Source organism: Pseudoalteromonas sp. MelDa3, assembly GCF_002863625.1.
In the GTDB taxonomy this organism is placed as follows: domain Bacteria; phylum Pseudomonadota; class Gammaproteobacteria; order Enterobacterales; family Alteromonadaceae; genus Pseudoalteromonas; species Pseudoalteromonas arctica.
In genome coordinates this window covers 57,672-114,653 of sequence record NZ_PJBR01000009.1, presented here as the reverse complement: position 1 = coordinate 114,653, position 56,982 = coordinate 57,672, and the positions used below count along the sequence as shown (strand labels likewise).

Sequence of the window (56,982 nt, the reverse complement as noted above, 5' to 3'; positions counted from 1 at the left end):
GCTTCACAAAGTACCGAGCTAAGTATGCCAAGTATTATGCTTACAACGGGCTGCTTAAACGATAAATATAATAATATGCGCGTTTCATTTGACGAAAAAAAGACGCAATTTACATTACCAACGGGTGTTAAAGTGATGTTGGATTGGGAGCTTTTTGAACCCTACTTGGTTATTCATTATCAAAACACATCGCAATCGTACACGCATACTACGCCTAAAATAAGCACACCCTTTGGTCAAAAGCCGTCAGATACTTTTATTTACAATGCATATTTAAACAAACCAGATTGGCTTAACTGTTCACTACAAATTGTTTATATGGACTGAGTGATAGAGTTAACCGTGAGTTTCTATATGCTCGCTTAGTTTGGCAATGCGCAGACTCATACCTTCTATAATTCGGTCTTTAATTTTTTCGCGGATAACATTAGGTAAGCGGGTGAGTGCTTCAGGGGTAATAGCGAGGACTATACTGTCGGTTTTAGCGCGAGCACTGGTACTACGCTCTCGGTTATTTATGAAGGCACCTTCACCTATAAATTCACCGGGCTCAATAGTGCCAAGTTCTAGCAAATGGTTATGCTTAAATACTAATAACGCGCCGCTAAGTACAATGTACAAACGTTTGTCGTTATCGTATTGCTTAAATAAAAATTGATGCTGGCTTACTAAATATAACAGGCCGAACGACTCTAATAAGACTTGGCGCTCGCTGAGCGTGAATTCTTTAAAAAAGTGCAGCCTGTTTATAATTTCCATTTGTTTGAATAATGGAATATGTTCGATTAGCTTCATCAATAACCAAATGTGTTAAAAGCGTTTAATCAGCTAATATTGCGCTCTTTTAATTTTCGGGTCAACGTGTTGCGTCCCCAACCAATTTTTATAGCAGCATCTTGCTTATGACCAGAACAATTAGCCAGTGCGGTTTTAATTAAGCGAGTTTCTAGCTGGGCTTGAATGTCAGGCCAAATATTTTCTTTGCCTTGTTTAAGCTCTTGATTAAGCCATTGCTGAAACGCATCTAGCCAATCACCTTCTTCCTGGGTTGGCGAAGCATCCAGAATCTCCGGCGGTAAGTCTTGCTCGCTTACAAGCTCACCCGGTGCCATTACAGTAAGCCAGCGACAGGTGTTTTCTAATTGGCGTACATTGCCTGGCCAATTAAATAAGCGTAATTGCTCAGTTGCCTTAGGGCTCAGCACTTTGCTTTCTACTTGTAGCTCTTTAGCGCTTTTATGTAAAAAGTGTTGCGATAAGCTTTCTATATCTTCAGTACGCTCTCGAAGAGCAGGTAAACGTAGGCGCACAACATTAAGACGATGAAATAAATCATCCCTAAACTTGCCCTGTTTAACTAAATCTTCAAGGTTTTGGTGCGTAGCCGCAATAATACGCACATCTACTTTTATACTTTGATGGCCACCAACGCGATAAAACTCACCATCGGCAAGAACGCGTAATAAACGTGTTTGTACATCAAGTGGCATATCACCAATTTCATCTAAAAATAGTGTGCCGCCATTGGCTTGCTCAAAGCGGCCTTTACGCACGCTGTCGGCGCCCGTAAATGCGCCTTTTTCGTGGCCAAATAACTCTGACTCAACAAGCTCTTTTGGAATGGCTGCCATGTTAAGTGCAATAAATTGATTTTCTTTACGTGGGCTATGATTGTGCAGCGCACTGGCGACAAGTTCTTTACCTGTTCCAGATTCGCCATTTATTAATACGCTCATGCTAGAGGCCGATAGTTTACCTATCGCTCTAAACACTTCTTGCATTGCGGGCGCTTCACCAATTATGTGGGCACTTTTTGGTGGAGCTTGCTTTCGCTTAGTTTTTTTAGTGGAGTTTGCTCTGCATGCGCTTTCGACTAGCGCCACTGCTTCGTTTAAATCAAACGGCTTAGCAAGGTATTCAAAAGCACCTTTTTGGAATGCATTTACAGCTGAGTCTAAATCTGAGTGCGCAGTCATTATAATAACCGGCAGCCCAGGGTTTTGCTCTGCAATAAGTTCAAGCAACGCCATACCATCCATACCAGGCATTCGTACGTCAGAAACTAAAACAGTAGGTTGGCTAAACTTTAGTGCGCTTAGTACATCTTGCGCATTAGCAAAGCTCTCTGTGTTAAACCCTGCACGGGTTAGTGCTTTTTCAAGTACAAATCGAATAGAAGCATCATCATCTACAAGCCAAACTGTTTTCATGCAAACTCCAAACATTAATCTGCAAAGGGCAGATAGATATTAAATTCAGTATGTCCAGGCCAGCTATCACATTCTATATAGCCATCATGTTGATCTATCAGTGTTTGCGCTATTGAGAGTCCTAACCCAGAGCCACCTTCTTTATTGGTGATCATAGGGTAGAACAGTGTTTCGCGTACACTGGGATCAATACCTGGTCCGTTATCAGATATTTGGATCAACAAGGCTTTTTTAGGTGCTTTACCTGGGCGACGATGCTGATGATTAATGCGGGTTTTTATTGTTATTTCACCGCCATCTACAAGCGCCTGTTGGGCATTTCGAACAATGTTTAATACCACTTGCTGAATTTTGCCTTGATCAATGTATACATCAGGAATACTTGGGTCGTAATCTTTAACTAAGCTAATGTTAGAACAATTATCTAACGTACTTAGCCTTGCAACTGATTCAAGTGATTGATGTATATTGCCATACGATTTTTGCGGAAGTTGATTGGGCCCCAAAAGCCTATCTACTAGTTCGCGTAATCGGTCGGCTTGCTCAATGATGAGCTCAGCACATTGATCTCTTTCTTGTTGATCAACCTCATACTGCAATAACTGCGCCGCTCCGCGAATTCCACCTAAAGGATTTTTAATTTCGTGAGCTAAGCCTCTAATTAGGTTTCGGGCAGCTTGATATTGATGCATTTGATTAGACGCTTGGTCGTGCTTAATTTCGTCATCGGTTTGGCGCCACTCAAATAAAATATAAAGCGAGCCATTAAACTTAATTTGTCGTGTACTTACGGCTACTTTTGCATGGCGAGAATCGCTAAAAACCACGTCAGCTCTATGCTGCTGGCAATCTACGCCTTCAACTAATGAGTATTGTTCTATACGCTGTAAATCGATTGAATGGTAGTTAAAAAGGCTATCAAACGGTTGTTCTAACAAGCGCTTATTACCAAGGCCAAGCAGCTCGCTGGTACTGGTGTTGGCATATACAACGGTGAAGTTTTTATCAAGTAGCATGATAGCGGTTGTTTGATTTTGCCAAATGGCATCGAGTAGCTCAGGGCTAAAGTTTTTATTATTAATCATAGCTGCACCATTTTAGTGCGTGGATGTTTGCAAGCAAGTTATATGGTTAAATACACTGCTGCACGTTTAGTAATGCCCCAATTTAGTTACCTAGGTTTAGCCCTTTTCGGTGCATAAAAAATATGCAGGGTTCGCTTGTAGCAATAACTTGGTTTTTACTATTAAAAAGCTTTAATTGTAGTGTGTGCTGACCACGTTCTACATCTCTAATTGCAAAGGTTGAGCTGTCACTGGCTGGGCCGTGTGCTTTACCATCAATAAAAAGTTGTATAGTAAAACCAGTTTCAAAGCGTGGTTTTATTCGGCTAGTTACATACACAGTGCCGGTATTTTCACGAATAGTCTGGTTATGATCAGGTGAGGAAATAGCAATACTAAAGGCCGCTTGTTGAGGCTGAGGTTGCTCGTCAAAAATGTCAGTATTTGTGGCAGGCATATTAAGATCTTGGCTGGTGAGCTTTACCTCTTGGGCCCCTTTATGAGGGGTGTCTGAGAACACTAATACGCCATTTTTATCTTTCCAAGCGTATATTTTTGTTTCACCGGCATAACCATAATTACTTAATCCTAAAGTAATTAATAGTAATAAAATCTTGTTATTCACTCTGCAGCCCTGCATTTTTATCGGTAACTTAACTTTAGTGGAGATTGACTAATTTTACCATTAAAAAAGCCCGCAAAGCGGGCTTGAGAACACACATATTTTTTACAGCTTAATTAACAGCTGTAGTACATTTCAAACTCAACTGGGTGAGTTGTCATGTTAAGCTTTTCAACTTCTTTAGACTTAAGTTCGATGTAAGCATCGATTAAGTCATCAGTGAATACGCCACCTTGAGTTAAGAATTCACGGTCTGCGCTAAGTGCAGATAGTGCTTCGTCAAGTGATGCTGCAACAGTTGGAATTTCTGCTGCTTCTTCAGCTGGTAAGTCGTATAAATCTTTATCCATAGCATCGCCAGGATGGATCTTGTTTTTGATACCATCAAGGCCAGCCATAAGCATTGCTGAGAAAGCAAGGTATGGGTTAGCAGTTGGATCCGGGAAGCGTACTTCAATACGACGACCTTTTTCAGATGGAACCACTGGGATACGGATTGATGCAGAACGGTTACGTGCAGAGTATGCAAGCATAACGGGTGCTTCAAAACCTGGTACTAAACGTTTGTACGAGTTAGTAGACGCATTTGCGAAAGCGTTAATTGCTTTAGCATGCTTAATGATACCGCCAATGTAGTAAAGTGCATCTTCAGAAAGACCGCCGTACTTATCGCCAGCAAAAAGGTTAACACCGTCTTTAGCTAAAGACTGGTGACAATGCATACCAGAACCGTTATCACCAACAACTGGCTTAGGCATAAACGTTGCTGTTTTACCGTATAAGTGAGCCATGTTATGGATAACATATTTCATTTCTTGAATTTCATCCGCTTTTAATACCATTGTATTAAAGCGAGTAGCGATTTCGTTTTGACCTGCTGTTGCTACTTCGTGGTGATGTGCTTCTACTACTTGCCCCATTTCTTCTAGAACTAGACACGTAGCTGAACGCCAATCTTGGAAGTCATCAACTGGAGCAACTGGGAAGTAACCGCCTTTAACACCTGGACGGTGACCAGTGTTGCCATCTGCATATTCTTTATCTGAGTTCCAAGCAGCTTGCTTAGAATCAATTTTGTACATAGAACCAGACATATCTGATTTGTATTTAACATCGTCAAATACGAAAAACTCTGGCTCAGGGCCAAATAAAACAGTGTCTGCAATGCCTGTAGAACGCATGTAATCTTCAGCACGCTTAGCAACAGAACGCGGGTCGCGCTCATAGCCTTGTAGTGTAGAAGGCTCTACTACGTCACAACGTAAAATTAATGTCGCTTCTTCAGTGAAAGGGTCTAGTTTGATTGACTCAGGAACTGGCATTAATACCATGTCTGATTCGTTTATGCCTTTCCAGCCTGCAATTGAAGAACCGTCGAACATTTTACCGTCTTCGAAAAAATCTTCATCAACTTGGTGATGAGGAATCGATACATGTTGTTCTTTACCCTTAGTGTCAGTAAAGCGTAAATCAATGAACTTGACGTCATTTTCTTTAATAAAATCTAAAACCGATTGTGACATGTGTCCTCCAACTATTGGGTTTTGTTATTGCTGCATAATTGCTTTGATATTTACTAAGCTGATTTTGTGCCATTATTGTAACTGGCTGTTTATAAATTAAAAAAATATCATTGCATCAAAATGGAATATACAAACGCACCATGTTGGTGCGTAAATGTTCCATTTCGGTGCAAAATTTACAGAGCGTAATTTGTTGTTAATTTAATCAGCTGAAATTAGCATAACCTAAATGCAAAAGAGTAACAAAAAGATCGGAAAAATAGTCAAAAAGGCTGTTTTTCAAAAAAATATTGAAATTTAATTCATATAATTGTCATATATAAAACAGATACTTAGTAAAAGTATTGAGAAAGTTTTAAAATATGTATTGGATAAACTTTCATCCATGTCATTAATGAGGGATAATATGCGCCCTTTTAAATCCTATGCTGGGACATCTCGCGAAAGCGTGGATGAGTGCGTAGATCTTGCAGGATCATTGAGAATTTAATTTCTCTGAGTAAATATATGAGCATCGAAAAGTTAAGAAATATAGCGATTATCGCGCACGTTGACCACGGTAAAACAACTCTGGTTGACAAACTACTTGAGCAATCAGGTACATTAGAAACACGCGGCGGTAACGAAGAGCGCGTGATGGACTCAAACGACATTGAGAAAGAACGTGGTATTACCATTTTGGCTAAAAACACAGCCATCTCTTGGAACGACTACCATATCAATATCGTAGATACTCCGGGACACGCCGATTTCGGTGGTGAAGTTGAACGCGTACTTTCGATGGCTGACTCAGTATTATTACTTGTTGATGCTCAAGAAGGTCCAATGCCACAAACGCGTTTCGTTACGCAAAAGGCATTCGCGCAAGGCTTAAAGCCAATCGTAGTTATCAATAAAATTGATAAGCCAGGTTCACGTCCTGATTGGGTTATGGATCAAATCTTTGATTTATTCGACAACCTTGGCGCAACTGACGAACAGTTAGATTTTAAAGTAATCTACGCTTCAGCTATCAACGGCTGGGCAACACTAGATTTAGACGAGCCATCAGACAACATGGAACCTATGTTCAAGATGATCGTTGACGAAGTATCACCACCGGATGCAGATCCTGAAGGTGACTTCCAAATGCAAATTTCTCAACTAGATTACAACTCTTATGTTGGTGTAGTTGGTATTGGTCGTATTAAACGTGGTTCTGTTGCTCCTAACCAACAAGTTACTATTATCAGTGCTGATGGCACTACACGTAATGGTAAAATTGGCGCAGTACAAAGCTACCTAGGTCTTGAACGTATCGAAACTGATAGAGCTTACGCTGGTAACATCGTAACTGTAACAGGTATTGGTGAGCTTAAGATTTCTGATACAGTTTGTTTCCCAGGAAACGTTGAAGCATTACCACCACTAAGTGTTGATGAGCCAACTGTAACAATGACATTCTCTGTAAATAACTCACCTTTCTGTGGTAAAGAAGGTAAGTTTGTAACGTCACGTAATATCCGTGAACGTTTAGACAAAGAATTAGTACACAACGTAGCACTTCGCGTTGAAGATACTGGTAGCCCAGATAGCTTCCGTGTTTCTGGTCGTGGTGAATTACACCTAGGTATCTTAATCGAGAACATGCGTCGTGAAGGTTACGAGCTTTCAGTTTCTCGTCCGGAAGTTATCTTACGTACTGTAGATGGCGTTCTAGAAGAACCGTTTGAAACAGTTACTATTGACTGTCAAGACGAGCATCAGGGTTCTGTTATGGAACAAGTTGGCCTACGTAAAGGTGAGCTTACTAACATGACTCCAGATGGCAAAGGCCGTATGCGTTTAGATTTCATGATCCCTAGCCGTGGTTTAATTGGTTTCCAAACTGATTTCATGACGCTTACTTCGGGTTCTGGTCTTATGTACCATACGTTCGATCATTACGGTCCTCACAAAGGTGGCGACATCGGTGTTCGTAAGAACGGCGTAATGATTGCAAATGCAACTGGTAAAGCACTTACTAACGCATTATTCAACTTACAAGAACGCGGCCGTTTATTCATCGGTCACGGTGTTGAAGTATACGAAGGTATGGTTATCGGTATTCATAACCGTGATAACGACCTTACAGTTAACGCCCTTAAAGGCAAGCAGTTAACTAACGTACGTGCATCTGGTACTGATGAAGCGCAAACGCTTTCTCCACACCTTAACTACTCACTTGAGCAAGCGCTTGAGTTCATCGATGATGACGAGCTAGTTGAAGTAACTCCACTAAACATTCGTATTCGTAAGCGTTACCTTACAGAAAACGAACGTAAACGTGCAGGTCGTGGACCTAAAGCATAATCTATTAATTTAGAATTATGATTTTAAAAGCCGCTGTATTGAAAAATACAGCGGCTTTTTTGTGGGTGAGATTCATTTATTTAAATTTAAATGAGTGCTATTTTGAATATTAAATAAATTGGAAAATGTAAAAAGGAATTAACTATGCATACTGGAATATTACTTAAAAACGATGATGGTGAAAAATATATTTTAGAGAAGCAATATGAACTGTATTACAATTTCACGGTAGACTGTTTTTTTTCAATACAAGCAGCGTATCCTAAATATAAAGAAGCTAGGGAGAGGTCAGGTCAGTTAAGTAAAGAAGATAGATTGCATATTCACTCTTTCATATTTTATTCAAATTCTTTCGTTTTATATGCTGCGCTCACATTAGAAGCATATATTAATTATTATGGCGCAAGGTATTTGAAGTTAAGCAATCGACTTAAAAATTTGAGGGTTAGAGATAAATGGAGAGATTATATAAAGTTAAAATTGGATATAGATCTTGATAAAGAGACTAATGAAAAAATAAGTAAAATAATTAACTTGAGGAATACTCTTGCTCACTCTAATGCTGAGAAAGTGCTTCTAAATACAAACGACAACGGCTGGGAAAAAAATATTCAAGCAAGGTTAGAAGTTTTAGATAAAGGACAATTCCTATTTGACTTGAACAGTATTTTTAAAAGAGTATTTGAGTTTGATGAGTCGGAAAAAAAAGACTTTGAAAATAATCATTGGATAGTGGATCTAGAAAAAACTCAAAATTAATATTGTTACAGGTCAAGTAGGTAATATTTTTACTTTGATCTTTATTTAAGCAATCGATAATGCAAAACCCCCATGTTTGTTGGTAGGGGATTTTTTTCGTTGGGTTTCGCTGCGCTCAACCCAACCTACTTAATTATTTTATTGGTGGGAGTAACTTACTTTTTAGGGAGTAGGGTGATTTTGCCAAATACATCTGCATCTATAAAGCCACGGTTTCTGTCGCCATTTACTGGTTGTACTTCGTGTGAGCCCATAAAGTGCTCGCGCACGTCACTGCCATCGTTATCGCAATACGCTAGCATAAATCCGATTACCTGCTTTTCGCTAAGTGTAATTGGGGTATTTTTAGCACCTTCTTTATAATCATTCGGGTAGAGTTTTATCGCTACTTCCCAGGTAATGTTAAAAGGCGTGGTGGTATTGCGCTTCCAATTACTAACTAGGTGGTCGGTATACAAATGGGCTTTTTTATCAGGTCCGTAATCGGCGGCTTGGTTATCAAGGCCAATATGGTATGCCAAAGCGGTGTGATTAAATTGATGATTACCACCTGATGCATCGCTATCAATAAATACTTCAAGCGCATCGTCATCCCAATATTTATACGTTGGATCGGCGTGTGTATCTATTAAAACGTCATCCACAATATCGGCTTGTAGGTATAAATAGTTTTGATCCCACAGTAAGCGATAACGCCCTTTAAAGTCGGCATCGTTTGATGGCAGTGTGCCATCCATTAAATAAGGCATATCGTGCCAAGCGGCTTTATCCCACGCACTTTCTGATACGCCATCAATAGTAATTGGAGTTGATGTATGTTCAACATCAATAGCCATTGCTGGCGTGCTTAATAAAAAGCTTAAGGCGAGTGCTAATTTTTTCATTAATTTCTCAATTTTATTGTGGATTTGTCTTAATGTAATAACAATCTTAAAACAGCTAAGTAAATAGTTATAGTGAAATACTTTCGCCTTCGTTTAAAATATACAGCGGTACTTTTGAATCCATTTTAGTGTACATATGCAATAAGCGCAGTAAGGCTGAATGACTGCTGTGGTCACCCATTTTCCAACTTGAGTTACCGTATCCCCACGGTATCATTACTTTGCAGTTAAGCTCTTGTGCTGCGTTGAGCGCATCCTCTGGTGTGGTGTGAACGTAACGATAAAATTTACCACTTTCTTTACTGTAGTAAGATGCGATTGGTATTAAGCACACATCTATATCGCCATATTTTTGCTGTATGTCTTTAAAGTGTTTTGAGTAGCCCGTATCGCCTGCAAAAAATAAGGTACTGCCGTTTTGTTCAAGCAGCCAGCCATTCCATAAGTCTTTATTGTTATCTTCGTAAATAAAGGGCACCAATACACGAGCGCTAAAATGATGAGCTGGCACGGCATTAATAACTAAGTCGTCAATGTTGGTTGTTGAATACCACGGCATTTCGCTAATATTAAAACCACCGGTAGGAAAGTTGTCGGCCATACCGAGTGGTGTTAAATAGCGAGGTTTATTGCCAATGCTTTGTATGTCGGCCTTATTAAAGTGATCGTAATGAATATGCGAATACATTACAGCATCAATATTTTCCAGTTCTTGCTCACTAGGCCAAGCGCCTGCTTTACGATAAATACCACCGCCGAGTTTAAAGCCAAGTGCGACTGGAGAATCAAACTGATTTTTTACCGGATCAAACAGCACACTTTGACCATTTGGGGTGTTAATTACAAAACTAGCGTGACCAAGCCAGCGTACGGTATAGCCAGTGCTAAGCTGTGGTTTAGTTTGCTGGCCTTGGTACTGGCAGTTTTCGCTGCCGGTTTTGCATAGTAAGTCTGGGTGGGCTGGGTAGCAGTTTTCAGTACAGGTAGTGGGATATGTTTTTTCACCTGTGTATAAATTTTTATAACGACCATTCTTATCATTAATAACAACAACTGAGTCGGGGCTGGATATATGATTAATATTATTAGGTGCACCGCAGGCCGTTAATATACATAAGAGCGTTGTTGCGATTAAAAAGCGTTTCATTGTAAATCCCTTTTAGCATTCCCTTTAACATAAAAAAGCCTGCAATTGAGCAGGCTTGTTTAAGTAACAAATAATTAGCCAGCGCTGTTCATTTGTTCAATAAATTTGTTTGAATCAGCAATCGATTTGTTCATGTCGTTCATCAACAATTGAATATCGCGCTTAAGGTTAGTGAATTCATCTTTAATAGCCGATACCGCTTGTGCATTTAAGTTATGCTTTAAGTATAAAACGTTATCATGAAGCGAAGTTAATACTGGCTCCATTTTACTCTCTGCGCTGCGCATTGAGCGTAATAGCTGATCAAATTGACGCTTAGTCGCGGCTAGCTTTTTGCTGCTTTCACGCTTAAGTGATGCGCTTTTGTATTGCTCCAACTCATCGCCCCATTCATCAAATAGCGCTTCTGCCACGTCTTCTACCTTATTGATGTTAGTTGAGACTTCGTTAGCGGCATTTAAGCTCGACTCGTAATCGTCGTTTAACTGATTATAAGTGTCTTGTAATTCGCCACCATTAAAATCGATTAGAGTCGTTAAGCGCTCTAGTGCCGATTTAAATTCTTCTTGTGACTCTTCTTGAGAGTCTTTGGTTTCTTCTACGCGGTCAATAAGAATATCGCGTTTATGAACACCCACTTTTTCCATTGCAGAGTAATAAGCTGATTGGCAGCCAGTTAAAGTAAGTGTTACTACAAGCATTGAAACACTGAGTAATGTTTGTTTTTTCATTTGAATTCCTGTTTACGTGCGTTAGTGCTGTAAATTATGGCGCTGATTGTTATTATAATCAAAACTATATAAGCACAAGTCAATTGTATGAATGATAAGCTCTCACATTACAAACAGCAAGTTAAGTCCTTTATACGCCAGCAACCTGGTTGGTGGATGCAGTATTTCAATCGTTGTATAGACGATCAAATAACGGTTAATGCAGGTTACCTTGCTTACGTGACACTTCTGTCGTTAGTGCCATTAATTGCGGTGGGTGTTGCTATATTTTCGGCTTTTCCGGGCTTTGAATCTACTCGCATGGAAATTGAGAGCTTTTTGTTTACCAACTTTGTCCCTACTTCTACCGATGTTATTAGAGAGCACATTAGCTCCTTTGCGGGCAATGCCAACCAAATGACGGCAGTAGGTATTGGTTTTTTAGCTGCAATAGCCTTACTGTTAATACGCAATGTAGACGCCACATTAAACCGAATTTGGCGAATTAAGAAAAAACGCCCAATGATGATCTCATTTGCTGTGTACTGGATGGTTTTGAGCTTAGGGCCTATGCTGCTCGGTGCCAGTATTGGTGTTACCTCTTACATTGTATCGTTGGTATCGTTTGCTGATCAGGGTATTCCTGGGTTTAGCGGATTTTTGTTAAAGTTATTGCCGTACGGGATTTCGATGGTGGGCTTTATTATGCTCTACACCTTAGTGCCTAATACGCGCGTGTCGTTTAGAGCGGCAATACCTGGCGCTTTTTTTGCGGCACTTTTATTTGAGCTGACTAAAAAAGGATTTGCACTTTATATTAGCCATTTTCCGTCGTACGAAGTTATTTACGGCGCAGTAGCTACCATTCCTATTTTGTTTGTATGGGTGTATTTGTCGTGGGTAGTTGTTTTGCTTGGCGCTGAATTTACAGCGTGCATTAGCCCAAATGATATTCCAGAAACACCTGAGCTTGAACTAGAAGATGATGAACCAGCACTAAAGGATACAGTTTAAATGCAAGGTTTAATACAGCGTGTAAAGTATGCCAAAGTAGAAATTAATAACCAAGTAGTAGGCGAGATTGGCAATGGTATATTGTTGCTATTAGGTGTCGAAAAACACGACGACAAGCAAACATCTGACAAACTTTTACACAAAGTAAGTAATTATCGTATTTTTACTGACGAAAACGACAAAATGAACTTAAGCCTTAAAGATATTAAAGGTGAGTTACTTGTGGTTTCGCAATTTACGCTAGCGGCTGACACTAAAAAGGGTATGCGCCCTAGTTTTTCATCTGCGGCAACGCCAAGCCAAGCTAACGAGCTTTACGAATACTTTGTAGCTCAAGCTAAAGAGTTGGGGCTTACAATAGCCACAGGTGAGTTTGGTGCCGATATGCAAGTAAGCTTGTGTAACGATGGGCCCGTTACGTTTAACTTATCTGTTTAAGTTTTTGGTTACCACGACAATATGATTTACATAGCCCGTAATTTTTTGCGGGCTAACATTACAACCAAATACATCGAGTAATAGCTGCTGAAGTTGCTTTAATTGCGACTCATGCTGCGATAAAAAGTTAATAAATAGCACGCCGTTGTTATTTAAAGCCGAGTAGATTTTTTTATAAAATGCCTCTTCAAATAAAAATCGAGGTGCATCTATTTGGCTAAATAAATCTAGAATAACCCAATCAACATTTAGCGCACTTTTTAAAACCTGTTGCGCATCGGCGCAAAGCAGTTGCTCATTTTTATTTGACGAAAAAAACTGGGTATAGCAATCAATAATATCGGCGTTTTTTTCAACCGATGTTATTTGTGCTTTAGGGTATTTATACTGTAAATAATTACGAATTGCTCCACCGCCAAGGCCAAGTTCTAACACATTTTGTGGCGGCTTAAGAGTTTGCCAATGCTTATCTAAGTACAATAAATGCGGAAAAAGTAATAAGCTCGGATTATTTAAATCAATAACAGATTGAAGGGTGTCGTTAATAAGTAACCAGCGTAACTGCTCGTGCTCACGTACTTGAATGTGATCACCACTGCATTTATGCCAATATATTAACTGACCAATGCTGTGGCTATTTTCAATAAATTGATCGCTTAGCAAACCCGTCAGTGAATTTATATAATTGATTTTTTCAGTCATATTCTCAGCATAAACTAGCAACGTTAAAGCGCAATGCCCTTTGCTATTATTTTTTACGTTATTTTGCAGGCATCACCAAAGTCGTATTTGCAGTTTTTTTAGGATGGAGTATGGTATTTGCCATAATAATACCAATCAATTTAATTATTTTATTTTTTTAGCTTGGTAGATAACCAATACGATTAGTATAACGCCGTAGCCTTTTTTGACTTTTATTTGCGGCTTATATAACAACAGGAGTATGTATGTTTCAGGTAAGCACCCCACAAAGTAGCGAAGATTGGCAAGCGTATTATCAATTGCGTTGGCAGGTATTACGCGCGCCTTGGGGCGAGCCTCGTGGCTCTGAACAAGACGATATGGAACAAGATTCTGAGCATCGCTTTATAAAAAATAAAGAAGGTGAAGTGCTAGGCGTAGCACGTTTGCACTTTAACAATCATGAGCAAGCACAAGTGCGTTATATGGCAGTTGCTGAGGGTAATCGTAACCAGCATATTGGTAGTCGCTTACTGCACGAGCTTGAAAAAATTGCATGGGTTCAAAATGCCGGTGAACTTGTATTGTTTGCACGCGAACGAGCACTTGAGTTTTATAAGCGCCACGGTTATGAATTAAAAGAAAAAGCGCATTTAGCGTATGGTGATGTTCAACACTTTAAAATGGTAAAGCAAAAGCCATGTGAACCAGGTTGGTTCCGCCACCCTAATTGGACGCAAGTACTACAAAATATATGGCGTGAGTCTATTCCAATTAGTGACGCGATGGGCATTAAGGTAGAAAGCTATACCGATTGGCAATTTACAACCAGTGCCGACCTTGACGCTAACTTAAACCTACATAACACGATGTTTGCAGGGTCTATTTATAGCTTGGCCACGCTAACAGGTTGGGGCGCTACGTACTTAGCACTTAAAGAAGCTGGGCTTGAAGGTAATATTGTATTGGCCGATGCTAACATTAAGTACTTAAAACCGCTTACTACAGACCCACGTGGTTGTGTTGATATACAAACATGTAAGGGCAAGTTAAGCGATTTAGAAACCGACGGTAAAGCAACCTATATTGTGCCTGTTACTATTTATGATGGTGACAATGTAGTTGCAGAGTTTGAAGGTGTGTTTGCGGTTAAAAAATAATTGTTTAATGTCGAAAAACAAAAAGCCAAGCAATGCTTGGCTTTTTTGTGAGCTCGTTTTATAACAAGTCAGTTAATAATATACCTACACCAATACGTTCTACATCCGCGTTGTAATCAATTAAGCTTTCGCCATAACCGTTAAAATATTGTGCATAACCACGAACGCGACCCCATAACGGAAATGACCAGTCGAGTTGAATTGCACCACGGTTTTCTGAATTTAAGTTGTTACGCGTCATGAAGCTAAATTCATGATCGTTAAGACGGTATGCACCACTAAATTCAAAATAGCCCATGTATTTGTATATGTCTGGGTTGTCGTCGCCTTTAGCTTCTAAAACGTTGTCTTTTTCGTCCTCAGCTATGCGGTACCAAGGTTTAAAACTAAAAACAAAGCCTCTGTTTTCCCAAATAAAGTCTGCATAAATACGGTTCCACGAACGCGAGTTTGGCTGGCTGCGACCATTTGATTGATGCGAAATACCTAGTGAAATTGCCATTTCGTCGCCCCATAATACGTTTTCTGGGTCGAGGTAGTTTATCCAAAATATTTCTGGTTCGTAGTTGGTTTCACGAAATGGAGAAGAGATTTCTGAGTTATAAAGCTGCCAGTAAGATTGCAGAGTAAAGCCAAAAAATATGGCTTGGTCTTCATCAGAAAAATCATCATATAGAGGCACTTTGATTGAAAGCTGGTATTTTGCTTCTAGGTTGTCTAGTGGCTCACCATCGTTATCATCTGTTAATTCGTCAAAACCATCAAAAGGGCGATCGTTTGGGTGTGATACGTACGAAAGCGGTAAAATATAGTTACGCTTATGTGGCGTAATTACGTTTCTATTTTTTTTACCGACTTCTTCTCGAGCTTGGCGTTTATCAAGCGCGGTAAGTTGTTTGTTTTCTTCAAGAGCTGAACACTTTTTACGAAGATCGTCTAATGTCTGTTTACCGTCTCCGCCAATTACTTCATTTAAAATACACTGCTTTACAAGTTCGATGTCGTTATCTTGCTCGTTTGTAGAAACTTCTTCTTGTGCGAAGGTCGCTGTACTTATTAAGGCAGAAAGTGTGATCCAGTGGCGCCAGCTCATTGTAATTCCTTGTGAGTTCGGGTTGTTGTATGCGTTAATTTAATTATAACGTCTTTTTACATATGTAACGGTGAACTTTTACTGAATTTGTATTCACAGCAATCATTATACGTATATAAAGTAAATATAGATCAGAAAAAAAGCGACCTAGGCCGCTTTTTTAATGCAGATTAGTTATTTTAGCTAATCTGCTCTCACGCAATGAGAAGGGTGAGCTAAAGCTCAAATATGTTAGTAAAAAACTTATAAAGCTCGGTGCCTTGGTTAACACTCGCTGAGGCAAAGTGCAAAATGGCAATTGCATCGCAATCTAGAGTAAGTGTCTGCAGTGGTTGCTCGCTTAAGTAGCGTTCCATCCGTAAAATATTAGCAATAGGCTCACCAGCTTTAATGTGCCCGCCAAGTGGTGCTATGTATTCAACCATACCGCCAATGGGGGCGTAGTAAGCAAAATAGTCATCTAAATTACACGCATAACGAGTAATATCAGCAGGGGTATTCGTTGCGTTTTGCAGTACGCCTTTGTGATTTAAGTAACTTAAAATGCTGTTAGCATCGTTTAGTGCTTCTTTTAAGTCTATTTTTTCTTGGCTGCCTAGCTCTACAGTAAATGCTTCTACAGGTATTGATAATTCGCGACCTTGCCCGCTAAGTGCATCACTTAAATGCCACCATGGGCAAAAGTTAGCTTCGTCCATAGCGCCGTCAAAATCACTAGGAATAAGCAGTACATGTTCAATATTAAAATAGCGCGCGCTGTCGGTTGCATAAGTTGGGCAGTACAAGTGTTTGCTTGAAATAGGGCCTGTGTGTAAATCGAGTACTATATCAGCCTGATGAGCGAGCTTTTGTAAGTTAAGCGCAATGCGTTTACCCGTATTAAGTAAATAAGCAGGGCCGTTGAGTTTGCTGTCTACTTCGTCAATAAGCGCCTGTTTAAAGTTACTTTTTAATGTAGCGTCATCATACTGAGTATGATTTTTTGCAAACTGCGTCACTAAATTTTTATTGTAGTGGTACATGCGATTCCAATTAGTACCCGTAATCGGGTCGAACCTACCAAGGGTAAACTCGCCAGATTTTTGATTGCAACCAATTGGGTTGGCATAGGGTACTAATGTAATATCGCCATTAAGATTAAGGTGTTTTAATTGCTCAAGTAGCTGAAAAATAACCGCGTTACCTTGCACTTCAGCGCCATGCATATTGGCCTGAATATAAACACTAGGTCCTGTGCCATCGCCTTTTAAGCGATAAACAGGAATTGTAAGTGGTAAGCCGTTTGCAACTTCCCCTACTACAATGTTCTCTTGGCTGATGTGGGTTGTATTACTCATAGTTATTACCTTAAATAATGACTGGCATTTTCAGCTTGGCGAACACAGGTAAGCTCACCGTTTTGCAGGGTATACTCGGCAGCTAGCTCGTGGCATAAAAAATACGGCATACTTTCGGTAAAGCCGTAAGCACCGCATTGGCTAAACACTAGCCAGTCGTGCTCATTTAAATCGCTTGGTAGGTTATGCTCACCCAAGCAATCAAGCGCGGTACAAAGCGGCCCGTATAAAGTGACCGCTTGAGTTTTTGCATTGGACTCGCGCAGTAACGCAGCAGGGAAATCTTGACTGGTAACAGCGGGGCGCAATAGGTGATTTATACCGCCGGTTAAAATGACTTGTTCTTGATTGTAGTTTTGTTTGCGTTCGACTACTGGGTTGGCGTAATGACCGTATTCGCCAACGGCATAGCGACCAAGCTCCATCCACAACTCTTCTACACCCGCATCACTTTTAATTTTAGCGAGCGCAGCTATTAAATCATCCCAATCAAGCGTTGCTTCATTTTGTGTATAAGGAATACCTAAACCGCCACCTAAATCTAAAACTTTAAGATTGATGTTTAAATCGCTGGCAAGTTGGCTAAGTGGTGCAATCATTTGTGACCACAATTCGCTTAGCTTTTGCGTGCTAAGCATGTTGCCCCACTGAAAAATATGTAAGCCGTCAAACTTAAGTGTAGGGTAGTCGGTTACATTGAGTGCTTGCCACTCATCACAACCCAAACCAAACGGCGTAAGGCTGTCGCCGCCCAGTGGGTTTTTTTCATCTTCAGGCCAGCGTAATTGCACTCGCAGTAATACTTGTAACTGCGTATTTTGTAGTTGCGCTTGTTGGTTTAACCAACGTACTTGATTGAGGCTTTCGGCTACGAATATACGTACTCCGCGCTCAATAAAGTGTTTAATTTGTTTAGGGCTTTTTGCAGGCCCTGTGTTGAGCACGCGCTGTGAGCTAATACCTTGTGCTAGCACTTGCTCAAGCTCACCTTTACTTGCTACGTCAAAATTAAAGCCAGCGCTGTCTAAGCTTTGAATAATTTTAGACAGTGGATTTGCTTTTACCGCGTACCACAGTTTTACATCGGTTTGCGCAACTAAACGTGCAAGATGCGCGTTTAGTTGATCTAGGTCGTAAACAAAAAAAGGTGTATCAAGTTGTTGTGTAATTGTATTTACAGCGGTTTTGATAGGCGTGCTCAAAAAGCTCATTATCGTAAAACCTCTTCAAGCAATAATGATGCATCGCTTTTTTCGTCGCGGTATTTAACTATTAACGCACACGACATGCTTAGGCCTTGCTCGCGCGCCCACTCGTTTGAAGCAGGGCGAGAGCCCGGTATTACAATGGCATATTCTGGGATTGGCTCGCCTTTATCAAGTTGGCGCTCGTTTACGCAGTCGTATACCGGAATAGTTGCTGATAAACGCACGCCTGGGGCAAGTACTGCGCCTTTTTTAATAACTACACCTTCAACAATAATACAGCCAGCGCCAATAAAGGCGTCGTCTTCTACAACTACTGGGCTTGCACCAATTGGCTCAAGTACACCACCAAGCTGCACTGCAGCACTTAAATGTACGTTTTTACCTACTTGTGCACACGAGCCAACTAATGCGTGGCTATCTACCATTGTGCCTTCGTCGATATATGCACCAATGTTTACATACGCTGGTGGCATAATAATCGTGCCTTTAGCAACATAAGCACCACGGCGAACACTAGAGCCACCCGGCACCATACGTACGCCATCGTCAGTACTAAATTCTTGCGGAGCTAAGTTATGCTTATCAACAAAACCACCGGCAAACTCAGTATTAGTGCCATTTTTAAAGGCATCCAAAATGCCTTGTTTTACTTCTACGTTAGCTTGCCATTGGCCGCTTTCGTTTTGTGATGCTGCGCGTACTGCGCCCGATTCTAAATTATTTAATAGTTCTAACCAGCTCATTATAAAAACCTGTATTTAATGCCAAGATAAAATGGTGTTGTTTGCAGTTGTGATGCAATCGGTTTGAGTTAACTCAAGGTGTGTTAAAGGTGGACGAAGTTGCGGGCTGCTTAAGCGACCTTGCAAATGCATCAATACCTTTACGGGAATAGGGTTTGCAACAGCAAATAGGCTATTAATAGCGCTTGACCACTGGGCAAATAAATTAGGGTGTTGACCACTTAAGCTGCGTTTAACAAACTCGTGAGTTTGTGCGGGCCATGCATTTGCAGCTACCGACACTAACCCTTTTGCGCCAGCTTGAGCAAAATAAGGCATTAGCGCATCGTCGCCACTAAAAATAGCTAAATTAGGTGCAGCTTGGCGATAAGCTTCAAACTGAGCAATGCTGCCGCTCGCTTCTTTTAACGCCCATAAATTTTTATTATTTTGTAAGTTTTGAATTGTTGCCGTTGGAATGCTAACAGCACTTCGACCCGGTACGTTATAAAGCATACACGGGTGAACACTTGCATTAAGTAGGCTTTCAAACCAATGAGTTTGACCTATAGCGCCAGGCTTTGCATAAAGCGGTGAGCCAAGTAAAAAGCTATGAATTGGGAGTGTATTACAGTAGTTAACCCACTCAATTTGTTGCTTTAAGTTACTACCGCCCACAGCAACCATGAGTGGTACTGCTGGTTTTAGCTGGCATACGTGTTCAACAATGGCTTGTTGCTCTTTTAGTGTTAGTGCTAAACCTTCGCCCGTGCTGCCAAGTAGTAAAATACCGTTATGCGCTGCTTCTTGATTGCTAACCAGTTTAGTTAACGTGTTGTAGTCAACATCGCCGTGTTGATCAAATGGCGTTACGAGCGCGGTCCACAATGAGTAGTCGTTTAAATTGAAGTTGTTGATCATCTCTCACGAACTTATAATTTGTACCAACTTTATTAAAAGCGTGATCATTTTAGCGATAACTAATTTAATGCAATTGGTATTATTCGAAGAGTTAAAAAGCTTTATGGAAGGAGCCGCATTAACGTCGTTCGAACTAATAATTCGAAGAGCGAATGGGCTTAAAATAATAGGGCGCACGGCCTTAATATTTAAGACCAGAAGCTCTCCACCAAACTAATAAGCTGCTTTTATAAGCAGCTATTGGTGACAGTCGCTAGGGTTCAACCTAGTCGCCCGAAATAAACACCTCGCAAAAGTGGTTACTTCTCGGCGTTAATTCCCCTCACGTATGCTCACTGGAGTTTGCGCTCCTAACATACGCTACCTGAATAACGCACCTCTTCTAGCCCTTTACACCTGTTTGTAGAGTAAAAACTTACAAACCTGTGCAATTTAAATAGGGTAATTACGGCGATTAAAGCATTTTAGCCGTCTAGGTGTCAAGCGACTAAATGCATATTCATTCATCCATAATGGGAGTGGTTACGTATTGGGTGCTTTTCTCGTACACTAGCAATATAAGTAGTGAGGTATTTAATTAGTATGGAAAAATTTAGCGATATTTATAAGCGAGCGGTAGAGCGAAAAGGCTCCGAAAAAATGCTTAAGTTATTACTTGCAAAACCGCTATCTAAAAAACAACTAAGCACGTTAAGTGACGACGATTGGCTTGAGGAATTTACTCGAAAAGTATTTCAAAGCGGCTTTTATTGGTCAGTCATTAATAATAAGTGGCCAGGCTTTAGAGAGGTTTTTTGGGATTTTAGCGTTGATAAGTTATTAATGATGCCACCTGATATGCTGGAACAAAAAGCAACGGATGAGCGAATCGTTCGTAACTATAAAAAAGTAAAAACAATTACCGAAAATGCTTACATGATCCACGAAATAGCAGGGGAACATGGCAGTTTTAGCCAGTTTGTCGCTAATTGGCCAGCAGACGATATTATTGGTTTATGGGCGTATTTAAAAAAACATGGTTCGCGTTTAGGCGGAAATACAGGACCTTATGCGCTACGAGCACTTGGTAAAGATACTTTTTTACTATCACGCGATGTAGAGAATTACTTACGTGCTCGTAAAATTATAGACGGCGGCTTACAAACTAAAAAATCACTGAGTGCTGCCCAAGCTTTTTTTAATGAAATGCAAAAGCAAAGCGGCTTAAGTATGCAAGAGTTAAGTTTAATTGTTGCTTATGGCGTTGGTGACAACCGTGTTGGTATAAGTCAGCAATAATAGGAATTACCATGAAATTAGTGCCAAGATACACAGACATTACGGAAAACTTTGCGATAGAAGATTTCCCTGCAAGTGTTGCCTTTCCTCAGTTATTACTGTGGAACGAGAGCTTAGCAAAAGAGTTTAATATTAACGTTGCAGCTGATTTGCGTGCTAGCACTTTTAGCGGTAACGAAAAACAGGCGATTCTTGCAGTAGCACTTGGTTACTCTGGGCACCAATTTGGACATTTTTCACCACGTTTAGGCGATGGGCGAGCGCATTTACTGGGCGCTATTAATGATGATAAAAACCAGTTGTGGGATATTCAATTAAAAGGCTCTGGTGCTACTCCTTACTCAAGAGGGGGAGATGGGCGTTGTGCACTTGGTCCTGCTATTCGTGAATACGTAATGAGCGAGGCAATGCATGCACTAGGCATTAAAACCACACGCTGCTTAGCGGTTGTTGGTAGTGGTGAAACGGTTTATCGTAATCCGCCACAAGCGGGCGCCATAGTGACTCGTTTAGCAACGAGCCATATTCGTGTTGGCTCGTTTCAATATTTAGCGACGCAAGGCGATGTTGAAGGACTTAAAAATTTAGCCGATTTAGCTATAGAGCGACACTACCCAGAAATAACAGATACAGGATCGCAGCGCTATTTAGCATTTTTAGGCGCTGTGATTAAAAACCAAGTTAAGCTAGTTGTGAGCTGGATGCGTGTTGGCTTTATTCACGGAGTAATGAATACCGATAATACGCTAGTAAGCGGAGAAACCATTGATTACGGCCCGTGTGCCATGATGAATAGCTTTGACTTTGATACTGTATTTAGCTCTATCGACAAACAAGGTCGGTATGCATTTGGTAATCAACCTAATATAGCTAACTGGAACTGTGCTCGTTTAGCTGAGAGTTTAATACTGCTTATCAGCGATGATGACGAACAAGCTGTTTCGTTAATGACGCCATACATTAATAGCTTTGCTGAGCAATTTAATACTGAGTTTACGGCTATGTGGGCACAAAAACTGGGTTTAAATGAATCTTGCAATAGTAGTGGCGAGTTAATCGCAGAGTTGTTAACACTATTAAAAGATAACCAGCTCGATTACACCAATACTTTTGATGCGCTTACTGAATCCTTAAAAGAAGAAGTAGTAATACCAGAGTCGCTAATTGAATGGAGAGCTAAGTGGGTAAGCTTAACCGACGATAATAGTTATGAAGTAATGAGAACTGCAAATCCTCGTGTAATACCGCGTAATCATGTGATCGAAGAAATAATTGCACAATATAACGCTACTGGGTCTAGTGAGTTGCTACAGCGCTTTATAAAAATAGCCAGTAACCCGTATTCTGACAGTGAAAAATTATCAGAATTTCAAGCTACGCCGATAAATGAGAATGATTACCAGACTTTTTGTGGTACTTAACTCTTAACTTTAAATATAACCACATGATTAAAAAGAGTCATTTTTTAATCAAACATGCGCATATATCTAGGGGAATGTTAATTCTGGTGGTATTATGCGCCGAATTAAAGCCAAGCAATGTTTCTTTGCATTTACATTTATAAGTGCATTTAATTTAATTGCTCTTACATTCCTTGCTAAGTACTAATTTACAAAAAACTACTATATTTATTTTTCAATAAAGTTTTAATTTCGCCTATAGTAAGTGGATGTGTGTTGTGACTGGGCATAGAAAAAAGTTATAAACTTTATTTTTCGTTAAGTATTGATTAACAAAGGCTCAGTTAGTCTATATAAAACTGATTGAGCTAGTATCGATTAGCTACAATTTAAAATTGTTCAAATGGGAAGAAAACAATGAAATTAAAATCACTTACAATTGCAATCGCGTTGGCTGCAACTAGCGCATCTACATTCGCTGCTGATAAAGAAGAAGGTTTCTACATTGGCGCATTTGGCGACTACTATGACGCATCTTGGAAAAACATGCGTGCTCAAGCTGGTCTTGACGTAAATGAATCAACTGGCTGGGGTGTTGAAGCCGGTTACCGTTTCAGTGATTACTGGAGCGCACGTCTTGAATATGCAGATATGGATTTTAATGCTTTTGATAAAGTTGCTGGCAACCGCAACAGTATTGATGGCGAGCGTTACGGTATTGATGCTCTTTACCATTTAAATGGTGGTCCTTTCTACGGTCTTTTCGGTATTAAAGAAATGGACGTAGTAGATGACAACACATTCTTAAATGCAGGTGTTGGTTACCAACATTTCATTACAGATGGCTTATTTGTAAATGCTGAAACAGCTGTATACCAAGGTCTTGACCGTGGCTACACAGATGTAGGCGCTAAAATTGGTATTAACTACTTATTCGGCCAAAATTCAGCTCCTGTAGAGCCAGTTAAACCAGCTCCAGAAATTGTTGAAGTAGCTGTAGCTCCTACAGATAGCGACAACGACAACATTGCTGATGCAGATGATAAGTGTGCTAACACACCTATGACTGATGCAGTTGATGGCACTGGTTGTACTTTATATGAAGATAAAGAAGTAACTGTAAGCTTATTAGTGACTTTCCCTAACAATGCTTCAGCAGTATCTACTCAGTACTTAAACGATATTGAAAAAGTATCTGCATTCTTAAAAGAGTACCCAGATACAACAGTACTTTTAGAAGGTCACACTTCTTCTGTAGGTAAAGCAACTTACAACAAATGGTTATCTAAAAAACGTGCTGATGCAGTAGCTAAGCAATTAGTTTCTGATGGCATTGCTAAAGACCGTATTACTACAGTTGGTTTAGGTGAAGAGCGTCTTAAAAATGATGCAAACACTAAAGCTGCAAACGCAGAAAACCGCCGTGTAGAAGCGCATATCAAAACTATCAAAAACGTTAAAGTTTTACGTTAATTAAATAGTTTGTAATAAAAACCCAGCCAAGTGCTGGGTTTTTTTATGCCTGTAATAAATTAATATTGGTTAATGGTAATGATTCTTACTTAACAAGTATTCATGAAAATAGTTTTTACTACAACCACTATTCATAGTATTTATAATCGGTATAATCAGTTGCGTAACTGGATGGATTTTCATCTATCCATAAAAGCTTTATAATTACGCGTTAGAATACTATAAGTATTGGGTAACTTATTTGCGCTTGAAGCGCTACCGGATACTTTCACGTCACCAAGAGGGCAATATTGTGCTACAAGAATATCGTAAACACGTAGAAGAACGTGCCGCGTTAGGTATCGTACCAGCGCCATTAGATGCTCAGCAAACTGCTGATCTTATTGAATTAATCAAAACTCCACCTGCAGGTGAAGAAGAATTCATTTTAGATTTGTTCATTCAGCGTATACCAGCAGGTGTTGATGATGCTGCTTATATTAAAGCGGGCTTCTTAGCAGCTGTAGCTAAAGGTGAAACTAATTCTCCACTTGTTTCTAAAGAAAAAGCGGCAGAATTATTAGGTACAATGTTGGGCGGTTACAATATCGCACCAATGATTGACCTACTTGATGACGAAACACTTGCACCAATCGTAGTTAAAGGCCTTTCAAATACATTACTTATGTTTGATGCGTTTTACGATGTAGAAGAAAAAGCAAAAGCAGGTAATACATTCGCTAAGCAAATTATTGAGTCTTGGGCAAATGCAGAATGGTTTACTAATAAACCAGCTGTTGCTGAAAAGATTTCAGTTACTGTATTTAAAGTAACTGGCGAAACAAATACTGATGACTTGTCTCCTGCACCAGATGCATGGTCTCGTCCAGATATCCCACTTCATGCTTTAGCAATGCTAAAAATTGAACGCGATGGTATTACACCTGATAAAGCGGGCGAAGTTGGTCCAATTACTCAGATTGAAGAATTAAAAACTAAAGGTTTACCACTTGCTTACGTAGGTGATGTTGTTGGTACGGGTTCTTCTCGTAAGTCTGCAACTAACTCTGTACTTTGGTTTATGGGCGATGATATCCCGTTTGTACCAAACAAGCGTGTTGGCGGTGTATGTCTAGGTAATAAAATTGCTCCAATCTTCTTCAACACAATGGAAGATTCAGGCGCATTACCAATCGAATTAAATGTTGATGAACTCAACATGGGCGAGCAAATCGATATTTATCCGTACGAAGGTGTTGTTAAGCAACATGGTACTGATAAAGTGATTTCTACTTTTGAGCTTAAATCTGATGTGATTTTAGATGAAGTTCGTGCTGGTGGTCGTATTCCACTAATCATCGGTCGTGGTTTAACTGATAAAGCGCGTACATCTCTTGGCTTAGGCGCAACTGATACATTTAAAGTACCAACAGCAACAGAAGTTTCTGATAAAGGCTTCACACTAGCGCAAAAAATGGTTGGTAAAGCATGTAACGTTGCAGGTATTCGCCCAGGTCAGTACTGTGAGCCTAAAATGACAACTGTTGGTTCGCAAGATACAACAGGTCCTATGACACGTGACGAACTTAAAGATCTAGCATGTTTAGGTTTCTCTGCAGATTTAACAATGCAGTCTTTCTGTCATACATCAGCTTATCCTAAGCCTATCGATGTAAGCACTCACCATACGCTTCCTGATTTCATCATGAACCGTGGCGGTGTTTCACTTCGTCCAGGTGATGGTATTATTCACTCGTGGTTAAACCGTATGTTATTACCAGATACCGTAGGTACTGGTGGTGATTCACATACACGTTTCCCATTAGGTATTTCATTCCCAGCCGGTTCGGGTGCAGTAGCATTCGCAGCAGCAACGGGTGTTATGCCGCTTGATATGCCTGAATCTATTTTGGTTCGTTTTAAAGGCGAAATGCAACCAGGTATCACTCTACGTGACCTTGTTCATGCAATCCCTTACTACGGTATCAAACAAGGTTTATTAACAGTTGAGAAAAAAGGTAAAATTAACGAATTCTCTGGTCGCGTACTAGAAATTGAAGGCGTTGAGCACCTAACTGTTGAGCAAGCGTTTGAATTATCAGATGCATCTGCAGAGCGTTCGGCAGCAGGTTGTACTGTTAAGTTATCTAAAGAGTCTATCTCTGAATACCTAGAATCAAACATTGTTATGCTTAAGTGGATGATTTCTGAAGGTTACGGCGATGTACGTACGATTGAACGTCGTATTACTGCAATGCAAGATTGGTTAGCTAACCCAGAACTAATGGAAGCTGACGCTGATGCAGAGTACAAGCATATCGTTGAAATTGATTTAGCTGAGATTAAAGAACCTGTTCTTTGTGCTCCAAATGACCCAGATGATGCGCGTCTTCTTTCTGATGTTGCTGGCGAGAAAATTGATGAAGTATTCATCGGTTCTTGTATGACTAACATTGGTCACTTCCGTGCTGCTGGTAAGTTGCTTGATGGCTTTAAAGGTCAACTTCCGACTCAGCTTTGGGTTGCTCCACCTACTAAGATGGACAAAGACCAACTTACAGAAGAAGGTTACTACGGTATTTTTGGTCGTGTTGGCGCACGTATCGAAACTCCAGGTTGTTCACTATGTATGGGTAACCAAGCACGTGTTGCAGATAAAGCAACGGTTGTGTCTACCTCTACACGTAACTTCCCTAACCGTTTAGGTAATGGCGCAAACGTATTCTTAGCATCATCTGAGCTTGCTGCAATTGCTGCAATCATTGGTAAATTACCAACAGTTGCTGAGTACCAAGAATATGCTGCGAAGATCAATGCAACGGCGTCAGATACATACCGTTACTTGAACTTCCACCGTATGCCTGCTTACACTAAAAAAGCAGACAACGTGATTATTCAACAAGCTGTATAATTTTTAGAGTTTGTTTAAAAACCCGCTTAGGCGGGTTTTTTATTGGCTAAAATAAATATTAGATAGTTCATGCTTCTTTTTTTATATTATTGTATTAAATCTAGTCTTAAGTTACTTTTAAAGTAATTAATCGCGCAAAAATTCCTATCAAAATGCATTAAAATCCTCATCAATATTCTCATTATTTTAGGCGAGATTTTATGACAGCATTAAACAACCAGAATTTACTGCAACTACGTTTTGTTAACCAAGCAAATATTGATTTGGTTAAGCCTTCTTTTGATAACCTGCCTGCAAATCCATATGCAGATGGTGCCTTTCGTAAACGTCGTTACTCAGTAGTTAAAATGCAAAATGGTGAAATAAAGTTACAACAAACCAAAGCATTTGTTCAAGATGATTCAATTAATACTTTTCAAGGTAATGTAGAGCGTACTTACGAAAACCTAGAGCAAAGTTTACTTGAGTCAGAAGGCATGAAAAGCATTGTAAATGAGTTTCGCCAACTTACCGGTATTGATGAGCAGCGTGATATTGAAATTCATCAGTTCCGTATGCTTGCAATTAACAGCGATACGCCGGCAGCGCCAGAAGGCGTACATCAAGATGGTTTTGATCATGTATGTATATGCGGCGTTTCTCATGAAAACTTAGAAGGCGGCGAGCTACTTGTATACGAAAACAAGCAAGCTGAGCCTTGTTTTAAAATGGAAATAAAAGACGGCATGTTTGCATTAATAAACGACCGTCAAGTGTGGCACAACGCAACACCTATGAACAAAATTGATGCTAGCAAACCAGGTTACCTGGATTGTTTTGTATTAACGTCTTAAGGAATAAGCATGAACATAACGCAATTACGTGAGCAGTTTCCTGCATTAATGCAAAACGTTGATGGTAAATCGCCAATATTTTTAGACGGACCAGGTGGCTCGCAGGTACCAACATCGGTGCTTAATGCGATGACAGCTTATTTAGGTCATTATAATTCGAATTTAGGTGGCGCGTTTTTTTCTAGTGATAAAACGGTTGAGTTGATGGCGAATGCGCGCCAAGCCGCCGCTGACTTACTTAATGCACCTAGCTCACAACAAATTGTGTTTGGTCCAAACATGACCAGCCTAACATTTAGCTTTAGTCGTGCAATTTCACGCGACTGGCAGGTTGGCGATGAAATAATTGTAACCAATGCCGATCATTTCTCAAATGTATCGTCGTGGCAACAAGCCGCAGAAGATAAAGGCGTAAAGGTAAATACAGCGCTTATTAACGAAGCAGATTGCAGCTTAGATATGGCGCAGTTTGAAAGCTTATTAAACAGCAACACTAAGCTTGTGGCGGTAACGTATGCGTCAAATACCACAGGTTCAATTAATAATATTAAACGTATTGTTGAGCTTGCTCACGCTGTAGGCGCACTTGTTTATGTTGATGCCGTACATTACGCACCGCACGAACTTGTAGACGTACAAGCACTTGATTGCGACTTTTTAGCCTGCTCTGCATATAAGTTTTTTGGCCCGCATTTAGGTATGGTTTACGGTAAAAAAGAACATTTAGACGGGTTTACGCCTTATAAAGTTGAGCCAGCTAAAGACGTAGCACCAGGTCGTTGGGAAACCGGCACACAAAGCTTTGAAGCCATGGCGGGTTTTATCGCGGCTGTTGATTACATTGCAGCAATTAGCGAACTTGACGATAGCCATTCACGCCGCGAAAAGTTAAGTGTGGCTTTTGCTAAAACTAAACAACACGAAATGGCGCTTAGTGAGCACTTTTTAACGCGCTTGGTAAACTACCCACGCATTAAGTTGTTTGGTATTGATGACTTTGATCGCTTAAATGAGCGTACACCTACTTTTGCTTTAATTTTTGAAGGGCTTGAGCCACGCGCCGTTTCAGAATTTTTAGGTAAGCAGCATATTTGTGTGTGGGATGGTAATTTTTACGCGCAAGGTTTGTGCAAGCAATTAGATGTGCTTGATAAAGGCGGTGTAGTGCGCATTGGTTGTATGCACTACAACACCATTGAAGAGCTAGATCAGTTGTTTAATTTATTTGATGAACTGCTCGGTTAAATAATACTGATTTTGGTGCGCTAACTCTTTGGCGCACCATATATTTGTTCTGCACGATTAAACAACACCCACGATGTTAAAATATACTTATCGTTTGATACTGGCTTATTGCCTCTGTGGGTATGTGTAAAGTAGCCAGGAGCTATTACCATAGTGCCTTTTTTAGGTGCTATTTTACGATTTTGATAGTAAAACTCCGTTTCACCACCTTCTTCTACATCGTTTAAGTAAAACATAAATAACAACACGCGATGCAAAGCTTCATTGTGCTGTAGCTGCGGATAAACTTCACTGTGCCAGTAAGGGTAGCCACCTTTGTTTACTTCATATTTTTGCGCTTGAATATTACCAAGTCTAAAAATTTGCTGCACTAGCAAAGGCAATTGCGGTTTACCCACTTCTTCAAAATTCTCTTGGGTTAAATCGACTACTTCACCTGTTTTTGGGTGATAGACCTTTAAGCCAAACGCCCCAATCATCATAAAAATATGCTCTTCAACATACTTAAAAACATGCTGTGCAGTCGTTTGTTGTATATGTTTTAATTGTTGTGCATATTCGGGGTGATTATTTAAGTGTAGGTCGTGGCTGTCTTTTTTCTTTAAGTCGACACCGCCCGATGTTACCCCTTGTCTTACATGCGGGCTTTGCGCGAATGTGGAAATAAATTCATCGCAAAACTCATCGCTTAATGCGTTATCAACAACGCGTATAAAGTCCGTCATGGTTTACCTTTATATAATTATTATTGGATTTTTATGTTTATTGAAAAAGTGATGCCGCGCTTTAGCGAAACAGATGCACTCGGACACATTAACAATACCGTACTACCTGTATGGTTTGAAGTCGCACGTGGACCTATTTTTAAGTTTTTTACACCGGACTTAAATCCACATGATTGGAAATTGATTATCGCCAAAGTTGAAGTGTCGTTTGTAGGCGAATTATTTTATGGCCACGAAGTGACCGTAAAAACCTCTGTAGAGCATATAGGCACTAGCTCTTTTACGCTTAGGCAAGAAGCATGGCAACACGATAAATGCTGCGCAATAGGTAAGGCCGTTATGGTGAGGTATGATTTTATTGCTAAATCAAAACAAGCGCTTAGCATTGACGAAAAAGCAGCGCTTAACGAGCATATTTACCAAAGCAGTTAACCTTACGAGGCTTATATTTTACATAAGCCCATACTGAGCTGAATTATTGTAAATATATGATGGCAGCTGTAAATATTTGTCGAGAAATTTCAACGTATTTAGATTGAGTTACAGGCTTCAATTATATACTATTTATATTATATATTGTTGCGCCGTTATAACAGGAAATGTTAATTCGGTAATTTGATTGGAGAATGCGTGTGACATCTATTGCCAATAACCAACCTTTACAAGTTATTCAGCTCAGTGATGGTCAAAATTTAACAGCTGAAATTTTGCCATTTGGCGCAATAATAAAAAGCATTAAATTTAAAAAACAAGAAATGACGCTTAGCGTCGATGATCCTCAATACTATCTTGAAAACCCATTTTATCTTGGCGCTACAGTAGGTCGATACGCTAATCGCATTGCAAAGGGGCGTTTTAACTTATCTGGTACGCAGTATCAACTAGAAGCAAATAACGGCCCTAATAGCCTGCACGGCGGCGTTAAAGGCTTTAATAAAGTACTTTGGCAAGTAACCAAACAAACTGAAAGTGAAGTTGAACTTTATTATTGCTCGCCCGACGGCGAACAAGGTTTCCCCGGTGAGTTGCAGGTTTGGCAAACGATTAGCGCTAAAAACGGCGAGCTTACTCTGCACTTTAAAGCGCTAACCAATAAAGAAACGCTCGTTAACTTTACCAACCATTGCTATTTTAATCTTGATGGCAGCGAATCAATTAATGAACACCTTGTTCAAGTTAATGCCAATTACTATCTTCCTATTGATACAACTAGTATTCCACTTAATGAATCTGCATCAGTCACCGGTACCTGCTTTGACTTTACTAAGCCAGCTCAAGTTGGTGAGGCCTTAAGCGCCGTTCATCCTCAACTAGAAGCTGGAAATGGCTTTGATCACTGCTATATTTTTAATGATGACAGCAGTTTAAAGACGATGGCTACATTAACTTCGCCACACACGAACGTTAGTTTAACCCTTAAAAGTACGCAGCCAGGCATGCAGTTATACACCGCTAACTTTGTAGGTGCGCCTTTTAAAGCACGACAAGCTTTGTGTTTTGAAGCGCAAAATTGGCCAGATGCGCCAAATCGTGAAAATTTTCCAAAAGCTAATTTATTACCGGGAGAGGATTACGAACAGGTTATTATTTACTCTTTTTCTGAGTGAATACAGCATTCTAATGTTAATTTAAAGAAAATTAAAAGCAAAAATACAGTGATTAAATGCTATCCATAATTCAGGAAAAGGTTGCACTTTTTGCTGGTTTAAAGTATTTATAATATAAATAGTATTTGAAACTATATGCACTACCACAACGACACAACGACTACACACAATCAGGAGTTTTTAAAAAATGATAATTAACAATAAGTTATCGTTCAACAAGAAAACCGCGATCAGTATTGCTATCACAGGCATATTGGCAAGCGGAAACGTTGCAGCTCAAGGCGCTGAAGGCAATACGCCTACAGTAGTAAATGAAGATGTTGAAGTTATCGCAGTAACGGGTATCCGCAGCAGCTTACGTTCATCAATGTTAGATAAAAAAGCATCTAATGTTGTTACAGACGGGATTAAAGCAGAAGATCTTGGTAAATTTCCTGATTTAAACGTAGCAGAATCTCTGCAACGTATTACAGGTGTAGCAATTGACCGTAGTGGTGGTGAAGGCCAAGCGGTAACTATTCGTGGTTTTGGTCCACAATTTAATACTGTACTTGTTAATGGTCGTCAAATTGCGACAGACAGCGCAGGTCGTGAATTTAACTTTGATGTATTGGCCGCGGATCAAATCACCGGTGCTGATATTTATAAAAGTAATACAGCAACTCTTCAAGAAGGCGGCATTGGTGGTACGGTTAACGTAACTACAGCACGTCCTTTTGATTTTGGTGGTTTACATATTTTAGGTTCAGTTAAAGGTATGTACGAAAGCCTTTCTGAAGAAGTATCTCCATCAACATCATTCTTGATAAGTAATACGTTTAACGATGACAAGCTAGGTGTGCTTTTTGCCATCACTAATCAACAACGTAAACTTCAAAATAACCAAATTTTAACGGCAGGTTGGCGCGGTGGCCAAACAATCTCTAATCCAACAGATGGTGTACTGTTTGAAAATGCTTACATTCCACGTAACTGGGACCAAGTAGTTGATGAGCAAGACCGTGAACGTACAAATGCAAGTTTAGTACTTCAATACGCACCGTCTGACGATGTTACGATTACTGTTGATGGCATGATTTCAAAATTCGAAGTTGACTCAACAGTACGCGATTTAGCATCTTGGTTTGAACCAGACCGCGTAGGCAGTGCAACGATTGATCCTGAAACAGGCACGCTTTTAACTTTCTCTCAAGAAGTTGGCTTAGGCGCGCCAAGTGGCGACCCTGCAAGCGACTTTGTATCACATACACGTAACTCACGTGATGTAACTAATAAAGCATTTGGTATTAACGTTGACTGGCAAGTAAACGAGTCATTAAAAGCTAAATTTGATGTATCTCGCTCAACAGCCGAAAACGACCGTGCGGGTAGAGATCGCTTTAACGTTGTAGGTGTTATCAATAGCTATACTTTTGACGGTACAGGCAGCATTCCTACTGTACAGCATGATGGTTTTGAAAATGGTTCGTTGCCAGATCCAAGCCTAGCGCGACTTCATTACAACGAAATTGGTAATCAATTTACAGATGAAGATGAAATTACTGAAGTAAAAGCCGATTTTGAATATGTGCCAGATAAAGGTCCAGTTGATCGCATTAACTTTGGTGCTTATCGCCAAGAACGTGAAAAATCAAGCTTTCAAATCTTTGGTAGTCAATGTCAGTTCTGTGGTTATGGTACACAAGCACCACTTGATGCAATTGATTTTGAAGCTTATACAGCGAGTAACTACTTCCCTGGTTTAATCGATACATTTTATAGCTACGATGGCGATAAAATGCTTGATTACTTAGCCGATCAAGGTTTCCCAGTAGAGCCAACACTACAAAATAACCGTTACACAATTAACGAAGACATCACTAGCTTATACATGGACTTTACGCTTGGTTTTGACCTTTCAGATATGCCCGTAACAGTTAACTTTGGCGCGCGTTACTCAGAAACTGATATTGAAGTTGCTGCAATACAAAGCTTTATTAGCGATGTAATACCAACGTCAGATGCGACATTGTTTGCTAACGTATTTGGCCCGGCTACAAGCATTGAACAAGGTACTAGCTACTCAAACTTACTCCCTTCTTTAAATGTTAAGTTAGAGCTGCAAGATAACATGATTTTACGCTTTGCAGCGTACGACAGTATCACTCGCCCAACTATGTCTCAGCTATCTCCTGCGACAAACTTTAACGAGCCACGTCGTCAAAATTTAACGGCAAGTGGTGGTAACCCAGCACTTAAACCATTCCAATCAGAAAACTGGGATATCTCTTACGAGTGGTACTACAACGATGCTAACTTATTTAGCTTTGCAGTATTTAGTAAAGAAGTTGACGACTTTATTGTTACCCTAACAGGTGCAGAAACATACGAAATGTCTGACCGTTCAGGTCCTGATTTTGCGTGTACTACATGTACAGACCAAACAGATGACGAACTTATTGGTAGTTCAGAAGTTTACACTGTAAGTCGTCCTCAAAATGGTGAGTCTGCAACTGTAACCGGTTTTGAAGTCGGTGTTACTCACATGTTTGAAAATGGCTTTGGTTTTATTGCCAATGCAACTGTTGTGAATAGCGACATTAGTGTGGGTGACGATACTACACAAACATTTGCACTAGAAGGTCTTGGGGATTCACAAAACTTAATATTTTTCTATGAGCAAGAAAACTGGCAAGCACGTGTTGCATTTAACAACCGTGAAGGCTTTTTACGCTTAGTTGATAACGGCTTTAATGGTGAACCAGTGAACGTAGAAACTTACGGCCAGTGGGATATTAGTGCAAGCTACGATATTAACGAAAACTTCACTATTTTTGCTGAAGGCATCAATATTACTGAAGAAGAGTTAGTGCAAACAGGTCGTTTTGCTAACCAAATCTATTCAGTAGAAGATAATGGCTCACGTTACGCGTTTGGTATTCGCGGATCGTTTTAATTAATGGTGGAGGCGTATTTTTAGCCTCTTAGTTTTCATTAAAGCACCAAGGTGCTAATACCAATTAGGTTAATTTAGCAGTAATGTATATTAGTTAACCTAATTGGCTAAAATGAATACACATTAAATCAAAATGCCCTAACGGGCATTTGTTGTATAAAACGTTATCAAAAATACTCAAAGAGTAGTCCATTATGAATAAAGCAATAAAAACAGTAGCGGTAGTTGGCGGTGGTACAGCAGGATGGCTGAGCGCTGCAATTATAGCTTCGTATCACCAAGGTCAAAATGGTGACGGCTTAAAAGTGATGTTGGTTGAATCGTCAGACATTCCAACTATTGGCGTAGGTGAAGGTACCTGGCCCACGATGAAAAACACACTTCAGCAAATAGGCTTGCGTGAAGTCGATGTGTTTAAAGCCTGTAATGCTACCTTCAAACAAGGCGGGAAGTTTGTAAATTGGACTCATGGCAATAATGACTTTTACTACCATCCATTTACTGTACCGCTAGGCTACGGCCGTATAGATTTAGCCCCATATTTAGATAATGTTGAAGACTTTGCACAGCAAACTAATTTTCAACATGATATTTGCGAAGCAAGCTTAGCCCCAAGAGTTATAGCGCAAGGTGAATATCAAGGTAATTGTAATTACGCTTATCACTTAGATGCCGGCGCTTTTGCAGAAATGCTTAAACAGCATTGTAAAAGTAAGCTTGGCGTAGAGCATATTATTGGTACTGTTGATCAGGTAAAGCTTGATGACGATGGTGCAATAAATGTGCTTACTCTAAAAGATCAAACCCGCACTATAAACGCCGACTTATTTATAGACTGTACTGGTTTTTCATCATTGTTATTAGGCCAAGCGCTCAACGTACCGTTTAAAAAAATGGACCACGTGCTATTTAACGACAGCGCACTGGCGATGCAAGTCCCTTACGATGAAAACGATACCTCCTTAGCCAGCCATACCATAGCAACAGCGCAAAACGCAGGATGGATTTGGGATATAGGTTTAACGCATCGCCGTGGTGTAGGGCATGTCTATTCAAGCAAATTTTTATCAGACGATGAAGCAGAGCAAAACCTAAGAGACTATTTAGGCGATGCAGCAAACGGTTTAACTGCCCGTAAAATTAGTTTTGAATCAGGATACCGTGAGAAGTTTTGGCATAAAAACTGTGTTGCTATTGGTATGTCAGCAGGGTTTGTAGAGCCGCTTGAAGCAACCGCTATTATGCTTGTTGAAATTTCAGCACGCTTTGTAGCAGAGCACATGCCAGCAGATACACAAGTAATGCCTATAGTAGCTAAACGCTTTAACGAGCAAATGGATTACCGCTGGCAGCGTATTATCGACTTTTTAAAGCTGCATTACATGCTAACCAAGCGCCCAGAACCTTACTGGCAAGCACATGTACAGCCCAATACTATTCCACAAACCCTGCAAGAAGATTTACTTCTTTGGGGAAGCCGTGGCCCGCTTATTCAAGATTTTCATGGCGCATTAGAGTTATTCCCTGCCGCCAGTTATCAGTATGTTTTGTACGGTATGGGCTTTAAGCCTGACTTTACTAAACAAGCATATTTGTATTCACAACATGTGCAAGCCAAACAAATAATTGAACGTAACAGCCAGCTTACACAGCAGATGTTGCAAACTTTGCCGCCTCACCGTGCTTTTATAGAGCAGTGGTTAGCAGCTAACCCAGTTTAAGGATGTGTAACTATGGCTATTAGTGAACTAGTAAACACCAAACACCAAACATTAAAAATTAACCCCAATGCAGCCGTTGAATACGCAAAAACGCAGCATTTAGTTAATTTAAGAGCAAATGAAATAGCAAAAGCAGCCTGCGACTTACCTATTTTCTTAGCACGTAATACACAAAATGGCAGTTATACAGTATCAGCGTTAACCAGCTTTAGTGCAGGTCAAAGTTTATTGGTTAATAACAACCAATGGCAGGCACTTTACACGCCGGTATGTATGCAAACCCAGCCTCTTTATTTAATGACCCGAGAAGCAAATAGTAGCGATTATTTTATCGCGATTGATGATCAAAGCTCAGCCGTAAACACGCAGCAAGGTGAGGCACTATTTGATGCTAAAGGTAATCCGAGTTTATTTTTAAGTGCACAGCAAAAACTGTTAGAAAGCGACTTAAAAAATGACTATCAAACGTATCAATTTACCCAAGAAGTTGCGCGGTTAGGGCTCATTAAAAACATAGATATTGTATTGCAGTTTGAACAAGGCGAAACCCAAACTATTCAAGGTTTGAGCACCGTTGATGAAGACAAACTGCAAACATTAAATAGCGATACCGTTGCAAACTTACACAAGCAAGGTTACTTGAGTGTGCTTAACAGCATGCTTATTTCACTGTTTCAGTTAAATGCATTGGTAAAGCTGCATAACCAACGTCCCGAACTTATGCCTTTAAAGCAAATTAAGTTAGAACTAAGTCGAGATGCGCACGCGCTGTAGCGTGCACTTTTTTATTACACAGACATTGCGCATAACGCGCAGGAGACACACACATGTCAGATAACATTTTACAGCTGGTGGTTTTTGTTTTTGTCACCGCTTTAATTGGTGGCCTTACTTATTGGAAATGCCGAGGCCAAAATCGCAATAACGGACAAAGCCAAACCAAAGAGTATTTTTTAGCGGGCGGTGGCCTTACTTGGATGTTTGTTGCAGGTTCAATAACACTTACTAATTTAAGTACTGATCAGCTTGTAGGTATGAATGGTAACCAAATGGCTTTACTGGTTTGGTGGGAGCTTGCAGCAATTATAGGTTTGATTATTTTAGCCAAAGTGTTCATTCCTGTTTATTACAAATACAACTGTACTACCACCACAGAGCTTTTAGAAAAGCGCTATAACAACAAACATATTCGCGCTGTTATTGGGGGATTATTCTTTTTAGGTAATGCACTTATTTATATGCCAGCGGTTATTTATTCTGGCGCGCTATTTATGCAAACCATGTTTAAGGTTGATATTCCGCTAATGTATATTGCCACCGCATTTGCCATTATTGGTGCTGTTTATGCGTTTTTTGGTGGCCTGAGAGCAGTTGCTGTATCGGATACCTACAATGGCATACTTGTACTAGGCATGGCTGTTTTAGTCGTGTTTTTAGCACTTAATGCGATTGATTATGACTTTACGGGTATTCCAGAGGAGCGCTTAACACTCATAGGCGATGCTGATTCACCTATTCCGTGGCCAACACTTTTAACCGGTATGATCTTTATTCAAATGTATTACTGGGGTACTAACCAAACAATCACACAGCGAGCAATGGCAGCACCTAATGTTAAAGAAGCGCAAAAAGGTATATTTGCAGCTGCGGGTATTCGTTTTTTAATCGTCCCTGCAATTGTGGTATTACCGGGTATTATTTCGTTTAAACTTTATGGCGATATTGGCGACGCTGCTTATGGTCGAATTGTGGGTGATGTAATGCCAGCATGGTTAACCGGTGTGTTCGCAGCGGCAATGGCAGCAGCAGTACTCTCTACTTACAACAGCTTATTAAATTCAGCTACAGCACTATATGTGTGTGACATTCACGAAGCGTACTTTAATAAAGAGCCAAGTGTTGTAAAGCTAAGTGGTTACGTAACATTGCTACTAACAAGCTTAACACTGGTACTTGTACCAATTTACCAGCAAGCAGATAGCATTATTAACTTACTACAGCAATTAAATGGCTTGTTAAGTATGCCTATATTCTCAATTTTTGTAGTGGGCTTATTATTTAAAAATGTGGATGCACGTGCAGGTATTGCAGCAGTAATTTTAGGTGTTGTAATGTACGGCATGCTTACATTTGCAAACTCACCACTACATACTGACATTCATTACATTCACTTAATGCCAATTACACTGATTGTATGTGTAGCTTTTGCATTGATAGTAAATAAAGTGGTATTTGGTTTGAATGCGCAGTGGGCAGGTAAAACACCGGCACTTGATGACGCAGGCCAAGCACAAGTACAAAAATAGATTATAAATAGTTTAAGCTGACAAAGTCGGTCATGGGGAAACTCTGGCCGATTTTTTATATGTATTAAAAGCAACATGAGAACTTCAAAGCGAAGGTTAGTTTAATACTTTTTATTACAGTGGTACTTCCAGTGAGTTTATCTGACTATTTGCGATGTAAAGACTATCAAAACCTAATTTATATGATATATACTATTATTATTGAATGTCACTGTCTGATAGATTGTGGCTCAAGCAAAGAGATACATTTAGTACATAGTGTAGCTTACTAATTTTCGTTATATTTATAACTCACACAATGAACAAGAGGATAGGAAAATCATGGCCGACACTAAATCATTTTATCGATTAGACAGTGTAAACAGCACCGTTATTTTCGACTGCCAGAGCAAAACACCAGCGTTACTGTACTTTGGTAAACGCCTATCTGAGCAAACAACAGAAACAATGCTAACTCAGCTTGCTACCCGTCAAGAAGTAAAATGTGCCGTGGTTGAAGAAGCGCCTATTTCTCTATCTCCGTTATTAGGCGAAGGCTTTACTGGTGCGCCAGGGCTTGAGCTAGTAAATGATTCAATCGCATGGTCAGTAGGACCAGAGCTTCAAGAAGTACGTCAGCCTTCAGCCGCAACACTTGAATTTGTAAGCGTAGATAAGCTTCGTGGTATTGAAGTCGTGCACAGCATTACACTTGATAAAAGCACTGACGTACTAAGCGCGCATACTGTATTAACTAATTTAGGCGACTCACCACTGGGCGTTAATTTTTGCGCCGCGCCAACATTTCAATTGCCAGATAGCGTAAGCAAAATAGTGAGCTTTGAAGGTCGTTGGTCAAATGAATTTCAACGTCAATCGGTTGATTTAGTCTTAGGTAGTTTTGTTCGTGAAAACCGTAAAGGCAAAACATCACACGATGTATTTCCTGGTTTATTAGTGCATAACGAAAATGCAGGCGAGCAGCACGGCGAATGTTACGGCTTTCATTTAGGTTGGAGTGGTAATAATAAACTACGCGCAGAGCTTTTAGCTGAAGGTCGTCGTTACGTGCAAATGGGTGAGCTATTACTTCCTGGTGAGCTTACGCTTGCTAAAGGTCAAACGTATCAAAGCCCGAGCATTTATGGCTCGTTTTCGAGTGAAGGCTTTAGTGCGCTTTCTCGTAATTTTCATCGTTTTGTTAAAGCTAATTTACTTAGCCAAGCACAGCGTGAAAAAACACGCCCTGTGCATTACAACACATGGGAAGGTATATACTTTGATCACGATGTAGATACGCTTAAGCAACTAGCCGACAAAGTAGCGCCGTTAGGCATTGAACGTTTTGTACTTGATGATGGTTGGTTTAAAGGCCGCCGTGGCGATAACGCTGGTTTAGGTGATTGGACAGTAGATTACAAAATTTACCCCGATGGTTTATCACCAGTTATAGATCATGTTAATAGCTTAGGTATGGAGTTTGGTATTTGGTTTGAACCAGAAATGGTTAACCCTGATAGCGATTTATACCGTGCGCATCCTGATTGGGTTTTAGGCTCCCAAAACAACGAACAGTTAAGCTTTAGAAATCAGCTAGTACTTGATTTAACGCGCTCTGAGGTTGTTGAGTACCTATACAAAGCGATTGACGATATTTTAGTTGAATACCCAACTATTAAGTACATTAAATGGGATATGAACCGCGATATTAACCATGCAGGTAATTTTGATGGCAAGCCTGCTGTGCATCAGCAAACATTAGCACTTTATCGTTTAATTGATCGTATTAAAGCGGCGCACCCAGGGCTTGAAATAGAAAGCTGCTCGTCAGGTGGTGCACGTGTAGATTACGGCGTACTTGCACACACCGACCGTGTATGGACGTCAGATTCAAACGATGCGCTTGATCGCCTTGAAATACAGCGTGGATGTTCGTTCTTCTTCCCATCGTCGGTTATGGGGGCACACGTAGGCCCACGTGATTGTCATATCACAGGGCGTAATGTAAGTATTGAAATGCGTGCTGCGGTATCAATGTTTGGCCACATGGGAATCGAAATGGACCCACGTGAGCTGACCGATCACGAATACAATGCACTTAAAGCGGCAATAGCACTTCACAAAGAGCATCGTGAGTTTATTCATGCTGCCGATTTATACCGCCTAGATAGCGACGATTTATCAATTAACTTTGGTTTAATTGATGAGCAAAAAACAAAAGCGTTATTTGCCTATAACAGCGTTCGCGAAACACCGCGTACAGCGCCTAATAAGCTTCGTTTTGTTGGCCTAGATGCCGATGCGCAGTACACACTTAATTTAGTGTGGCCGGTAAAATTTGAGGAGTATCGTCCATCTTCTATTGCTGCGGTAAATGGTCAAACATTTACCGGTGAAGCGTTAATGCAGTTTGGTTTACAAATGCCAATTTCATTCCCGCAAACATCGCTTATATTTGAGCTTAACAAAGCTTAAATTTGACTAAGAGCAGTAAAAGGCGCTAATCGCTTTTATATTGCTTAGCTTAGATATGAGTAGTCAGCTCTATATTGTTTAGGGCTGGCTTTTTTATATCCTTAGTAAGCTAATTTAGTAAATTAACTTAGTAAACTCAAAAGTATCGAAAATAGAGTGGTTACGCTTGCGCATAATTTTGCTTGTTACCCAACCAACGTTGAATTAGTGGGTCAACAACCTCTGGGTGTTGCTTAAGCATTTGCTGTGCAATCGGTCTAACTTGGTTGAGGATGTGCTTATCGCGGGTAAGATCGGCAATTTTAAACTCGGCTAACCCTGTTTGTTTTGTACCGAGTACTTCACCAGGGCCACGAATTTCTAAATCGCGCTCAGCTATCACAAAACCATCGTTACTATCGCGTAGTACTCCTAATCGCTTTTGAGCGGTGTGAGACAACGGTGCGTGGTATAAAAGCACGCAATGCGATGCAGTAGCGCCACGGCCAACTCGCCCACGTAACTGATGCAGCTGTGCTAAGCCTAAGCGCTCAGGGTTTTCTATAATGATTAAGCTCGCATTAGGGACATCTACACCAACTTCAATAACCGTCGTGGCAACTAAAACATGTATATTACCTGCTTTAAACTCGCTCATAATGGCTTGTTTTTCAGCTGATTTCATTCGCCCATGTACTAAGCCTACGTTTAGCTCTGGTAGCGCCTCTTTTAACTGCAGTGCGCTGTCCTCCGCTGCTTGGCATTGCAGTACTTCAGATTCATCAATAAGTGTACACACCCAATAAACTTGGCGGCCTTGCTCGTTACACGCCAATTTAACGCGACCAATAATATCGTCCCTGCGAGTATCAGGAAGTGCCACTGTTGTAATTGGCGTACGCCCAGGTGGTAGCTCGTCAATCACAGAGGTTTCTAAGTCGGCATAGGCTGTCATAGCGAGTGTACGCGGGATAGGTGTTGCGGTCATAACTAGTTGATGAGGGTAACAATCACCAAATTTACCTTTTTCACGCAGTGATAAACGCTGGTGGACACCAAAGCGGTGTTGTTCATCAATAACGATAAGCACTAAGTTATTAAACTTAACTTCATCTTGAAATAAAGCGTGAGTACCTACAATCATTTGCGCCTCACCAGAGGCTATTTTTTCAAGTGTTGCTACGCGCTCTTTGCCTTTTGTTTTACCGCCAAGCCAAGCAACGGTTATACCTAGTTGATTAAACCACGTTGTAAAATTAACGCCATGTTGCTCTGATAAAATCTCTGTTGGAGCCATTAAAGCTACTTGAAAGCCCTGCGCAATGGCTGTTAGTGCACTAAGTGCTGCTACTAGGGTTTTGCCTGAGCCTACATCGCCTTGCACTAAACGCATCATGGGATACGCGTGTTGCATATCACCTTTAATCTCAGCAACTACGCGGCTTTGCGCATTTGTGGGTGCAAAAGGAAGTTGCTCTAAAAACTGGCTTTCTAATGTGTTTACCGGATTTAATGCCACGGCTTTAACTTGTTGCCCTTGCTCTCGTACTTTTAATAAGCTGAGGTTTTGAGCAAGTAACTCCTCAAATACAAGGCGCTGTTGAGCAGGGTGAGTACCTTGCTCTAATGCAGTTACATCAACATCATTTGGTGGGCGGTGCAGTAATAATAAGGCGTCACTTAGCTGCATATTTGATGGCTGCCACTGTGAAGGCAGTAGTTCTTCTACTGAGTATTTATGTAGTAAATCAATAGCCTGCTCGCTTAAAGCTCTAATCGATAGTTGCTTTAAACCTTCGGTTGTTGAATAAACAGGCGTTAATGTCGTCGCTACTGGTTGCTCGTTAGAGGTATCGCTGATGCTGTATTCAGGATGACTCATTTCAAAGCCAACGCGGCCACGTCGCACTTCACCAAAACAACGTATTATTTTACCTGCACTAAATGCGTTTTTTTGTGCGGCGGTAAAATTAAAAAATCGTAGTGTTAGCCTGCCAGTACCATCATTGATTTGGCAAACAAGCATGCGCCTTTTACCAAACGTAATTTGGCTTGTTTCAATTGTTGCTTCAACACTCACATGGCTATGCAATGCCAGTTCATTAATCGCGTATAAGCGAGTGCGATCTTCATAGCGAAGTGGCAAATGAAAAAGCATATCTTGCACAGTTAAAATACCTAGCTTTAACAAACGCTCAGCCATTTTTGGGCCGACCCCTTTGAGCTCTGTAATTGGGTATTGATTTAAGCTAGGTTTAGACAAAGTGTATCAATCTTATTATTTGTGAGTAGGCTAAGTGTACTTACAGAGCTTTAGTCCATCAAGTATGTTTTAAAGCTTGCCAAAATTGCTCGTCAGCGACTATTTCGCCGTTTTCATCAAGTGCAGGATAAGGTAATTTTTTTTGTTTACACTGCCTTGCGATAATAGGGTGGCAGCCTTCAAAGTAAAGTGGATGTTTAACTTCGGCGCTCAGCATATCTCTATTATATAAACCAGCCAGCTCACGTTGGCGCTGTGCTTCAAACAATATTAGCGCAGCAGCAACCGAAACATTTAGCGATTGCACCATGCCTTGCATTGGAATAATAATATTTTGATCGGCATATTCTAGGGCTTTTTCTGATATCCCCGTTTTTTCTTGTCCAACAATAATGGCCGTTGGCTTGGTGTAATCTACTTCTCTAAAATCAACGGCATCTTCTGATAGGTGAGTCGCTAATATTTGTATTTCTGGATTGCGCTCACGCATTGCAGTAACGGCATCATCAATATTTCTATGCAGGTGCGTCTCTAGCCAATTTTTGCTACCACCTGAGGTATTGTTTGTTAGCCATTTTTGCTTTTCAGGCCATACAGCATGTACGTGATGGCAACCAACCGCATCAGCACTTCGTACTATTGCAGATAAGTTATGGTGTTTGTGCACGTCTTCTAAGCACACGGTTAAGTCTGTTTGACGGCGCGAAAGTACGTCTTCGATTCTTTGATAGCGAGTTTGCTGCATGGTTATCCTCTTTTTTCGGCAATTATACGAGATTTTTGCAGTTAAGGCATTACCGTACGGCTAATTGGATTTTGTAGAGAAATAAGTGTTTCTGTTGACTGAATGGCTTCTATTGCCTGTATTTTATTAATCAGCACATCTTGTAAGTGATCAATGGACTTTGTCATTACCTTTATAAATATACTGTAGTTACCTGTTGTGTAGTAAGCCTCTACCACTTCCTCCAATGCTTCTAGCTTTATAAGCGTTTGCGGGTAATCACGTGCGTTATTTAAATTAATACCTATAAAACAGCATACATCGTAGCCTAGCTGTTTAGTATTAATCGTTAATTGCGTTCCTGTAATGATCCCTGCTTGCTTCATTTTTTCAATTCTTACGTGAATTGTCCCTGCGCTTACATTAAATCTTTTTGCTAATTCGGCGTACGCAGTACGGGCATTTGCCATTAACGCATGAAGTATCTGTTTATCGAGATTATCGATTAAATAATTTTCCATTATATTTTTATCATAAAATTATCGAATATATGGTTTTTATACCACTTAATTAATGGTTTTTATATATTAAAGCTATTTTTGTTATGGGATATTGAATTAATCCTTTGAATCGTTACATTAACTTCATTAAGGACGCTAGTTAGAGCGTTTTTTATCAATTAAGCAAGTAACAATAACTGGGAATGAGGCCAATTATTATGAGTTCACACTATGTGCAGCAACAGCAGCAAATAAGTAAAGTTAAGCAATTTTTTTCACAACAACTAGAAACCCAACTTGGGCTGGTTGAGGTTCAAGCCCCAATTTTGGCTAAGGTTGGCGACGGCACGCAAGATAACTTGAGTGGCCATGAAAACGCAGTTGCTGTAAATGTGAAAGCGATTACAGATAGCCGCTACGAAGTGGTGCATTCGTTGGCTAAGTGGAAACGTAAAACACTGGCAACTTATGGCTTTAGTGTTGGTGAGGGTATTTACACTCAAATGAAGGCTTTGCGCCCAGATGAAGATTCATTAAGTCCTATTCATTCTGTATATGTTGATCAGTGGGATTGGGAAAAAGTAATTAGCGAAACGACAGATCGTTCGCTGGCAACACTAAAGCAAACTGTTCAATCTATTTATAAAGGGATAAAAGAGACGGAAGCTTTTGTAAGAGAGTCTTATGGCTTAACCCCTTTTTTACCTGACGATATTAAGTTTGTGCACAGTGAAGAGCTACGTAGAATGTATCCTGACTTTAGTGCTAAGCAACGCGAAAAAGCCATTGCACAAGAATATGGTGCTGTATTTTTAATTGGTATTGGTGGCGCGCTTGGAGATGGCAAAATTCATGATGTAAGAGCCCCAGATTACGATGATTGGTCTACGCCAACATGCGATCAATATATGGGTTTAAATGGTGATATTTTAGTATGGAACCCAGTACTTGAAGATGCATTTGAAATATCATCAATGGGTATACGTGTAAGCCCTGAGGTTTTAAAAGCGCAGTTAAGTACAACTGGAGATGAAGACCGCTTAGAGTTTGATTGGCATAAAGCGCTACTACAAAGTAAATTTCCGCAAACGATTGGCGGTGGAATAGGGCAGTCGCGGCTAGCGATGCTATTACTACAAAAGCAGCATATTGGCCAAGTACAAGTTGGTGTATGGCCAAGTCAAACTTATGATACGGTAAGTGGCTTACTTTAAATTGTAAAAAAGTGAGTTAATTTGAGTGCTCAATAGAGCACTCAATTTTTTAGTGTGTTTTAAACTCTATTTCAATTTTATTATTTAAAAGTTTAACGTTGCACGGAGGGTAATTGCGGATTGTTTTAAGTACTTTATCAAAAATATGAATCTCTACGCCTGAATGCAAAACAGAATTCACCGTTAAATTAGCGTCGCTAAGTAAATCGTGTAAGTCATGATCTAAGTTTGAAAGACGTTTTTCTAATTTCTCTGCTTGCTCACAATAATGTTTCTGAGTAGCTCCAATTTTAGTGATTAATATTTTCTTCTTTTCGGCATCCTTCACTAAATCAGTTTTTTCTAGCGCTGCTTGCAGCGTATCTAATTGTGCATCTGTTTTAGCTAAGTCTCTAAAGCAATTATCAGTATCCGCTGTTATTTCAGCACCAGAAGCTGCTAAATTAATAATCATTTTAGCACCTGATTCATTCCCTATTTCGCCAGCAATGAGAGTTGTTGCATCAAGTATTTCACCACCAAATATTTTACCTTTAGGTAAGTCTGGTTGGCCTACTTGCAGTAAGCGTTTAGCTTTCATTACACAATGGCTTGTTTGGCGATCAATAAAAATATTATTTGCATCGAGATAACAATACTGTGAGTGAGATACATGAATATCACCTAGCGCAATTAGCTTGCAAGAAAGTGACTTACTATCCACTTTTTGATGGCCAATAATGCCTTGTTTAACAGTGATGTTTCCGCCTGCGGTAAGCTCACCTGATTCAACCGTGCCAAATATAGTAATATCGCCTTTGGCAGTTACTTTCATCCCAGGGTCTATATTGCGAGTAACAATAACACTGCCTTGAAAGTCAATATGGCCGCTTTTTACATTTACATCTGAAATGGTAAAAATATCGTCGACACGCATACCATTATTAATTTCAACCGGAACACCAGCAATAGTAGAGACTAACTCAAGCGGATTCATTTTTGATATTTCAGTCCCTTCGCCTGCCACTAATTGTTTATTTTCTCCGGGCTTTGCGGGCAGTATGTCACCTATTACGGTAAAGCCTTCTTTACCGGGGGTTGCTGGTTGCTGGCGAATAAGCACAGAGCCAGGTTCTACGCTTGCAAGCTTGCCAAAGTCGCGCATGTCCACACTGCCATCTTCTTTGAGCTTGGGCGCTTTTAAGCGGTCTTTTAAAGTCTCTACGGTTGTTATTAGTTTAGTGGCTAAACCATCGCTTGGGAGCCTACCTTTAGCTAATATCCCTTTAACTACAGATCCCGCAGAGTGTTCAGATTGTTTTTGCAGCAGCTGTTCTAAAAAAGCTTGTTTATACCCACGCACAATGCCTGCTTTAACGAGTTGTTTTTTTGCATCTTCTAAACTTAATAACTTTCCACCTTGGGCAATCGTTAGCTCGCCAATGGCCAGCATTTTATCGTCGCTAATTGTTACATTTAAAGTGGCATTGTGTTTTGTTGCTACAACGAGAGTTTGTTGTGTGTTTTCGTTTTTAAAAAAATCATTAATAGCGTCATGATCTATTTTACAGTCGCAAAAAGCTGACTTTTCGAGAGCCTCTAAAATAAATGCAGCGCTGGGAGGAATATGTTCTTTTACATCAAGTAAAACATTTCCATTGTTGGCAAGCTTAAACACGAGTTAATCCTTTTTTACTACTTAAGTTAAGTTTGTTTTTTAAAACACAACTACAGATTGCTAGAAATTTACATTTGAGTCAAGAAGTCAGATAAAACGAAGTGCGGAGCGAAAAATAAAGGCTATAGAGAAGCTCTATAGCCTGTAATACTTAATTGGTAGAAGGTAATTCCATTATTCCGTCTATTTCAACTTGTGCACCTTTTGGTAGTGCACGAACACCTAATGCAGCTCTCGCTGGGTAAGGTTGTTTAAAGTATTGGCTCATCACTTCATTTACAGTGGCGAAGTTAGATAGATCAGTTAGGTAAATATTGATTTTAACTAAATCGTGAATTTTTCCGCCTGCTTCTTCACATACAGCAGCAATATTTTTAAATACTTGATGCGTTTGCTCGCTAAAATCTTCTGAAATCATTTCCATCGTTTCTGGAACTAATGGAATTTGACCAGATAAATAAACAGCGGTACCTACTTTAACTGCTTGGCTGTAAGTGCCAATAGCTGCAGGTGCTTTGTCGGTAGAGATAAATGCTTTATTCATGTGTTTCCTATTTTATTTTTTACGATAGACTTTTTGTACATCAGGCATAACGCGAATGCGGCGCATAATGTTAGCAACGTGGATACGGTTTTTAACGGTAACCCCTAAATCTATCACGTATAAATTACTTTCTTTTTCATCGGTGGCAATTTCGACAATATTGGCTTGGGTTGTAGCGACAACATTGGTTAGCTTAGCTAACGCGCCTTGATGGTTAATAATTTCAACTCTCAGAGCTGCAATATATTCTTTTTCTGGGTTATCGTCCCATTTTACAACTAAGTATTTAGAGCGCTCATTTTCCCAACCACGAATATTTTTACATTCTTGGCGGTGAACGGTCAGGCCCTTACCTTGGCTTATATGAGCCGTAATGGCATCGCCTGGTACAGGTCGGCAACACTTAGAGTAATTCACTAACATGCCTTCAGTACCAATAATGGTCGCTTTAGCTTGGCTTGTTATATCAGTTAAATCGTCATTGTCATTTTGCAATAAGCGCTTGGCAATTAACATACTCATTAAGTTACCAGAGCCAATTTCTACAAGTAATTCAAGAAGCGTAGTTAGTTCGTGCTCTTCAAGTACTCTCGCTATATTTTCATCAGCAATGCTATCTAGTTTGTTTTCGCCTAATGCCGAATCAAGTAAACGACGCCCTAAAAGCATAGCCTCTTCATGATGCTGGCTTCTAAGGTAATTACGAACACCTAAGCGTGCTTTACCAGTAACAATAAAGTTTAGCCATGTTGCATTAGGGTGGGCACCTGAGCTTGTTATTATCTCTATGGTTTGCCCTGTATCTAATGGCCGACTTAAAGGATGTGGCTTGCGATTAACGCGAGCGCCTACACAAGTGTTGCCTACATCAGTATGCACTGCATACGCAAAATCGACTGCGGTAGCGCCCATTGGTAGCTCAACAATACGACCATCAGGTGTAAATACGTAAATTTCTTCTGGGAATAGCTCAGTTTTTACGTTTTCAATAAATTCAAACGATGAACCCGCACTTTGCTGAAGCTCTAATAAGCTTTGCATCCATTGGCGAGCACGTTGCTGCGAAGTATTACCGGCACCATCACCTGATTTTTTATACATCCAGTGCGCCGCTACACCTTTGTCGGCCATCTGATCCATATCGTGAGTACGAATCTGAATCTCAACAGGTATCCCGTGTGGGCCAACTAATGAAGTATGAAGCGATTGGTAACCATTAGTTTTTGGTACAGCAATATAATCTTTAAAGCGTGTTTCTATAGGCTTATAAAGACTATGAGCCACACCTAATACGCGATAACACGTATCCATAGAATCAACTGCAATTCTAAACGCGTAAATATCCATAACTTCGTTAAATAGCAGTTCTTTATTAAGCATTTTTTTATAAATACTATATAAATGTTTCTCACGGCCTGACACAGTCGCTTTAATGCCTGACTCTTCAAGACGTGCTTCTATTTCATGTTGGATATTAGTGATAACTTCTTTGCGATTACCACGTGCTTTAGCTACTTCAGATTTAAGTGCGCGATGACGCATAGGATATAAAGCTTGAAAACCTAAGTCTTCAAGCTCATTTTTAATATCGTGAATACCTAAGCGGTTTGCTATTGGCGCGTAAATCTCAAGCGTTTCACGTGCTATTCTGCGGCGCTTATCTGGGCGCAGTGCCCCTAAAGTACGCATATTGTGCGTTCTATCAGCAAGCTTGATTAAAATAACTCGAATATCCTGAGTCATTGCCATAATCATTTTGCGGTAGTTTTCAGCTTGGAATTCTTTTTTATCTTTAAAGCTGAGCTTATCGAGCTTACTTACACCTTCAACGAGTTCTGCCACAGTTTCGCCAAAAATTTCGGCTAAATCTTGTTGGCTAAAATCAGTATCTTCAATTACATCATGCATTAGCGCGGCCATGAGCGTTTCATGGTCAAGATGCATGCCTGCAAGAATTTGGGTTACTTCTACTGGATGAGTTATGTAAGGTTCGCCACTTGAGCGAGTTTGTCCTTCATGGGCCTCTCGGGCTACCACGTAAGATTTTTGAACCAGCTCTACATCAGCAGCGGGCAAGTATTCTGAAATTTTCTTTTTAAGACCTTCAAAAAGATACATTCACACTCCAATGTTCTAGTGAAGCAAATTAGGTAAGCTACGAATATACGATGAAATGAAAGGATTGCCAACGGCTATAGTAGAAATACTGCGCCGTTGGCTAAATCAGACCGGGAGGTCGATTATTGGTTGCCACCAACAATGGCAGCAACAGCAGCTAATTCTGCTGCTTCTTGGTGTTGTTGTTCTTCACGGTCAATTAAGTCCATTGAAGCGCTATCAACTAAACCTAATTCAATTTCACGTAAAGCAACTACCGTTGGCTTATCGTTTTCAGGGTCTACTAGTGGAGTTTTACCACCAACAGCAATTTGGCGGGCACGACGAGCCGCAACTAAAATTAAGTCAAAACGATTACCAACTGCATCTACTGCATCTTCAACTGTTACGCGGGCCATCACAGCACTCCAAAAATAATTTAAAAGCAAAGACGTAGTTTACTCCAAGGAGCCACTTTCGCCAATAGCCAGTGTTCAATTTTTATCAGTTTTACTTGCCTAAGCCTAATTTAAGTAAGCTTAAATTATTTAAGCAGACTATTTAGTAAAACTTGGTGACGATCTTCTTGCGCTTTTAGTGTTAAGCGCTGAGCCATTACAATTATTTCTATGTCGGCAAGTGCGCTCTCAAAGTCATCATTAACAATTACAAAGTCGTATTCGTTATAATGTGATGTTTCAGATTGTGCTTTTGCCATACGAGAGGCAATAATTTCAACCGAATCTTGGCCACGGTTATTTAAGCGTTGTTCTAATTCTTCTTTTGAAGGAGGTAGAATAAAAATAGTTTGTACGCTTGGCATAATTTTGCGCACTTGCTGAGCGCCTTGCCAATCAATATCTAAAAACACATCAATACCGGCATCAAGTTGCGACTCAATAGCCTGCTTTGATGTGCCGTAGTAATTATCGAATACTTGAGCCCATTCAAAAAAGTCATCTTTGGCAATAAGCGCTTTAAATTCGTCTGTAGATACAAAGTGATAATGCACGCCATTTTCTTCACCTGGGCGAGGGGCGCGAGTTGTATGTGATACAGATACTTTCATGTCAGCGTGTTTTTTTAATAACGCATTGATTAAGCTTGATTTACCAGCACCAGAAGGGGCTGACAAAATAAATAAGTTACCGCGAGTTTGTGCCATGTTTTTCTCTACCTAAAAATAAACAGGCTTGGGTTACAAGTAAGCCAAGCCTTTAATTAACTGCATTGTACTTTAATTAGCTCACCTTGCTCAAGTTAGTCGTGCTCATGTTGGTCATGCCCAAATTGGCTCGGGAGTGTTTTACTAAGTTACGCTTTAAATAAAATTGAGGTTTAAAACTAGCCGCTAGATATAAGTATTTGATAAGGTGAGGTATCACCTATTAAAGGAGCCTTCATGCTCAATAAAACCTTATTTACCGCACAACAAGTAAGAGACAACGAAGCTTTAGCTGCTAAAAATAGTCATTGTGATTTATTTACCCTAATGCAGCGTGCAGGCGAGGCCATATATAAGCAATGGCAGTTATTTGATGCACAGCATACATTAGTTATTGTTGGCCATGGTAACAACGCTGGAGACGGTTACATTGTAGCTAGGCTTATTATGCAATCAGGTAAAGAGGTAACAGTATGCGCAGCTGAGCCTAATAAAGTATTAACCGGTGATGCAGCAAAAGCGCAGCAGTTATGGATTGAAGCGGGTGGGGTGGTTTCTCATTTTACAAAAGACACTCTTAATAAGTGCGATATAGTTATTGATGCGCTCCTTGGTACTGGCCTTAAAAACGCAGTGCGCGATAATTTTGCGAATATAATAAAAGCTGTAAATAACAGTGATAAGCCCGTAATAAGCATTGATATTCCATCAGGTATTGAAGCAAATACAGGGCAGCCTTTAGGATGTGCAGTACAAGCGACTTCAACCGTTACTTTTGTGGGCATTAAGCAAGGGCTCGCAACGACGGCAGGTAAACAATATAGCGGTAAGTTAGTATTTGATGATTTAGCAATTGGCGATGCGTTTACTTGTATCGCTCAATCATCAGGAGCCCTTGTTAATATCAATAGCTTTAAAGGAATAGCCACGCGGGCAATCAATAGTCACAAAGGAAGCCATGGTAAACTTTTATGTGTTGGTGGCAATCAAGGTACTGCAGGTGCAATTAGGTTAAGTAGTGAAGCAGCTCTTAGAACGGGTGCTGGCATGGTAAGAGTGTATACACACGAAAGCTCAATAACGCCTATTAGTATTGGCAGACCAGAACTTATGGTAAGCAGTAATAACTTACATCAAGCGCTAGAGTGGGCAAGCTGCGTTGTTATTGGCCCAGGGCTTGGGCAAGACGAGTGGGCACAACAAACATTCGATGAAGTAATGCAATATTGCCAAAACAATAAAATGCCATTGGTTATAGATGCAGATGCCCTTAATTTACTGGCTAAGCAAGCTTCATCATACACGTTAGAGCAATGCGTACTTACTCCACATCCCGGCGAAGCTTCGCGACTGCTAAGTGTTAGCACCAGCGAAATCGAATCTGATCGTTTTAATTATGCTCGTCTTTGCTCCAAGCGCTATACCGCGACTTGTGTATTAAAAGGGGCTGGAACATTAATAGATAATGCTGAGCAAACGTGGGTATGTGAAGATGGCAACCCGGCATTGGCCGTTGGCGGCAGTGGCGATGTACTTACTGGTATTATTGGTGCATTGCTTGCCCAAGGTTTAACTATTAATGAAGCAGCACGCTATGGTGTAACACTGCATGCTAAAGCCGGTGATATCGCAAGTGAGCGAGACGGGCAAAGGGGAATGCTACCCAGTGATTTATTCCCAATTGTCAGAGAGTTAGTTAATAAAGTGACGTGAGTTTAAGCGTCACTCAACTATATAGTGTTCGGTTTTAAATTATGGAACGTTATTGCACCCACTAAAAAGCATACACCTACATAAAGCCAAACACTGCTCGCTATAATATTCCACGTATCGGCTCGTATTAATGCAGGGATAATTATTAAGCTTCGTATGATACACAAGGTTGCAATAGCAATTAAAGCGGTTCTAGTAAGTACTATGTTACGCACTAAGCCAATTGCTGATAAGGCAAATGCAGTACAGGCAAACATGAGTCCAGCTATTGCAATACTACCTAAAGGCGCAAGGAATGTACCTTGCTGTGATGATTCTATTATTTGTATTGGGGCGCGAGCAGATATAAACCAACTAGTGCCACCCCATATACAAAGTAAATGCCATACAGCCGCTGCAGATGCAATAACTCCCGCACTTAATAAAAATTTTGCTTTTATATTTAACAGCATTTTATCTCACTGATTATTAAGCTGTAATAAATCCCATTTTGTACCATACAAGTCTTCAAAAACCGCTACGGTGCCATAGGGTTCTACTCTAGGCTCTTCGTTAAATGTAACGCCTTTAAAAAGCATTAAATTATAATCTCGCCAAAAGTCATTGGTATGCAAAAATAAAAATACGCGACCACCCGTTTGATTACCAATAGCGCTAATCTGTTCAGGTGTTGTGGCTTTAGCAAGCAGTAGATTAGTCCTGCTTGAATTAGTCCCGTTTGAATTAGGAGGTGAAATTAACACCCAGCGTTTACCCTCTCCTAAATCAGTATCCTCCACTAACTCAAAGTTAAGCTTTTGAGTATAAAACTCAATGGCATCGTCGTAGTCCTTAACAACTAATGCAATGCTGCCGATATGCTGTTGAACGTTAGTCATGTTTAGCTCACTCCGTATTATTAAATAAATGTGCTTTTTATCATATTTAGTAAACGATTACGCAGGGTATATGCCCGCAGTATGTAATGTGAATTAACTTGCGAGTTCGTCTTCATCATCGGGTGGATCACCTGAGTCTTCTTTGCGTTTTCTTTGTTCTTGTTTTGCTTTTTGTACATTTTCGTATGTAGGCGGTGGGATAGGAATAATAGAAATAAGCGGAAAGAATGCTAAAAATAAATAAGCCCCCTTAGACATACTTTTACCCCACGTGACCATTTTGAGCATAGCCCAAACTACGAATGAAAATAACCCAGTCACAAGGGCAACAAAAACAAAGAAGATGAATATTCCGTTATTACTTAATAAATCCATTTAATATAAATCTTAGTTATACGTAACTTAGATTTGGGTATAAATTAAACAGTATCAATCTGCTTTATAATAAAAAGCAGAACCCAGCCGAGAGGCTGGGTCTACTTTAAATCGATTTTTTAGTACTAAGTGCATAAAGTGTTTATCTGTGTAATTCACCAGCACGTTCTGGTTGATAGGTTACTTCTTTTATTTTTACCTTTATTAAGCCGCCACTCGGTTTAGGCCACTCAATTTCGTCGCCTTGGTTTAGCCCAAGTAATGCGCTACCTACAGGTGATAATATCGATATTTTATCGCCGCTAGAGTCACTGTTCTTTGGGTACACCAAGGTTAACGTAAATTCTTCTTTAGAAGACTCAACAATAAAGTTTACAGTTGAGTTCATCGTTACAACTGACGATGGCATATCTTTAGGTTCGACTATTGTAGCTCGTGCCAGTTCAGCTTCCAATTCTTCTTTATTAGCAAAGCTACCTGCAGGCAATGATTCCATTAAGTCATACAATCTATCTGCATCGAGTGATGAGATGATTAGTTCAGGTTTTTTATTCATCTTAATATCCTTAATAATTTTTAATAAATAAAATTAACTCTGAGTATGGCTTGGCATGCATTTAAGAAGCAAAGGGATACGCGAAGTCATTTTATTAATTAGCCACACCTGTGGCTTTTACTTTATTTGTGCCCAATAGCTAAAAACCCAGCCGAAGCTGGGTTTTTATTTGAGCTAGGTGTTTAGGGGATGATTACATCATTCCGCCCATACCACCCATTCCGCCCATGCCACCCATATCAGCGCCACCAGCTTCATCTTTTGGGATTTCAGCTACCATTGCTTCAGTAGTGATCATTAGACCCGCAATAGACCCTGCAAACTGTAATGCAGAGCGTGTTACTTTAGTTGGATCTAGGATACCCATTTCAATCATGTCGTTGTATTCGCCAGTTGCTGCGTTGTAACCAAAGTTACCGTCGCCGCCTTTAACTGCGTTAATTACAACTGATGCTTCTTCGCCAGCGTTAGTTACGATTTGACGAAGTGGTGCTTCCATTGCACGAAGTGCAACTTTAATACCGTGGTTTTGATCTTCGTTGTCGCCAACTAAATCTACCAGCTTGCTAGCTGCACGTACAAGTGCAACGCCGCCGCCAGGTACTACGCCTTCTTCAACCGCTGCACGAGTTGCATTTAATGCATCTTCAACGCGGTCTTTTTTCTCTTTCATTTCCATTTCAGTAGCAGCACCTACTTTGATTACTGCAACACCGCCAGCTAGTTTAGCCATGCGCTCTTGTAGTTTCTCTTTATCGTAGTCTGATGTTGCTTCTTCGATTTGTGCTTTAATTTGTGAAACACGACCGCTAATACCCGCTTCTTCACCAGCACCATCAATGATTGTTGTATCATCTTTAGTGATAATTACGCGCTTAGCTGTACCTAGGTCTTCAACTGTTGCTTTTTCAAGCTCTAAGCCGATTTCTTCAGAAATAACAGTACCGCCAGTTAATACAGCGATATCTTGTAGCATTGCTTTACGACGGTCGCCAAAACCAGGTGCTTTAACTGCTGATACTTTAACAATACCGCGCATGTTATTAACTACTAATGTAGCTAGTGCTTCGCCTTCAAGGTCTTCTGCGATGATTAGTAGTGGTTTGCTTGCTTTAGCAACCGCTTCTAATGTTGGTAATAATTCGCGGATGTTAGATATTTTTTTATCTACAAGTAGAATAAATGGGTTATCTAGTTCAACAGTGCCTTTTTCTGGGCTGTTGATGAAGTAAGGAGATAAGTAACCACGGTCAAACTGCATGCCTTCAACAACATCTAGTTCGTTTTCAAGTGATTGACCTTCTTCTACAGTAATAACACCACTGTTACGGCCTACTTTTTCCATTGCTTGTGCAATGATGTCGCCAATCTCTTTATCAGAGTTAGCTGAAATAGTACCTACTTGTGCAATTGCTTTAGTATCAGAACAAGGAACAGATAACGCTTTAAGCTCTGCAACAGCAGCAATAACTGCTTTGTCGATGCCGCGCTTAAGATCCATTGGGTTCATACCCGCTGCAACAGCTTTAAGGCCTTCATTAACAATAGACTGTGCAAGTACTGTAGCGGTAGTTGTACCATCGCCGGCTGCATCATTTGCTTTAGATGCAACTTCTTTAACCATTTGTGCGCCCATGTTCTCAAACTTGTCTTCAAGTTCGATTTCTTTTGCTACAGATACACCATCTTTAGTGATAACTGGTGAGCCAAATGATTTATCTAGTACAACGTTACGGCCTTTAGGACCTAATGTAACTTTTACTGCGTTTGCCAGGATGTTTACGCCAGTTAGCATTTTAGCGCGTGCGTCACCTGCAAAAAGTACTTCTTTTGCTGCCATGTTTTAAATTCCTCTAAATTCTTAAATGTTTATAAACGAAAAGTAGGTTTAGCCTACAATGCCTAAAATATTATCTTCACGCATGATCAGGTACTCTTGACCTTCGATCTTTTCAACTTTTTCAACATATGAGCCAAATAACACAGTGTCACCGGCTTTAACTTCTAACGCTCTCACGTCACCGTTTTCTAAAACGCGACCATTACCTACGGCTACAACTTCTCCGCGAGTTGATTTTTCAGCTGCAGAGCCAGTTAATACAATACCGCCAGCAGATTTTGTTTCTTCTTCTAGACGTTTAACGATTACGCGATCTTGTAAAGGACGAATGTTCATGTTTTTTAGTTCTCCTAACAGTTTCTGAACAGTACAGAAAAAAGCTTTTCTAATTTGCATTCATTAATGGGGGTGGAGTGAAAAATTCCAAGAGAAAAAACGATAAATTTTTAATCTTTTCTCTCATATTCACCATCAATAGTAGTTGGTCGTTCCATTTGCCCTTGCTCTCGTTCAGCATGTTGCTGCCCAGCAAACGGCGATGGCCCTTGTTGCATGCCTGCGCTCATTCTAACAGTTGCTTGGCTAGCAAGGCCTGCAGCCAATTTGTTACGAATTGCAGGGGTTAATAATAGTAGCCCAAATACGTCAGTCATAATGCCAGGAGTAAGGAGTAATACACCTGCAATTACAACGCATATTCCGGTAAATAATTCTTTGGCTGGCATTTGCCCTTGCGCCATTTGCGCTTGTACGTTTTGCAGCGCACCCATACCTTGTGTTTTAACC

The 56,982-nt window shown here is 40.2% G+C and carries 50 protein-coding genes, 1 pseudogene and 1 riboswitch (1 of these 52 cut by a window edge); of the genes and pseudogenes, 21 read left to right on the top strand and 30 right to left on the bottom strand.

From position 1 onward, the window contains the following. Window positions 1–327, top strand: a pseudogene (locus tag CXF89_RS21150) (hypothetical protein); the annotation flags it as partial. Between the two features lie 9 nt (window positions 328–336). Here CXF89_RS21150 and CXF89_RS03725 read toward each other — a convergent pair. The 5 genes from CXF89_RS03725 to glnA all read right to left on the bottom strand — a co-directional run bounded on the left by CXF89_RS03725 (window position 337) and on the right by glnA (window position 5,419). Next, window positions 337–795: a cyclic nucleotide-binding domain-containing protein gene (locus CXF89_RS03725; protein WP_010554789.1), complete on the bottom strand. Its 459-nt coding sequence runs from the start codon at window positions 793–795 to the stop codon at window positions 337–339. 29 nt (window positions 796–824) lie between these two features. Continuing rightward, window positions 825–2,210, bottom strand: a complete 1,386-nt coding sequence (ntrC, locus tag CXF89_RS03720) for a nitrogen regulation protein NR(I) (RefSeq protein ID WP_007582175.1) — start codon at window positions 2,208–2,210, stop codon at window positions 825–827. A 14-nt stretch (window positions 2,211–2,224) separates the two neighbouring features. Then, window positions 2,225–3,295, bottom strand: coding sequence for a nitrogen regulation protein NR(II) (glnL, locus tag CXF89_RS03715; protein ID WP_007582173.1), 1,071 nt, complete (start codon window positions 3,293–3,295; stop codon window positions 2,225–2,227). 82 nt (window positions 3,296–3,377) lie between these two features. After that, on the bottom strand, window positions 3,378–3,899 hold the full coding sequence (locus CXF89_RS03710; protein WP_024589531.1) for a DUF4124 domain-containing protein: 522 nt from the start codon (window positions 3,897–3,899) through the stop codon (window positions 3,378–3,380). A gap of 113 nt (window positions 3,900–4,012) precedes the next feature. Beyond that, on the bottom strand, window positions 4,013–5,419 hold the full coding sequence (gene glnA / locus CXF89_RS03705; RefSeq protein ID WP_010554792.1) for a glutamate--ammonia ligase: 1,407 nt from the start codon (window positions 5,417–5,419) through the stop codon (window positions 4,013–4,015). A gap of 507 nt (window positions 5,420–5,926) precedes the next feature. Between glnA and typA the strand changes: the two genes are divergently transcribed. Both typA and CXF89_RS03695 read left to right on the top strand, forming a co-directional pair. Beyond that, entirely contained in the window at window positions 5,927–7,750 is a 1,824-nt protein-coding gene (gene typA / locus CXF89_RS03700; RefSeq protein WP_024589533.1) for a translational GTPase TypA, read from the top strand. 144 nt (window positions 7,751–7,894) lie between these two features. Next, entirely contained in the window at window positions 7,895–8,509 is a 615-nt protein-coding gene (locus CXF89_RS03695) for a hypothetical protein (protein ID WP_121953827.1), read from the top strand. Window positions 8,510–8,664: 155 nt separating this feature from the next. Here the strand turns inward: CXF89_RS03695 and CXF89_RS03690 are convergent, their stop codons facing one another. The 3 genes from CXF89_RS03690 to CXF89_RS03680 all read right to left on the bottom strand — a co-directional run bounded on the left by CXF89_RS03690 (window position 8,665) and on the right by CXF89_RS03680 (window position 11,271). Next, complete coding sequence (locus CXF89_RS03690; RefSeq protein ID WP_121953826.1) at window positions 8,665–9,393, bottom strand: CBM9 family sugar-binding protein; 729 nt, start codon at window positions 9,391–9,393, stop codon at window positions 8,665–8,667. A gap of 67 nt (window positions 9,394–9,460) precedes the next feature. Beyond that, on the bottom strand, window positions 9,461–10,540 hold the full coding sequence (locus CXF89_RS03685; RefSeq protein WP_121953825.1) for an MBL fold metallo-hydrolase: 1,080 nt from the start codon (window positions 10,538–10,540) through the stop codon (window positions 9,461–9,463). Window positions 10,541–10,614: 74 nt separating this feature from the next. Continuing rightward, window positions 10,615–11,271 carry a DUF2959 domain-containing protein gene (locus CXF89_RS03680; RefSeq protein WP_121953824.1) on the bottom strand — a complete coding sequence of 219 codons (657 nt, stop codon included), beginning with the start codon at window positions 11,269–11,271 and terminating at the stop codon, window positions 10,615–10,617. Window positions 11,272–11,358: 87 nt separating this feature from the next. On the opposite strand from CXF89_RS03680, the gene CXF89_RS03675 reads away from it, so the two are divergent. Both CXF89_RS03675 and dtd read left to right on the top strand, forming a co-directional pair. Then, on the top strand, window positions 11,359–12,264 hold the full coding sequence (locus CXF89_RS03675) for a virulence factor BrkB family protein (RefSeq protein ID WP_121953823.1): 906 nt from the start codon (window positions 11,359–11,361) through the stop codon (window positions 12,262–12,264). Continuing rightward, window positions 12,265–12,702 carry a D-aminoacyl-tRNA deacylase gene (gene dtd, locus CXF89_RS03670; protein ID WP_121953822.1) on the top strand — a complete coding sequence of 146 codons (438 nt, stop codon included), beginning with the start codon at window positions 12,265–12,267 and terminating at the stop codon, window positions 12,700–12,702. Here dtd and CXF89_RS03665 read toward each other — a convergent pair. Then, on the bottom strand, window positions 12,691–13,404 hold the full coding sequence (locus CXF89_RS03665) for a spermidine synthase (RefSeq protein WP_121953821.1): 714 nt from the start codon (window positions 13,402–13,404) through the stop codon (window positions 12,691–12,693). The two genes, dtd and CXF89_RS03665, sit on opposite strands and share 12 nt — an antisense overlap. A 245-nt stretch (window positions 13,405–13,649) precedes the next feature. Between CXF89_RS03665 and CXF89_RS03660 the strand changes: the two genes are divergently transcribed. Further along, window positions 13,650–14,543, top strand: a complete 894-nt coding sequence (locus CXF89_RS03660; protein WP_076925800.1) for a bifunctional GNAT family N-acetyltransferase/hotdog fold thioesterase — start codon at window positions 13,650–13,652, stop codon at window positions 14,541–14,543. A 58-nt stretch (window positions 14,544–14,601) separates the two neighbouring features. Here the strand turns inward: CXF89_RS03660 and CXF89_RS03655 are convergent, their stop codons facing one another. The 5 genes from CXF89_RS03655 to dapA all read right to left on the bottom strand — a co-directional run bounded on the left by CXF89_RS03655 (window position 14,602) and on the right by dapA (window position 19,824). After that, window positions 14,602–15,636, bottom strand: a complete 1,035-nt coding sequence (locus tag CXF89_RS03655) for a phospholipase A (protein WP_121953820.1) — start codon at window positions 15,634–15,636, stop codon at window positions 14,602–14,604. A gap of 215 nt (window positions 15,637–15,851) precedes the next feature. Then, the gene (locus CXF89_RS03650) at window positions 15,852–16,973 is read right to left on the bottom strand and encodes a succinylglutamate desuccinylase/aspartoacylase family protein (protein WP_121953819.1); all 1,122 of its coding nucleotides are present in this window, start codon (window positions 16,971–16,973) and stop codon (window positions 15,852–15,854) included. A 5-nt stretch (window positions 16,974–16,978) separates the two neighbouring features. Further along, window positions 16,979–18,184 (bottom strand): PLP-dependent decarboxylase, encoded by a 1,206-nt coding sequence (locus CXF89_RS03645; RefSeq protein ID WP_121953818.1) that lies wholly within the window; start codon window positions 18,182–18,184, stop codon window positions 16,979–16,981. Next, the gene (locus tag CXF89_RS03640) at window positions 18,184–18,924 is read right to left on the bottom strand and encodes a 2,3,4,5-tetrahydropyridine-2,6-dicarboxylate N-succinyltransferase (protein WP_007376223.1); all 741 of its coding nucleotides are present in this window, start codon (window positions 18,922–18,924) and stop codon (window positions 18,184–18,186) included. The genes CXF89_RS03645 and CXF89_RS03640 overlap by 1 nt, the downstream gene beginning before the upstream one ends. Before the next feature lie 15 nt (window positions 18,925–18,939). Next, window positions 18,940–19,824 (bottom strand): 4-hydroxy-tetrahydrodipicolinate synthase, encoded by an 885-nt coding sequence (dapA, locus tag CXF89_RS03635; protein ID WP_024589542.1) that lies wholly within the window; start codon window positions 19,822–19,824, stop codon window positions 18,940–18,942. A gap of 190 nt (window positions 19,825–20,014) precedes the next feature. Continuing rightward, window positions 20,015–20,214: riboswitch (Lysine riboswitch) on the bottom strand. A gap of 192 nt (window positions 20,215–20,406) precedes the next feature. On the opposite strand from dapA, the gene CXF89_RS03630 reads away from it, so the two are divergent. The 6 genes from CXF89_RS03630 (at window position 20,407) to CXF89_RS03605 (ending at window position 28,943) form a co-directional block, all read left to right on the top strand. Then, entirely contained in the window at window positions 20,407–21,102 is a 696-nt protein-coding gene (locus tag CXF89_RS03630; protein ID WP_121953817.1) for a DNA-3-methyladenine glycosylase I, read from the top strand. 11 nt (window positions 21,103–21,113) lie between these two features. Further along, complete coding sequence (locus CXF89_RS03625) at window positions 21,114–22,523, top strand: protein adenylyltransferase SelO (RefSeq protein WP_121953816.1); 1,410 nt, start codon at window positions 21,114–21,116, stop codon at window positions 22,521–22,523. Between the two features lie 396 nt (window positions 22,524–22,919). Then, window positions 22,920–23,975: an OmpA family protein gene (locus CXF89_RS03620; protein WP_024597215.1), complete on the top strand. Its 1,056-nt coding sequence runs from the start codon at window positions 22,920–22,922 to the stop codon at window positions 23,973–23,975. 292 nt (window positions 23,976–24,267) lie between these two features. Continuing rightward, a complete protein-coding gene (acnB, locus tag CXF89_RS03615) occupies window positions 24,268–26,865 on the top strand; it encodes a bifunctional aconitate hydratase 2/2-methylisocitrate dehydratase (RefSeq protein WP_007579986.1) in 2,598 nt (865 codons plus the stop codon). A gap of 200 nt (window positions 26,866–27,065) precedes the next feature. Continuing rightward, window positions 27,066–27,698: a 2OG-Fe dioxygenase family protein gene (locus tag CXF89_RS03610; protein ID WP_007579988.1), complete on the top strand. Its 633-nt coding sequence runs from the start codon at window positions 27,066–27,068 to the stop codon at window positions 27,696–27,698. Window positions 27,699–27,707: 9 nt separating this feature from the next. Beyond that, window positions 27,708–28,943 (top strand): cysteine desulfurase-like protein, encoded by a 1,236-nt coding sequence (locus CXF89_RS03605; RefSeq protein ID WP_121953815.1) that lies wholly within the window; start codon window positions 27,708–27,710, stop codon window positions 28,941–28,943. A 20-nt stretch (window positions 28,944–28,963) separates the two neighbouring features. Here the strand turns inward: CXF89_RS03605 and CXF89_RS03600 are convergent, their stop codons facing one another. Next, the gene (locus CXF89_RS03600) at window positions 28,964–29,668 is read right to left on the bottom strand and encodes a 2OG-Fe(II) oxygenase (protein ID WP_101163268.1); all 705 of its coding nucleotides are present in this window, start codon (window positions 29,666–29,668) and stop codon (window positions 28,964–28,966) included. 33 nt (window positions 29,669–29,701) lie between these two features. Here CXF89_RS03600 and CXF89_RS03595 point away from each other — a divergent pair, with 33 nt between their 5' ends. The 7 genes from CXF89_RS03595 to CXF89_RS03565 all read left to right on the top strand — a co-directional run bounded on the left by CXF89_RS03595 (window position 29,702) and on the right by CXF89_RS03565 (window position 40,691). Beyond that, the gene (locus tag CXF89_RS03595) at window positions 29,702–30,100 is read left to right on the top strand and encodes an acyl-CoA thioesterase (RefSeq protein ID WP_024589549.1); all 399 of its coding nucleotides are present in this window, start codon (window positions 29,702–29,704) and stop codon (window positions 30,098–30,100) included. A 200-nt stretch (window positions 30,101–30,300) separates the two neighbouring features. Continuing rightward, complete coding sequence (locus CXF89_RS03590; RefSeq protein WP_101216852.1) at window positions 30,301–31,275, top strand: aldose epimerase family protein; 975 nt, start codon at window positions 30,301–30,303, stop codon at window positions 31,273–31,275. A gap of 187 nt (window positions 31,276–31,462) precedes the next feature. After that, complete coding sequence (locus tag CXF89_RS03585; RefSeq protein ID WP_007579998.1) at window positions 31,463–34,210, top strand: TonB-dependent receptor; 2,748 nt, start codon at window positions 31,463–31,465, stop codon at window positions 34,208–34,210. A gap of 194 nt (window positions 34,211–34,404) precedes the next feature. After that, window positions 34,405–35,931 (top strand): tryptophan halogenase family protein, encoded by a 1,527-nt coding sequence (locus CXF89_RS03580; protein WP_121953814.1) that lies wholly within the window; start codon window positions 34,405–34,407, stop codon window positions 35,929–35,931. Between the two features lie 12 nt (window positions 35,932–35,943). Continuing rightward, window positions 35,944–36,705, top strand: a complete 762-nt coding sequence (locus CXF89_RS03575) for a SapC family protein (RefSeq protein ID WP_010554817.1) — start codon at window positions 35,944–35,946, stop codon at window positions 36,703–36,705. Between the two features lie 53 nt (window positions 36,706–36,758). Next, window positions 36,759–38,237 (top strand): SLC5 family protein, encoded by a 1,479-nt coding sequence (locus CXF89_RS03570; protein ID WP_007580003.1) that lies wholly within the window; start codon window positions 36,759–36,761, stop codon window positions 38,235–38,237. Window positions 38,238–38,558: 321 nt separating this feature from the next. Beyond that, window positions 38,559–40,691, top strand: a complete 2,133-nt coding sequence (locus CXF89_RS03565; RefSeq protein WP_121953813.1) for an alpha-galactosidase — start codon at window positions 38,559–38,561, stop codon at window positions 40,689–40,691. Between the two features lie 160 nt (window positions 40,692–40,851). Here CXF89_RS03565 and recG read toward each other — a convergent pair whose 3' ends face one another. Genes recG through asnC form a run of 3 tightly spaced genes read right to left on the bottom strand, consistent with a single transcriptional unit; the run spans window position 40,852 to window position 44,178 of the window. Next, window positions 40,852–42,933 carry an ATP-dependent DNA helicase RecG gene (gene recG, locus CXF89_RS03560; RefSeq protein ID WP_121953812.1) on the bottom strand — a complete coding sequence of 694 codons (2,082 nt, stop codon included), beginning with the start codon at window positions 42,931–42,933 and terminating at the stop codon, window positions 40,852–40,854. Window positions 42,934–42,991: 58 nt separating this feature from the next. Then, window positions 42,992–43,678: a tRNA (guanosine(18)-2'-O)-methyltransferase TrmH gene (gene trmH, locus CXF89_RS03555; protein ID WP_007580009.1), complete on the bottom strand. Its 687-nt coding sequence runs from the start codon at window positions 43,676–43,678 to the stop codon at window positions 42,992–42,994. A gap of 41 nt (window positions 43,679–43,719) precedes the next feature. After that, on the bottom strand, window positions 43,720–44,178 hold the full coding sequence (gene asnC, locus CXF89_RS03550) for a transcriptional regulator AsnC (protein WP_002958822.1): 459 nt from the start codon (window positions 44,176–44,178) through the stop codon (window positions 43,720–43,722). A 197-nt stretch (window positions 44,179–44,375) separates the two neighbouring features. Between asnC and asnA the strand changes: the two genes are divergently transcribed. Further along, window positions 44,376–45,371 carry an aspartate--ammonia ligase gene (asnA, locus tag CXF89_RS03545; protein ID WP_024607665.1) on the top strand — a complete coding sequence of 332 codons (996 nt, stop codon included), beginning with the start codon at window positions 44,376–44,378 and terminating at the stop codon, window positions 45,369–45,371. Between the two features lie 49 nt (window positions 45,372–45,420). On the opposite strand, the gene CXF89_RS03540 is transcribed toward asnA, so the two are convergent. The 5 genes from CXF89_RS03540 to gmk all read right to left on the bottom strand — a co-directional run bounded on the left by CXF89_RS03540 (window position 45,421) and on the right by gmk (window position 50,834). Beyond that, complete coding sequence (locus CXF89_RS03540) at window positions 45,421–47,028, bottom strand: DUF342 domain-containing protein (RefSeq protein ID WP_024589558.1); 1,608 nt, start codon at window positions 47,026–47,028, stop codon at window positions 45,421–45,423. Window positions 47,029–47,179: 151 nt separating this feature from the next. Then, the gene (locus CXF89_RS03535; RefSeq protein WP_007580015.1) at window positions 47,180–47,572 is read right to left on the bottom strand and encodes a RidA family protein; all 393 of its coding nucleotides are present in this window, start codon (window positions 47,570–47,572) and stop codon (window positions 47,180–47,182) included. A 12-nt stretch (window positions 47,573–47,584) separates the two neighbouring features. Beyond that, entirely contained in the window at window positions 47,585–49,690 is a 2,106-nt protein-coding gene (spoT, locus tag CXF89_RS03530; protein ID WP_007580016.1) for a bifunctional GTP diphosphokinase/guanosine-3',5'-bis pyrophosphate 3'-pyrophosphohydrolase, read from the bottom strand. A gap of 122 nt (window positions 49,691–49,812) precedes the next feature. After that, window positions 49,813–50,088 (bottom strand): DNA-directed RNA polymerase subunit omega, encoded by a 276-nt coding sequence (gene rpoZ, locus CXF89_RS03525; RefSeq protein WP_007378835.1) that lies wholly within the window; start codon window positions 50,086–50,088, stop codon window positions 49,813–49,815. Between the two features lie 125 nt (window positions 50,089–50,213). Next, window positions 50,214–50,834: a guanylate kinase gene (gene gmk, locus CXF89_RS03520; protein ID WP_121953811.1), complete on the bottom strand. Its 621-nt coding sequence runs from the start codon at window positions 50,832–50,834 to the stop codon at window positions 50,214–50,216. Between the two features lie 237 nt (window positions 50,835–51,071). On the opposite strand from gmk, the gene CXF89_RS03515 reads away from it, so the two are divergent. Then, a complete protein-coding gene (locus tag CXF89_RS03515) occupies window positions 51,072–52,547 on the top strand; it encodes an NAD(P)H-hydrate dehydratase (protein ID WP_121953810.1) in 1,476 nt (491 codons plus the stop codon). A 17-nt stretch (window positions 52,548–52,564) separates the two neighbouring features. Here CXF89_RS03515 and CXF89_RS03510 read toward each other — a convergent pair whose 3' ends face one another. From CXF89_RS03510 to CXF89_RS03480, 7 genes are all read right to left on the bottom strand, one after another. Then, window positions 52,565–52,999 (bottom strand): hypothetical protein, encoded by a 435-nt coding sequence (locus CXF89_RS03510; RefSeq protein WP_121953809.1) that lies wholly within the window; start codon window positions 52,997–52,999, stop codon window positions 52,565–52,567. A gap of 6 nt (window positions 53,000–53,005) precedes the next feature. Beyond that, complete coding sequence (locus CXF89_RS03505) at window positions 53,006–53,425, bottom strand: VOC family protein (RefSeq protein ID WP_121953808.1); 420 nt, start codon at window positions 53,423–53,425, stop codon at window positions 53,006–53,008. A 93-nt stretch (window positions 53,426–53,518) separates the two neighbouring features. Further along, window positions 53,519–53,800, bottom strand: a complete 282-nt coding sequence (locus CXF89_RS03500; protein ID WP_180961377.1) for a hypothetical protein — start codon at window positions 53,798–53,800, stop codon at window positions 53,519–53,521. 142 nt (window positions 53,801–53,942) lie between these two features. Next, window positions 53,943–54,356, bottom strand: coding sequence for a nucleoside diphosphate kinase regulator (rnk, locus tag CXF89_RS03495; RefSeq protein ID WP_010555031.1), 414 nt, complete (start codon window positions 54,354–54,356; stop codon window positions 53,943–53,945). A 193-nt stretch (window positions 54,357–54,549) separates the two neighbouring features. Continuing rightward, on the bottom strand, window positions 54,550–56,196 hold the full coding sequence (gene groL, locus CXF89_RS03490; RefSeq protein WP_007580030.1) for a chaperonin GroEL: 1,647 nt from the start codon (window positions 56,194–56,196) through the stop codon (window positions 54,550–54,552). Window positions 56,197–56,244: 48 nt separating this feature from the next. Then, on the bottom strand, window positions 56,245–56,532 hold the full coding sequence (locus CXF89_RS03485; protein WP_007580032.1) for a co-chaperone GroES: 288 nt from the start codon (window positions 56,530–56,532) through the stop codon (window positions 56,245–56,247). A 110-nt stretch (window positions 56,533–56,642) separates the two neighbouring features. Beyond that, window positions 56,643–56,982 carry the 3' portion of an FxsA family protein gene (locus CXF89_RS03480; RefSeq protein WP_121953807.1) on the bottom strand. The gene runs 137 nt beyond the window's last position, so the window shows 340 of its 477 coding nt (coding positions 138–477); its start codon lies off the right edge, out of view; its stop codon occupies window positions 56,643–56,645.

Bases quoted from the DNA above. Each gene is read 5' to 3' on its own strand.
- CXF89_RS03725 (WP_010554789.1), bottom strand. From the start codon at position 795: ATGAAGCTAATCGAACATATTCCATTATTCAAACAAATGGAAATTATA.
- ntrC (WP_007582175.1), bottom strand. From the start codon at position 2,210: ATGAAAACAGTTTGGCTTGTAGATGATGATGCTTCTATTCGATTTGTA.
- glnL (WP_007582173.1), bottom strand. From the start codon at position 3,295: ATGATTAATAATAAAAACTTTAGCCCTGAGCTACTCGATGCCATTTGG.
- glnA (WP_010554792.1), bottom strand. From the start codon at position 5,419: ATGTCACAATCGGTTTTAGATTTTATTAAAGAAAATGACGTCAAGTTC.
- typA (WP_024589533.1), top strand. From the start codon at position 5,927: ATGAGCATCGAAAAGTTAAGAAATATAGCGATTATCGCGCACGTTGAC.
- CXF89_RS03695 (WP_121953827.1), top strand. From the start codon at position 7,895: ATGCATACTGGAATATTACTTAAAAACGATGATGGTGAAAAATATATT.
- CXF89_RS03690 (WP_121953826.1), bottom strand. From the start codon at position 9,393: ATGAAAAAATTAGCACTCGCCTTAAGCTTTTTATTAAGCACGCCAGCA.
- CXF89_RS03685 (WP_121953825.1), bottom strand. From the start codon at position 10,540: ATGAAACGCTTTTTAATCGCAACAACGCTCTTATGTATATTAACGGCC.
- CXF89_RS03680 (WP_121953824.1), bottom strand. From the start codon at position 11,271: ATGAAAAAACAAACATTACTCAGTGTTTCAATGCTTGTAGTAACACTT.
- CXF89_RS03675 (WP_121953823.1), top strand. From the start codon at position 11,359: ATGAATGATAAGCTCTCACATTACAAACAGCAAGTTAAGTCCTTTATA.
- dtd (WP_121953822.1), top strand. From the start codon at position 12,265: ATGCAAGGTTTAATACAGCGTGTAAAGTATGCCAAAGTAGAAATTAAT.
- CXF89_RS03665 (WP_121953821.1), bottom strand. From the start codon at position 13,404: ATGACTGAAAAAATCAATTATATAAATTCACTGACGGGTTTGCTAAGC.
- CXF89_RS03660 (WP_076925800.1), top strand. From the start codon at position 13,650: ATGTTTCAGGTAAGCACCCCACAAAGTAGCGAAGATTGGCAAGCGTAT.
- CXF89_RS03655 (WP_121953820.1), bottom strand. From the start codon at position 15,636: ATGAGCTGGCGCCACTGGATCACACTTTCTGCCTTAATAAGTACAGCG.
- CXF89_RS03650 (WP_121953819.1), bottom strand. From the start codon at position 16,973: ATGAGTAATACAACCCACATCAGCCAAGAGAACATTGTAGTAGGGGAA.
- CXF89_RS03645 (WP_121953818.1), bottom strand. From the start codon at position 18,184: ATGAGCTTTTTGAGCACGCCTATCAAAACCGCTGTAAATACAATTACA.
- CXF89_RS03640 (WP_007376223.1), bottom strand. From the start codon at position 18,924: ATGAGCTGGTTAGAACTATTAAATAATTTAGAATCGGGCGCAGTACGC.
- dapA (WP_024589542.1), bottom strand. From the start codon at position 19,824: ATGATCAACAACTTCAATTTAAACGACTACTCATTGTGGACCGCGCTC.
- CXF89_RS03630 (WP_121953817.1), top strand. From the start codon at position 20,407: ATGGAAAAATTTAGCGATATTTATAAGCGAGCGGTAGAGCGAAAAGGC.
- CXF89_RS03625 (WP_121953816.1), top strand. From the start codon at position 21,114: ATGAAATTAGTGCCAAGATACACAGACATTACGGAAAACTTTGCGATA.
- CXF89_RS03620 (WP_024597215.1), top strand. From the start codon at position 22,920: ATGAAATTAAAATCACTTACAATTGCAATCGCGTTGGCTGCAACTAGC.
- CXF89_RS03610 (WP_007579988.1), top strand. From the start codon at position 27,066: ATGACAGCATTAAACAACCAGAATTTACTGCAACTACGTTTTGTTAAC.
- CXF89_RS03605 (WP_121953815.1), top strand. From the start codon at position 27,708: ATGAACATAACGCAATTACGTGAGCAGTTTCCTGCATTAATGCAAAAC.
- CXF89_RS03600 (WP_101163268.1), bottom strand. From the start codon at position 29,668: ATGACGGACTTTATACGCGTTGTTGATAACGCATTAAGCGATGAGTTT.
- CXF89_RS03595 (WP_024589549.1), top strand. From the start codon at position 29,702: ATGTTTATTGAAAAAGTGATGCCGCGCTTTAGCGAAACAGATGCACTC.
- CXF89_RS03585 (WP_007579998.1), top strand. From the start codon at position 31,463: ATGATAATTAACAATAAGTTATCGTTCAACAAGAAAACCGCGATCAGT.
- CXF89_RS03580 (WP_121953814.1), top strand. From the start codon at position 34,405: ATGAATAAAGCAATAAAAACAGTAGCGGTAGTTGGCGGTGGTACAGCA.
- CXF89_RS03575 (WP_010554817.1), top strand. From the start codon at position 35,944: ATGGCTATTAGTGAACTAGTAAACACCAAACACCAAACATTAAAAATT.
- CXF89_RS03570 (WP_007580003.1), top strand. From the start codon at position 36,759: ATGTCAGATAACATTTTACAGCTGGTGGTTTTTGTTTTTGTCACCGCT.
- CXF89_RS03565 (WP_121953813.1), top strand. From the start codon at position 38,559: ATGGCCGACACTAAATCATTTTATCGATTAGACAGTGTAAACAGCACC.
- trmH (WP_007580009.1), bottom strand. From the start codon at position 43,678: ATGCAGCAAACTCGCTATCAAAGAATCGAAGACGTACTTTCGCGCCGT.
- asnC (WP_002958822.1), bottom strand. From the start codon at position 44,178: ATGGAAAATTATTTAATCGATAATCTCGATAAACAGATACTTCATGCG.
- asnA (WP_024607665.1), top strand. From the start codon at position 44,376: ATGAGTTCACACTATGTGCAGCAACAGCAGCAAATAAGTAAAGTTAAG.
- CXF89_RS03535 (WP_007580015.1), bottom strand. From the start codon at position 47,572: ATGAATAAAGCATTTATCTCTACCGACAAAGCACCTGCAGCTATTGGC.
- spoT (WP_007580016.1), bottom strand. From the start codon at position 49,690: ATGTATCTTTTTGAAGGTCTTAAAAAGAAAATTTCAGAATACTTGCCC.
- rpoZ (WP_007378835.1), bottom strand. From the start codon at position 50,088: ATGGCCCGCGTAACAGTTGAAGATGCAGTAGATGCAGTTGGTAATCGT.
- gmk (WP_121953811.1), bottom strand. From the start codon at position 50,834: ATGGCACAAACTCGCGGTAACTTATTTATTTTGTCAGCCCCTTCTGGT.
- CXF89_RS03515 (WP_121953810.1), top strand. From the start codon at position 51,072: ATGCTCAATAAAACCTTATTTACCGCACAACAAGTAAGAGACAACGAA.
- CXF89_RS03510 (WP_121953809.1), bottom strand. From the start codon at position 52,999: ATGCTGTTAAATATAAAAGCAAAATTTTTATTAAGTGCGGGAGTTATT.
- CXF89_RS03505 (WP_121953808.1), bottom strand. From the start codon at position 53,425: ATGACTAACGTTCAACAGCATATCGGCAGCATTGCATTAGTTGTTAAG.
- CXF89_RS03500 (WP_180961377.1), bottom strand. From the start codon at position 53,800: ATGGATTTATTAAGTAATAACGGAATATTCATCTTCTTTGTTTTTGTT.
- rnk (WP_010555031.1), bottom strand. From the start codon at position 54,356: ATGAATAAAAAACCTGAACTAATCATCTCATCACTCGATGCAGATAGA.
- groL (WP_007580030.1), bottom strand. From the start codon at position 56,196: ATGGCAGCAAAAGAAGTACTTTTTGCAGGTGACGCACGCGCTAAAATG.
- CXF89_RS03485 (WP_007580032.1), bottom strand. From the start codon at position 56,532: ATGAACATTCGTCCTTTACAAGATCGCGTAATCGTTAAACGTCTAGAA.